Below are 57,671 nucleotides of genomic sequence, written 5' to 3' on the forward strand. Positions count from 1 at the left end.
TATCTTTTGAAAATACAGGTGAGCTTATTAATAAGGAAGAAATTGATAAGATATGGGATAAATTTTATAAGATAGATAAGTCAAGAAATAGGAAAGATAGTGGTACAGGACTTGGACTATCAATTGTTAAAAATATAGTAGATTTGCACCAAGGTAAATGTGGAGTTGAAAATACCAAAAGAGGTGTAAGATTCTATTTTGAATTGCCAAATCAGTGCTAATATACTATAGCCATAGAAAAGAGGGGTATTAATTATGAAGGGCACAGTTGTATCAATATGGCTAAATACTTGTAGAAAACTTTATAATGATTCACAAGTAAATGAAGCTATGAACCATGCTGGATGGGAGACAAATAAGATATTTTCTCCACTAGAAGAAGTAGACGACAAAGTAATAGCTAAGTTTATTTCAAAGCTATCAGAAGCTAGAGGTTTAACTAAAGAGAAATTATGGAATGATATAGGAAAAGACAATATACAATCCTTTGTTAATGTATATCCAGTATACTTTAAAAAGAGAAGTGCATATGAATTTTTAAAATCACTAAATGATATACATATAGCAATAACTAAGAAAATTTCAGGCGCTAAGCCTCCAGCAGTAGATATTGTTCAGACATCTAAAAGAAAAGCGGTGATGACTTATTCATCTAAAAGAAAGATGTTTGATTATTTCTTAGGTATGCTTGAAGGAACTTTTGAATATTTTAATGAACAATTAGAGTATGAAATTTTAGAAAAGTCTGGAGATGTGATGAAAGTGGAAGTGACTTTTGAAAAAGAAATAAATAGCAAAAAAAGTTATGGATTTAATAAAATCTTATCACTTGGATTTGTAAAATCATTATCAGTTAAGGCATCCATATTTACTTTTATATTAACTCTTATTGGATCAACATTAATACTTGGAATTAAAAGTATAGTTCCAGCTTTAGAAATTACAGCTGTAGCTACAGTAGTAACCTTTATAGGTACATATTTATTATTAAGACCTGTTAAAGCTATCGCTGGATTAAAAGAAGATAAGGAAAGGTCATATGATGTTATTAGCACCAAGGATGAGCTTGAAGGATTATATGAAGTTATAAAATCAGGAACTAATATATCTTCAATGGATATGACAGAGTTTGATGCTAATGTTAGTGAGATGGTAGAATATCTTAATAAGGTTAAAGCTATTTCAAATGTAATGGAAGGCTCATCTAAAGAAATATCTACAGTAGTAGAACAAATGTCAGAAACTAGTGTGGACCAAGCCAACAATACAGAAAGAGTAGCATCAGGATTGAATGATAATATTAGAGCTTTAAATAACTTAGTAAACAGTGAAAATGAAAATAAATTAGCTATGGAAGATACTATAACGAAAATTACTGCTGGGTTTGATGAGATAAAGACTGTAAGTAATAATATTCAAAAAACATTAGACAAGTTCCAAGAAGTAAAAGAAACTGGAATAAAGTTAAACAATAAAGCTAGTGATATTACTAATATAGTATCAATAGTAGCTCAAATTTCCGACATGACAAATCTTTTAGCATTAAATGCTTCTATAGAAGCAGCTAGAGCTGGAGAACATGGTAGAGGTTTTGCTGTTGTTGCAGAAGAGGTAAGAAAGCTTGCAGAACAAACTAAAGATGCTGTTGAAGAAATTAATTTAAATCTTAAAGAATTCGCAGAGGATATTAAATATACTGTAGATAGCATAGATGAACAGTATGTAGCCCTTGAAAAACAAACTGATGGATTAGAAAGAATTAGAGATATAAGTGCGGGTACGACTACTGCTGTTGATAAAGTATCAGAATCAATGATTACTACAATCAATGATTTAGGTAGAGAAGTTAAAGCTATAGAAGGAATGTATGACAATGTGGAATCATTAGCAGCTATTGCAGAAGAAAATTCTGCATCATCTCAAGAAGTTAGTGCCAGTGTAAATACCTATACTGATGAAATGATTAAACTTACAGAAGCTATAGGTGAGGTTCAAAGAATTACAGAATATTTTAGAAGTACACTAGATGTATAATTAATGTTAAAAGCATTCTTAAGGTAAAGTTCATGAGATTTTACCTAAGAATGCTTTTTATTTGTTTAGTTTTATTACGGTTAAAGAGCTTTATAATATTAGAGTTTTAAATCCCTTGCAGATTGAAATCTGGGACATAAACTGTTGAGTTAGATCCACATTCTTGGATAAAGGCATTTTTAAAGCCTAAATCTATACAGTAATCTATTAAAGAGTCATAATGACTAGGGTTAAGAGGTTTATTAATTTCATCATATTCTGCTGCTTTAAACATAGGTGTATACTGATTCATTAGGCTTAAGTATACTGAATCTCCAAAGGTTTTATATATGTAATCTACTATTTTTTTTGAATCGAATAAAAGTCCAGGGAGCATTAGATGTCTTATAATAACACCTCTAATTAAAATTTCTTCATCATTAAATATTGGAATACCTACTTGATCCGCCATTTCCTCAATAACCTTTGACGCTATGGTGAAATAGTTAGGAGCAGAAGAATACTTTATTGCATATTTATCATTAAAATACTTTAAATCAGGAATATATACGTCTATGTATCCTTTAAGAGCTTTAATGCTCTCTACGTTTTCATAGCCATTGGAATTATAAACTACAGGGATATTAAGTCCATTTTCTTTAGCTTTATCCAAAGCAATTATTATTTGAGGTATATAGTGAGTAGGGTTAACTAAGTTTATATTATGGTATCCTTTAGCTTGTTGCTCTAAAAATATTTCACTTAATCTTTCTATAGAAACTTCCTTACCTATGTCAGACTGACTAATATCATGATTTTGGCAAAATACACATCTAAGGTTACAATTTGAAAAGAAAACTGTACCAGAACCATTAGTGCCAGACACACAGGGCTCTTCCCACATATGACCATAGGCCTTAGCAACTTTTACTTTAGCTCCACTTTTACAAAAGCCTACCTTTGCAGAGTTTCGATTTATACCGCAATTACGAGGGCATATATTACAATTATTGAGAGCAGTCAAATCTTTCATAATTAATTATCTCCTTACATAGTAAACATAGCAAATACTATATTTATATTTGAAAGTAAATAAACACTACTAACATAGTAGTGTTAATCTTATATAACATCAGTATAATTAAAGAGGAGCAAAAAGTGAAGTAGCCTATATAAGTTTTAATTATTTTTTTACCTTATTCATTTTAAAGTAGAACCCAATGCATTGAGCTATAAATACTAAGCTAACTATTCCGAAACCGGGATATAAGAAAGTTATAAGCTGTTTAAAGCCTATTTGAGATATAGGAAGGGCTATTAAAAGAATGAGTATAACACCTCTCTTATAAGGGATGTTGTATTTATTTTCAAGGGTCTTACCAACACTATATATATCTGAAACTTCTGTAGAAAACATCTCACACCAAATAATACATAAAAGAAGAATTTGCATTAAAGAGATAAACTTACTAGCTACAAAGAGTAGTGGAATTTCATATTTAAAGATTTCAGGTATATTTGCCATTAACATTGAATTAATTAAGAAAGCAAGTAGAGTAAGGACAAGAGCCCCAATGGTTAATCCAGAAATAATAAGGCGTTTATTTTTGATTTCTTTACTAATGGGAACAAGAACTCCACTACAGGATAACATGTTAAATCCTGCATAGAGAAGTGATGATATAATCCACTGTTTATCTATAATAAGGTTTTTGTATACTGGTACTTGTTTCATATAGTCCATAGATATAGTATCCTTTGAAAAGAGAAGATAAAGGACAAATATAGTAATAATTATAGTAGTAAGGCTAGGTACTATTATGGAATTAATAGCTATTAGGCCCTTAGTGTCATTTAATAAGGTAATAAGTGCAATTCCAGCCATTACAAACACTCCAACAAGTCTTGGAATTCCAAAGTGTTGATAAAGTAAAGCACCACTACCTGCAAGAATTATAGCAGCTCCTGAGATTAAAAAGAAGCTAGTAAGATAATCTGTTATTTTTCCAAAGAAACCAGGGCTTACAAGGGTTATAAAATCAGTATAAGAATTTAAGTCATATTTTAAACTTATAGACACTATAATGGAACTTATTATTATGTAAAATACTGCACAGAGTAGAAGTCCATAAAAACTTGAAAACCCATAGGTAGAAAAAAATTGAGTTATTTCTTGACCAGAAGCAAGGCCTGCTCCTACAATGGTGCCAATAAAAACAGTGGCAGCTTGAAAAATTAATTTAAGATTCTTCAAAGTTATCCCCCCAAATTATGATAGCTTGTATATTTATATTGAAGTCCACATAAGAATATGTGGAAAACTATTAATATGTGGAAAACTTTTTAAAGTATTGTTAGTAAATTTTCATTTAGGTATCTGAAAATAAATAATAAGTTAAAGATGAGAAGTATAACACAAAATAGACAAGCATTCTGAGTTGTTTATTTTTTGAAGATGTCTTAGTGGATTTTGAAAGATAAAAGAGTTAAACTATAATTGAATATAGAAGATTACTATATGGATATATTTAAAATAGATAACAGAAGAATAGGATAGGAAGATTAGAAATGAGAAAAGATTTTAATGGAAAGAGATATCATAATTTAAATTATTTTTTAAGAAAAAAGTTTAATGGACAAAAAACTTTTAAAATATCATTAGATGGTGGATTTACATGTCCTAATAGAGATGGAAAATTATCAAAAGGTGGGTGTATATTCTGCTCTGAGAGTGGCTCAGGAGATTTTGCTGGAGATAGGTTATCATCTATAACTGAGCAGTTTGTTGATATAAAGGAAATGATGAATAAAAAGTGGAAAGATGGTAAGTATATAGCTTATTTTCAGGCTTATACAAATACCTATGCGCCTGTAGAAGTATTAAAGAAAAAATATGATGAAGCATTAACACAAGAGGATGTGGTTGGACTTGCCATTGCTACAAGACCAGATTGTTTAGAAGAAGATGTGTTAGAATTATTAGAAGACTATTCAAAAAGGGTATATACTTGGGTAGAACTTGGACTTCAAACTAGCAATGATACTACAGCTACCCTTATAAATAGAGGCTATAAGTTAGAAATATTTAAAAAAGCAGTGGAGGAACTACATAAAAGGAAAATAGATGTGGTGGCACATATAATCTTTGGACTTCCAGGAGAAAGTAAAGAGGATATGTTAAAAACCGTTAAGTATATTTCTAAGCTTCCCATAAAAGGAGTTAAGATTCACCTTCTTCATGTAATGAAAAATACAAGGCTAGAAAAGCTGTTAGATGAAGGCAAGATTACATTACTAGAAATGGATGAATATATTGAACTTGTAACTAAGGCTATAACAATGTTACCACAGGATATAGTAATTCATAGACTTACAGGAGATGCTCCAAGAAATTTATTAGTAGGTCCTATGTGGAGTTTGAAAAAGTGGGAAGTCTTAAACGCCATAGATAATAAGTTAGTCACTGAAGACCTATATCAAGGAAAATATTATAAAGAAGATTGATTTAATTAAATGTATAATCAGGGGGGAATAGTACATGAATATTGATGTAGTTATATCTGCACAACATATTAAGCCAGAAAAATTTAAAGATAGGATAGTGGTTGTTATTGATGTCTTAAGAGCAACTTCAGTAATGGTTACAGCATTAAATAATGGTTGTGATAAAATAATTCCTGTAAAAGAGATAGAAGAAGCTATAGATATTGCAAGTAAAGATAAAAATAAATATCTTTTAGGAGGAGAAAGAGGGGGAATAAAAATAGATAAATTTGATTTCTCCAATTCACCTTTAGACTACATTGAGGATATAGTAAAAGGTAAGAGTCTTATAATGACTACCACAAATGGGACTAGAGCTATTAAAAATAGTGAGGAAGCAGAGAAGATATTTATAGGTGCTTTAATAAATGGAAGAGTAGTAGCAGAAAAATTAGCTAAGTTAAATAAGGATGTAACCTTTGTAAATGCAGGAACCGATGGAGAGTTCTCTATGGATGACTTTATAGCAAGTGGGTATATAATCAACTGTTTAAGAGATATAATGAAAAACCATTGCACCTTAACAGATATAGCAAAAACTTCAGAATATGTATATATAAATAATCCTAGTATAATAAGTTTTGTAAAAGATGCACTTCATTATAAAAGGATGAAGGATCTCAGGTATAATGAAGATTTAAGATATTGCCTTTCAAAGGATTTAATAAATATAGTTCCAGAATACAAGGATGGAGAAATAAAGATATATTAATGAACAGATTTCTAAGCTTCAGAGGGAGTTTTACTCCTACTGAGGCTTAGAAATCTATTTTAAGAACTGCTGCTTTTAGTAGTTCTTTTTCTTTTAGCTAAAGTTAAAAATATAACTTCATATACTACAGTATATAAGGTAAAGAGAGCTATGAAAATAATTTGCTCAATACCATTCATTTTAGAGGTAGCAAACAATATTATTATAGGGAAACAAAAAACAATCTGAACAAATCTTAGAATGGATAAGCCTTTCATAACATCACCTTTTACCAAATATTACTATATTATTATTGTTACACTTTTAGAACTAACATTCAATAAAAACTGTACAACAAATTTATATCTCATTATCCTTATAATTTAAGAAAATCAAAGAATAAAATTACAATATGTAAAAATAAGTGAAATCATAAGTGATATGCATAAGTATACCTAGTAGTAAATAACTAAAATTTTATTGAATTTATATAAAATAATGTACTCATGTAAGGATAAAATGAATAAAATATATAAAGGGGGAATATTTATGGAATTCTTTAGTTATATTACAGAGAATGCATTGATACTAATACCAGTGCTATATATAATTGGTATGATTTTAAAAGGAATAGAGAAGATAAATGATAAATATATACCAGTAATTTTGCTTCCTGTAGGCATACTGTTATCTATGGGAGTTATGCACAGTTTTAGTGCTGATGCAATAATTCAGGGTGTTTTAGTTACTGGGGCTAGTGTATATGCTAACCAACTAGTAAAACAAAGTCAAAAGAAAGAGTAAAGAAGATTTAAATATAAGAGCTATATAATTTATAAATCAAATAAGATTATAAATTATATAGCTCTTTATAAATAATTAAACCACTTGGAAGATATAAAATTTTAAGTAGTATGATTCATCACTATTCCAAAGAATTGGATGATCAGGAGCTTGAGTTCTAAATTCTACTTGTCTTAGGGTAACCCTTGCATCTTTAGCTGCACTGGCAATGGTATCTCTAAACAGTTCAGGATTCATAAAGTGAGAACATGAACATGTTATAAAATAACCACCTTTATTAACTAATTTCATTCCTCGAAGGTTTATTTCTTTATATCCTCTTGTAGCACTTTTTATAGTAGAACGAGATTTGGTAAAGGCTGGTGGGTCAAGGATAACCACATCATATTTTCTGCCTTCATCAGACCACTCACGAAGTACATCAAAGGCGTTGTGACATTCAAATTTAACTACATCTTGTAGATTATTAAGCTCTGCATTACGTCTACAGAATTCTACTGCATGCTCTGATATATCTACTCCTAATACTGATTTAGCACCAGCAACACCAGCATTTAATGCGAAGGAACCAGTGTGAGTAAAGCAGTCTAGCACAGTGGCATCTTTGCAAAGCTTATGTATAGCAGCTCTATTTTCCTTTTGATCTAAGAAAAATCCTGTCTTTTGCCCATTTTCAACATCAACATAGTACTTAACGCCATTTTCAACTATCTGAATCATAGTATCAAAGGGTTCGGTTAAAAAGCCTTTAATCTGTTCCATGCCTTCAAGGATTCTAACCTTAGCGTCACTTCTCTCATAAATACCTTTAGCACCATATTCTTCTACTAGAATTTTTACAATGATATCTTTATATTTATCAATGCCTAGAGCTAGAGATTGAATAACGTAGTAATCTTCTAATTTATCAATTATAAGTCCAGGTACAAAATCAGCTTCTCCAAACAAAAACCTACAGCTAGAAGTATCTATTATCTTTTTTCTGTATTCCCATGCAGCTCTAAGTCTTTTTCTAAAAAATTCTTCATCAATTTCTTCATTGATATCTCTAGTCATAATTCTTATAGTAATTTTAGAAACATCATTAATATAACCTTTTCCGATGAATTCCTCTCTGCAATTATATACTTCTACAATGTCTCCATTTTCATATTCACCATCATATTCTTCTATATCAGTAGAGTAAACCCAAAGGTGACCATTCTCCACACTTTTTCCTTTTCCCTTTAGTAGATAGAATTTACAAGCCATTTACATCCTCCTATTATCAAAACAATAAATTATTAATAATAATTTATATTGTCAAATTTAAAATTGTTCTATATAAAAATTAAATTTCCTAAACTTTATTTAGACCTCTTATAGTATAAATTTATAGAGAGGATTTTGCAAATAAATTATTTAATTTTTACCATAGAAAAATCTTTGGCAGTAAAGTATAATATTCTTGGTTTGAATTTTTTTAACGCATACCATTTAATGGTGATAGTCAGAAGGATATAGGAGGAAAATGTATGAGTATACTTACAGTTAAAAATATAAGTCATGGTTTTGGGGATAGAGCAATATTTGAAGATGTATCCTTTAGATTATTAAAAGGGGAACATGTAGGTTTAATTGGAGCTAATGGTGAGGGTAAATCTACTTTTATGAATATAATAACTAGTAAACTTATGCCTGATGAAGGCCAAGTAATTTGGTCTAATAATGTGAGGGTAGGATATATGGATCAACATGCAGCTTTAGAACAAGGATTAACTATAAGAGATGTACTAAGAGATGCATTTAAATACCTATTTGATTTAGAGACTGAAATGAATGAACTTTATGGGAAAATGGGTGAAATGGACGAAGAACAAATGAATAAGGCATTAGAAAGAACTGCTATTATTCAAGATATGCTAGATAATAACGGGTTTTATGTTATAGATGCAAAGGTTGAAGAAGTTGCTAAGGGATTAGGACTTTTAGATGTAGGGCTAGATAAAGATGTAACGGCTTTAAGTGGAGGCCAAAGAACTAAGGTTTTACTTGCAAAGCTTCTACTTGAAACTCCAGACATATTACTTCTAGACGAGCCTACAAACTATTTAGATGAAGCACATATAGAGTGGCTGAAGAGATATCTACAAAGCTATGAAAATGCATTTATTCTAATATCTCATGATATTCCTTTCTTAAATTCTGTAATTAATCTTATATACCATGTGGAAGATAGAAAGTTAAGTAGATATGTAGGAGACTATGAAGAGTTTAAGAGAATATATGAAGCAAAAAAAGAACAGCTTGAAAGAGCATATGAAAGGCAACAAGCTGAAATTGCAAAACTTGAAGATTTTGTTGCAAGAAATAAAGCCAATGTTGCTACATCTAACATGGCTAAATCAAGGCAGAAGAAGTTGGATAAAATAGATAGAATAGAGCTTTCTAAGGAAAAGCCAAAGCCAACATTTAACTTCAAAACAGGAAGAGCATCAGGTAAGGTTATTTTTGAAACTAAGGACTTGGTTATAGGATATGATAGTCCATTAACAAAGCCTCTTAATATTTCTATGGAAAGAGGACAAAAGATTGCCCTTGTAGGAGCCAATGGACTTGGAAAAACAACTCTACTTAAGAGCCTTATGGGAGACATAAAACCTATAAGTGGAGAAGTTACCCTAGGTGATTATCAACAAATAGGATACTTTGAGCAAGAAGGTGCATCAGGAAATAAAAATACTTGTATAGAAGAATACTGGAAGGAGTTCCCTAGCTGCACTCAATACGAAGTCCGTGCAGCCTTAGCTAAGTGTGGTTTAACTACTAAGCATATAGAAAGCATGGTTATGGTACTATCAGGAGGAGAAGCTGCCAAGGTAAGACTTGCAAAGCTTATAAATAGGGAAACCAATATACTAATCCTTGACGAGCCTACCAATCACTTAGATGTAGAAGCAAAGGATGAATTAAAGAGAGCATTACAAGAATATAAAGGAACTATATTACTAGTTTGCCATGAACCAGAGTTTTATAAAGATGTAGTAACAGATATATGGAACTGTGAGGATTGGACGACGAAGATTGTATAATGCATATTTAAAGTTATGTTGTTAGGTGAGGTGTTATTTTACACCTCATTTTTTAAATTTTAAAATATTGAATAAGTAAAATTGGTGGACCCAAAAAGGAAAAATGTAGAATATAATATAAGTACATCAAAAGTAATAATGCTATTATAAGTGCATCAAAGGTGATGATGCTATTATGAGTGCATCAAAAGGGATGATGCTATTGTAAATGCATCATCATTGAAAAAGTATCTAATAAATGTTAAAATTAAAGAAATATTTAAGAAATTATGAGGTAATAAGCATGTACTTTGCAATTATAGGTGATATAGTTGAGTCAAAAAAGATATTAAATAGAAATGAAGCTCAGGAAAAATTAAATCATATATTAAAAGATATAAATATTGAATATGAAAGAAACATTGCTGCAAAATTTATTATTACATTAGGAGATGAATTTCAAGGTTTATTAAGTAATCCTATTCATTTATTTGATATTATTGATAAAATTAAGTTTAAAATGTATCCTATAAAAATTAGATTTGGAGTTGGGATTGGTAATATTGATACTAATATAAATAAAGAGATGGCATTAGGGGCTGACGGTCCAGCATATCATTATGCTAGAAAAATGATAGAGGAGATTAAAATATTAAATAAAACAAACAGTAAATCACAATATAATACAGATATAGGGGTTAGTTCGATTTATAAAACTGATATAGTTAGTTTAATTAATAATAATTTATGCTTATGTTACTTTATAGAAGAGAAGTGGACAGATAAGCAAAGAGAGCTTATTGAAAAAATAATGTTTTCAAATAAAACTCAAAGGGAAATTGCTAATGAATTAAATTTAGTTCAATCAAGCGTACAAAGGAGATTAAAGAGCTCAGGATATTATAATTATATTTATGTAAAACATAGTTTGAATAGAGTTTTGATGGAAGTGTGGGGAGAATATAAATATGCAGATTAAATTTATTGTACTGTGCTTGATAGCACATGTGGTTGGGGATTATTATTTGCAAGATGATGAAATGTCAGAGCTAAAGAAGGAAAAAATAGGTGGCGTATTTAAACATTCAGTATTCTATAGCATTCCATTTATTTTAATTTTACTTTTGTTTAAGAAAAGTTATAAGATAACAGGATTAATACTATTATTATGCTTAGCTCATTTATTGATCGATGTAGTAAAATATTATTTATATAAGGGATATTTAAAAATATTTCATACTGCATGTAAAAAGAATAAAGTAAAGAAGTATATTAAATCATGGATGGTATATATATTTGATCAAGTTGTACATATAATTTTACTTATAGCCGTAATAGTTTGTTTTAGGGAGAATTTATATCATCCAATAGATACATTGTATATTGGATATAATATATTGGGTATCGATGGATTAACGGTTTTAAAATGGGCATTGATGGTGTTATGTATGCATAAGCCGGCAAATATAACTTTTAAAATAATATTTTCAGAATGTAAGCCTAAGGGAAACTTAGTTACTAGTAATAATTCGGTAGTTAACAATAGTATCAATAGCAGCGTTGCTAACAATGGTAATAATAATGGCGCAGTTATAGGTTTTTTAGAACGTATAATAATTGCTATGTTTTTATATAGTAATCAATACTCGGCTATAGGATTCATTTTAACAGCAAAGTCAATTGCTAGATATAATAAGATTTCTGAGGATGCAGAATTTGGTGAGTATTATTTAATTGGAACATTATTTAGTACTTTATTTGTTATAGTTATTTATAACTTTATTTTTTAATCGGTTAATAAGATATTTTAATATATTAACTTGAGTTATTCACTAAAATTATTTATATAAGGACAACTACTGCATAGTTTAAATGGTATATATCTACAGCCAGTAACAATCTTAGCCGCTATAGATTATTAAATTTAATTTTCTTGTTTAATTCACATATTTTTCTATTAAACTATTCATATGAGTCTCTCCATTGTTAAGTGTTTTTCTGCAAGTTAACCATAACAAAGGAGGGACTCCTTTTCTATATTTTCATCATTTTTTAGGTGAAAAGCAAAATGTTAATAAATATAGGTATCAAGCTATGCATGGTTTTTATTTTTCTATGAATAATTCAGGTTAAAGCATATAGTTTTTGATAAAAGTATATTTTTTAAAAAAATAAGAGTGTGAGAAGAAAAGAATGATGTTAGAATAAGTAAAAGCATATTTACAATATAAAATTATGAGAATATGATAAAATAGAATTTAACATAAGGCATCTTCGAAAAATAAATAAGTCAGAATGTTCGTCTATTTTGTGTTATACTGCGTCAACAGAACCCTTAGATAGTGCTACTATCTGCGGAACCTGTTTCCTTGTCTAACTCAAAATATACTTCCCATCTTTGACTTATTATTTATTTTCAGATACCTTAAATATATAATAAAAACTTTGAGGTGAAAAATGAAAATAAGAGTACCAAAATATCTTAATAAATTCAAATGTATAGCAGACAAGTGTGAGGATACATGTTGTGCTGGTTGGGAAATTGTTATTGATAAAGAAACTTATGATTACTATGAAAATCTTAGTGGTAGCTTTGGAGAAAGACTAAGAAGTGAGATAGTCAATGATGGAGAAGACAATATATTTGTATTGAAAAAAGGAAATTGTGCCTTTCTAAATGAAAACAAATTATGTGATATATATAATGAACTTGGAGAAGATGGTCTTTGCTATACTTGCAAGAAGTATCCTAGGTATATGGAGGAGTTCGGGAACTTACGAGAAATAGGTATATCACTTTCCTGTCCAGAGGCAGCAAGGATAATACTAGGTGATTCTAATAAGGTTGAATTTGAGTTAAGTGAAAATGATGAGTTTATAACTTCCTATAACGATATTGATGCCATGCTATTTATCGACCTTATGCAGTGCAGAAGTATAATTTTTAATATACTTCAGAATCGTAGTATTGATTTAAATATAAGAGCTGCTATAATTCTTGACTTTGCAAAGGAAGTTCAGGATAAGATAGATGAGGACGATCTAACTAGTTTAAAGACCATTAAAGAAAGATATATGGATAAAAACTTTATAAACAAGACTAGTGATGATCTTAATAAAACTATTAGAGATAAAGAACAATGGTATACTGATATAGAAGAGTATTTTTATGTATTTAAAGGCTTAAAGCATATAAATAACAATGATCCCTTAGGCTTAGATAAGGTGTTATCTTATATTAAGAGTAGTGCTGAGAATAAAGATATTTATCTAGATAAATATAAGGAATTTAACAATTTTTATAAAGATAATATGTATAAGTTTGAAAATATATTAGTTTATTTTGTGTTTAGATACTTTATGAAGGCTGTCTTTGATTATGATGTGGCTGCTAAAGTGAAGACTGCCGTGGTGAGTTATTTAATGATTAAACAGTTATGTGTAGTAAGGTGGATAGAAAGTGGAGAGCTTAGTGATGAGGATATGGTAGATATAAGTCATACATATTCTAAAGACATTGAACATTTAGAGGAGAATATAGACACCTTGGCAGAGATTTTTAAAAGAAATCCTGTATTTAAAGAAGATAGAATTATAAATATACTAATAAACTAAAAATAAGGTATTAGATAATTAAGTAATATTTAGACTACTTCGATTTTGAAATATTAGATTACAAATGAAAAAATTAAACTTATAGTTGGAGAAGGAGAGATATGGAACATTATAAAATTTTAGGTGTTGATAAAAATACATCTATGGAAGAGATAACAAAGGCTTATGAAGATAGGATAAATAAATTTAAAGAAGAGATAGAAGATGAAAAAAGAGCAAAATCCTTTATAAAAGTATTTGATGAAGCTTATGAAAAAATAAAGGAAGAGAGAGAAAAAAATAAAAGTCAGCAAACTGTGATTATAGATAATCAAGTGAAAGATTTAAATAATAATTTTCATAAAAATGATAGTAATAGCTATGAAAGTTTTAATGAATATGAACAAGAATTTACAGTTAGTAAAGAAAAGGAGAGATCATCTTCAAAGAGTACATCAATAAGAAAACAAAAAAAATCTAAAAAGAAGTCTACAGAAGATAGAGACAATATTAAATCTGAAAAACAAAGTAAAAGGGATAGTAGTAGAAAAGCAGGAAGTAATAAAAAGAGTAGTGAATCTTCCCTTACTCAATTGTCACTTAAGATATTGCTCATGCCTGTGGTAGTTATATTATCCATAATAATATTTCTATGTAAAATATTAAATATAATATCTTGGATTGCATCTAAGATTATAATAATAGCAGCTATAGCTATATCTGCTATCCATGGATATCAAATTTATATTGGACATGCTATTAAATATAAGATATTTGTATTATGTGCTGTGGGCTTTGTAGTTTCTTTATTTTTACCAAGTATCCTAAAAATTCTTGTATCTACGTTAAGTAAAGTAAATAACAAATTAAAAAAGTTTGTTTTTTAATGTTAAGTGGTAGAAATATAATTGTTAGTATTTTATATTTTTATAATTAAAAAATATAATTTTTATTATATTTTTAAGAAGTTAACTTGAAAAACTTTACTTTACTGAAACTGGCCGAACCTTCTGTTGCAATAGTATTTTATTATTGATATAATGAATCAAGTAAAGTTTATTATAAACTTTTTTGATTGTTATAATTGTGGGTTAATTTTATTTTAAAGTAAAGAAAACTAATTCATTCATATCTTGAATATTTTTAAAATAGGAGAGATTGTATATGAAAGAATTTAGTATTAACACAAAGGTCTATTTTGGACAAGGCTCTTTAGAAAAACTAAATGAAATCAAGAATAAAAGAGTGCTAATTGTATGTGATAAATTCATGGAAACATCAGGTATGGCTGAGAAAGTAAAGCAAAAGCTTGTTGATTGTCAAGTAGCTGTATTTAGTGATATTGTACCTGATCCATCTGTAGAAGTTATTGCTGAAGGCATTCAGAAATTACAAAATTGTGATGCTCAGGTTATGATAGCTCTTGGTGGAGGTTCATCAATTGATGGAGCTAAAGCTATGAGAGAATATGCAAAAAAAATTACTGGTGGAGCTTCTTCTATAGAAGAATTCTATGCTATACCTACTACAAGTGGTACAGGGTCTGAAGTAACTGAATATGCAGTAATAACTAATAAACAAGAAGGGTTAAAGTATGCTCTTGCAGATAAATCTCTTCTTCCAACAGTTGCAATTCTTGATCCGGAACTAGTAAAATCTGTACCTAAGGCTATAACTGCTGATACAGGAATGGATGTTATTACACATGCTTTAGAGGCTTATGTTTCAAAGAATGCTACTGATTTTTCAGATGCTCTTGCAGAGAAAGCACTTACTTTAGCTTTTAGATTTTTACCACTAGCTTATGCTGATGGAAATGATGTAGTGGCAAGAGAAAAGCTGCACAATGCATCATGTCTTGCTGGAATGGCTTTTAATGCTGCTGGCTTAGGAATTACTCATAGTTTAGCTCATGCTGTAGGTGGGAAATTACATATTTCTCATGGAAGAAGTAATGCAATGATACTTCCTTATGTAATAGAATATAATGCCAATTTAAATAAGGGTGCTTTCAATGTAGAATATGACATAGCATCTAAAAAGTATCAAAGAGTTGCCAAATTATTGAAGTTGCATGCACCAAATGTAAATATTGGTGTTAATAATTTAATTAAAAGTATTGTAGAACTTCAAAAGACTTTGATGATTCCAACAACATTAAAAGAACAAGGTGCTGATATGGAACTAGCTGAAGCATCAAAAGAAGAAATCATTAAAGCAGCTCTTAATGACATATGTACAACAGCAAATCCTAAAGAAGTAACAGGAGAAGATTTATCAAAAATTTTAGAAAAAGTTTTTGGATAAAATTTTGTATTTTATACCACTCATTAATGGGTGGTTTTTTTATTGGTTCTGCTAAACTCCTTAAATTTAGGATGGAATGTTATACATTTAGCTTGATGTAATAAATTTCCTCTTTACAGTTTGACTATAATATGTAATATTGTTTATACGAATAATATATTTTTTCTTTAATTTCACATGGTAAAATATTCATTTTAAGGTTAAATATTATTCTTCAATTATTTTTGAATATTATCAAACTCTGTTTATTCAAAATCACATAATTAAGTATTTATAATTCTCATCATAATCATAATAATATCCATTTATTTATACAAAAAGTTTGATATAACAATTAGCTAAAATTTCATTAGGATTTTTATTATATATAAGTTTATGATAAACATTTTGAAAATTGCAAAGAGTTCGTGGCTCTTAGAATAAATTTAAAATGTTTATAAATATTAAAAAGGTGAAGTTATTTTTTAATGCTTATAAGGACTCCTCCTTATATTCTTTACATTTAGTGGGGGAAATTCTTTTTAATAAAGTTTTAAAATCTTTGGAATAAAATGATTTAGATTTTAAAAACGGCTAAAAATATTATAAAAGAGGTGAACTTAGTATGGGAGAAGAATTATATTCCATAGGAAAAGTGGAAGAGATATGTAAAATAACAAAAAAAGCACTGAGATATTATGATAAAATGGGTATATTATCACCTGATAAAGTAGCTGATGAAAGTGGCTATAGATATTACAGCAAGAAAAACTTACTATCTGTACCAGTAATAAAATATTATAAGCAAAGTGGATTTAAGCTAGAAGAAATGAGAGCTTTTTTACAAGGAACAACTTATGATTTTTTTGATAAAAGTTTTAGAACAAAAATTGATGAATTAAGAGAACTTGAAAAGGAAATAAATTTAAAGATAAGATCTGTAAGAGATTGGCATGCACTTATAGTTGAGGCACAGATGGTAATTGAAAATAATGTTTGTGATGTCTCTATAAAATATATTGATGAGCGCAATTTAATATTCTTAAATCAAAATTTTAATTATGATTATATGGAGTGTATAATTAACATAGAGTTTAACAATTATATTGATAGTATAAATAATGCAATAACAGGTCCTGTAATTATATGTTTTCCATCTTTTGAGGATAAGATTAATGGGAAATGTAGTAAGATGAAAATAATGCAAGAGACTATTTTAAAGTGTAAGGACGAAGAAAGTATTGAATTTGGTGGATGGTTAGCAGCTTCTTGCTATCATATAGGTACTCATGAAACAATTAATGAAACATATAAAAAAATAAAAGAATGGGCTAAGGAACATGATTACATATGTTCTGAAGAATCTTATGAAAGATATGTAACAGATTATTGGACAACTAAAAACACTGACAAGTTTGTAACGGAAATTTTGATTAAAATTAGAAGAAAGAGATAGATTCATTAAACTGAAAATACTGAAAACGTTGACCGTAGGGTAAGGGATAAAATGTCGATAAAACTCGGTTTGTAAAAAAATACAAATATATCTTTTGAAAAAAATACATATATTTCTTTTATAAAATAAAATTTCTACTCCATGATATTGACGGAAACTAGTATTTAGCACTTAAAACAACTGGCACAACTAACTTATAATTATTTATTAAGTTAGTTGTGTTAATTTTTTTTGAATTTTGATGACAAATACATGTTGACTTTACCCCATAGGGAAAGGCATATAATTTAATTGTTAATAAAATAACCACAAGATATCAAATGAAAAGTTATTCAATAGTTTTAAAATGAAATATCCCAAATTATAACAATCACAAAACGTACTCATTGTAAATTTTTATTTAGTAATATAAATTTAAAAGTTATTATCAAACTAAGTGGAGGGGATTTATTTTATGAAGGAAGTTTCGAAAACGGTAAGTTTAGAAGCCATTACTGCAAAAAACAAATTATCATCTGATTTCCTTAAAAAAGGTATTTCAATTGCTCTTTTTTCAGGTCTTATGTATGGATTTTATTCAGCATTTTTAACCTTGGGAATGACTAAAGGAGTATGGGGTGACTGGTATGGTGCTAATACAGCAGGTTTATCAGCAGTAGTTATTACATATGTGCTTGGTGCCCTTGGTAGTGCCGTAAACGATACATGTAGTGCTGTTTGGGCAGTGATTTATGCAACTGTTAAAGGTAAACTTGGAGATTTCTTCAGATGTCTTAAAACCAAACCAGGTGCTGTAATGATATTGGCAGCTCTTATCGGAGGACCAATTTCAAGTACAGCTTTTGTTGTGGCTTTACAAATGGCGGGTTCAATTGTTATTCCAATTACAGCTCTTTGTCCAGCTATCGGTGCTATTTTAGGAAGAATATTATTCAAACAAAAACTAGACAAACGTATGATGCTTGGTATTGCCATCTGTGTTGTATCTAGCTTTATGATTGGAAGTACTAGTATTGGTGGAGATGCTCCAGCTGGAATGTTCCTTGGAATTTGTATTGCATTTATTGCAGCTCTTGGATGGGGATTTGAAGGTTGCGTAGCTGGATATGGTACATCTATGATTGACTCAGAGATTGGTATTACAATTCGTCAAGCTACATCTGGGCTTTCAAACTTAATAATATTAGTACCTTTATTTGGAATGATATTTGGAGATGGGATTAAATTTTCAACTAATTTAGTTAGTCAAGCATTTACAAGTGGTCCTGCAATGATATGGTTTGCACTAAGTGGTCTTTGTGCTTTTGTTTCATACATGAGTTGGTATAACGGTAATAGTATGTGTGGTGCTGCTCTTGGTATGGCTTGTAATGGTACATATTCCTTCTGGGGTCCATTCTGCTGTTGGATAATTCTTGGAGTGATAGGCGGTATGGACGGATGGGCATTACCTCCAATCGTATGGATTTCTGCGGTATTAATGATGTTCGGTATCCTTGTAATAGCTATGAATCCAATGGATTTGTTTAAAAAGAAGGAGGTATAAGATAATGAAGCCGCTTAATTATGCAATATTAAAATATTTTACAAAAATTAATGAAGCTTGCGCTGATGATGTTATAAATGCTCTAAAAGTAGAGTATGGCAACTTTAAAGCTTTGAAAAAGAAAGCTGTAATTACGGCGTTAATGACAGCGGAGGCAAATGGTCTCATTGAAGAAACAAGATTTGAATTAGATAAAAATGGTGAGTTGAGAGTTTATTATAGAGCCCACGAAGATGGTGCTGCTACAATCAACAAATATATAAAAGACTAAAAAAATTTTTTGAATTAATTAATTAAAAGGCTCATTGCTATAATTTATGTTTCATAGGGATGAGCCATAATTATTTATTAATATACAAAAGATATGGTTAATTGAAAGGAGTTTTATTTTATGAAGGAAGTTTCAAAAGCAGTAAGCCCACAAGCTATGGCTGCAAAGAAGAAGTTATCAAGTGATTTCTTCAAAAAGGGTATATCTCTAGCTTTATTTTCAGGACTTACCTATGGGTTATATACAGCATTTCTGACTATGGGTATGACAAAAGGAGTATGGGGTGACTGGTATGGCATTAATTCAGCAGGTTTATCAGCATTTGTTATAGCATACTTACTTGCTGCACTTGGTAATGCAATAAATGATACATGTAGTGCAGTTTGGGCGATTTCATTTGCATTAGTAAAAGGTAAATTTAAAGACTTTGTAAGATGCATTAACACTACTCCGGGACGAATTATGATATTAGCAGCTCTTATTGGAGGACCTATAGCTGGTACTGCTTATGTTATAGCTCTTCAAATGGCTGGACCAATAGTTGTTCCAATATCAGCTCTTTGCCCTGCTATTGCTGCTATATTAGGTAAAATTTTATATAAGCAGGAATTAAATAAACGTATGGCATTAGGTATTGCAGTATGTGTATTTGCTAGTTTCTTAATTGGTAGTACAGGCTTTAGTGGTGGAGCTTCAGCAAGTACTTTAATTGGTATTTTAATAGCTATTATTGCAGCTCTTGCATGGGGATTTGAAGGTTGTGTAGCTGGATATGGTACATCAATGATCGATCCTGAAATTGGTATTTGTATTCGTCAAGTTACATCAGGTATAGCAAATTTATTCATCTTAGTTCCTGTTTTTGGAATTATGGCTGGTGGAATGAACATTTCTGTTGACCTTGCTATACAAGCATTTACAAGTGGTCCTGCAATGATTTGGTTTGCATTAAGTGGTCTTTTATCATTTATCACATTTATGACATGGTATGCTGGAAACAGTATGTGTGGAGCAGGGCTTGGAACTGCATGTAACGGTACATATTCATTCTTTGGACCATTATTCTGCTTATTGTTATTAGGAGTATATGGTGGAATGGATGGATGGTCATTACCTTCAGTTGCTTGGATTGGAGCTGTAATAATGATGTTTGGTATCCTTACAATATCTATGAATCCACTTGATTTATTAAGAGGAAAAAAAGAGGGGGATAAAATAGATGAAGCCGCTTAATTATGCAATATTAAAATATTTCACTAAAGTAGAAGAAGCTTGCGCAGATGACGTTATAGAAGCGTTAAAGGGACAATATGGAAATTTTAAAGCTTTAAAAAAGAACGCTGTAATTACTGCGTTAATGACAGCAGAAGCAAATGGTCTTATTGAGGAAACAAGATTTGAATTAGATAAAAACAACCAATTAAAGGTTTATTATCATGCCCATGAAGATGGTGCAGCAACAATTAACAAATACATAAGAGATTAATTTTTAACATTACCCATAGGGTAATGCTTATAAGGAAAAATCTCTTATGAATTTAGTAAAATAGTTATTCTTATTAAACATTAAGAAAAGACTTTACTCTTAACAGCATAATTTCTTGTAAAAATATTTAAGAATTTTAATGCAAGAAATATATTGACTTTCCCCCAAAGGGTAAGGGATATAATCAATATATAAGAACAAACAAAAGATGCATGCAAACATAAATATAATATATAGAAGTTATGTAGTTAAGCTAAAGTATATTGAGCTAAAAATAGGAAGGAGGAATTAGTAATGAGATATTATGGAGATGAGGCTTTAGGCCTTGTAGAAACAATAGGATTGGTTCCTGCACTTGAGGCTGCAGACAAAATGCTTAAGGCAGCTAATGTTGAATTGATTTCATATGAAAATGTTGGTTCAACACTTGTAACTATTATGGTAAAAGGTGATGTTGGTGCAGTAAGATCTGCTGTAGAAGCAGGTGCTGAAGCAGCGGCAGCAATTGGTAAATTAACAGCACACAATGTTATGCCACGTCCTATTAAAGAAGTTGGAGATATCGTTTCAGTACACGATATCGACGCATAAAGCATAGAAAGGAAATGATTTACATATGTCAAGATATGAAGCTTTAGGATTAATCGAAACTTTTGGTCTGGTTTTTGCTTTAGAAGCAGCAGACGCTATGTGCAAAGCAGCAGATGTAGAACTAATAGGATATGAAAACGTTGCGTCAGGTTATATATCTGTTTTAGTTCGTGGTGATGTTGGTGCTTGTAAAACAGCAGTAGATGCTGGTGTTGCAGCAGTTGAAGGAATGGAAGGTGGAAGCCTTTATAGTTCAATAGTTATTCCAAGACCACACCAAGATCTAGAAAAAATAATAAAACGTTATGCAATTACAAATCTTGTAACAGAATAATAAATAGAAAAATTTTTTATAAGAAAAAGGAGAGAGAAAAATGAATATTATTGATAATGATTTACTCTCCATGCAGGAAGCGAGAATTCTTGTTGAAAATGCTCGTGAGGCACAAAGAAAACTAGCAGCTTTCCCACAAGAAAAACTTGATGAGATAGTTGAACGTATGACCGAAGAGATTGAAAAACATTTAAAAGAACTTGCAAAAATGTCTAATGAGGAAACTGAATGTGGAAAGTGGGAAGATAAACATATTAAAAATCACTTTGTGTGTAAGTATCTGAAAAATAGACTTAAGGGTATGAATTGTGTAGGTGTCATTAGTGAAGATAAAATGAACAAGACAAAGGATATAGGAGTACCAATGGGTGTTATTATAGCCTTTTCTCCATCAATGAGTCCTGTTTCTACAACAATATATAAAGCCTTAATTGCAATTAAGTCAGGAAATGCAATTATATTTTCACCTCATCCAGGAGCTAAAAATACAATTTCTAAAACAATTGATATTTTAATTAGAGCTGGAGAAGGGGTAGGGCTTCCAGAAGGTGCACTTGCATATTTGCATACAGTGACTTCAAGTGGTTCATTAGAACTTATGAATCATAAAGATACTTCACTAATAATGAATACAGGGGTTCCACAAATGCTTGATGCAGCTTATAAGTCCGGCAAACCAGTAATTTATGGTGGCAATGGAAATGGTCCAGCATTTATAGAACGTACTGCTGATATTGAGCAAGCTGCTAAAGATATTATTGATAGTAAGAGCTTCGATTATGGAGTTGTATCTGCTGCTGAGCAATCAATTGTTGTGGATAGCTGTATAGTAGCTGAAGTAAAACAAGAACTTATTAAAAATGGTGGATACTTTATGACAGAAGAAGAAGCTGAAAAATTGGCATCAATCTTATATTACAAAGATGGAAGTTCTGACATGGATATGATCGGGAGATCGCCACAATTTTTAGCTAAAAAGGCTGGCTTCAGTGTTCCTGAAAATATAAGAGTTCTTATTTCTCAGCAAAAATTTGTATCTCAAAAAAATCCTTATTCAAGAGAAAAGCTTTGTCCTGTTTTAGCTTTTTATATAGAAGATGACTGGATGCATGCTTGTGAAAAGTGTATAGAATTATTACTTAGTGAGAGACATGGACATACACTTATTATACATTCAAAGGATGAAGAGGTTATTCGTCAATTTGCATTAAAAAAACCTGTTGGAAGAGTACTTGTTAACACTCCAGGAACTTTTGGAAGTATGGGAGCAACCACAAACTTGTTTCCATCAATGACTCTAGGCAGTGGATCTGCAGGGCATGGAATGACTTCAGATAATGTATCACCTATGAACCTAATATATGTACGTAAAGTTGGATATGGGGTTCGTAAGGCAGATGAAATTGTTGGCATGATGGACAATAAAGAGGATTCCAACTATGAAGTTTTAAAAGATAAATTAAACGCAAATGAAATTGATAGTGTTAAGCTATTAGAGAGTATTTTGAAAAAAGTTTTAAATGACTTAAAATAATAGGTCATACAAAATGTATGAAATATATTAAAGAATGTGAGGGAATAAATTGGATATTCGTGAATTTTCAAATAAGTTTATGGAAGCAACTCAAAACATGTCTGATGAAGAACGTGCTAGTTTAATGAAGATGTTTTCTAGTGTTTCCAAAGAAATAACAAAGGATGAATCAACTACTAGCTGTGTTGTGTGTGACAATAATGGTCAAATTCCAGATGGAATAACAGAGCGTTTAGTTAAGTTAAAGGAAAAATACTTAACTCATGTACCAACAATCACTACTCACAAAGCAAGAGTTATTACTCAAATAGCAAAAGAAAACCCTGGTATACCTAAGGCAATTTTACGTGGTAAGTCTTTCAAGCGTTGCTGTGAAACTGCACCATTAGTAATTCAAGATAATGAACTTATCGTTGGTGCACCAAATGGACAACCACGTGCTGGATCTTTCTCTCCTGATATATCTTGGAGATGGATGAGAGACGAACTTGATACAATAGGAACTCGTGCTCAAGACCCATTCTACGTATCAGAAGAAGATAAGAAGATCATGCGTGAAGAATTATTCCCATTCTGGGAAGGTAAATCAATTGATGAATACTGTGAGAGTCAATACAGAGAAGCTGGAGTATGGGAACTTTCTGGAGAATCTTTCGTATCAGATTGTTCATACCACGCATTAAATGGAGGAGGAGACTCTAACCCAGGATACGACGTTATCTTAATGAAAAAAGGTATGCTTGACATAGTAAAGGAATGTAATGAGAAATTAGCTGACCTTAGCTATGAAAGACCAGAAGATATGGAAAAAATATACTTCTACAAATCTCTAATCGATACTGCAGAGGGTGTTATGATATACGCTAAACGTATGTCAGATTATGCTGCAGAATTAGCTGCAAAAGAAACTAATCCTACTCGTAAAGCTGAGTTATTAAAAATTTCAGAAGTAAATGCTAGAGTTCCAGCTCATAGGCCAAGCACTTACTGGGAAGCAATTCAATCAGTTTGGACTATAGAATCATTACTTGTAGTTGAAGAAAACCAAACAGGTATGTCTATAGGACGTGTTGACCAATATATGTACCCATTCTACAAAGCGGATATTGAAGCTGGTCGTATGACTGATTTTGAAGCATTTGAGTTATCTGGTTGTATGCTTATAAAAATGTCTGAGATGATGTGGCTTACAAGTGAAGGAGCTTCTAAATTCTTCGCAGGTTACCAACCATTCGTTAACATGTGTTTAGGTGGAGTTACTAGAGAGGGAAGAGATGCTACAAACGAATTAACATACCTTCTAATGGATGCAGTTCGTCATGTTAAGATATATCAACCAACTTTAGCTTGTCGTATACACAAAGCATCACCTCAAAAGTATCTTAAAAAGATAGTTGATGTTATCCGTGCAGGTATGGGATTCCCAGCATGTCACTTTGATGACGTTCATATAAAAATGATGTTAGCTAAAGGTGTTTCTATAGAAGATGCAAGAGATTACTGCTTAATGGGATGTGTTGAGCCACAGAAGTCAGGAAGATTATATCAATGGACTTCTACAGGATATACTCAATGGCCTATATGTATAGAACTTACTCTTAACCATGGTGTACCACTATGGTATGGTAAGCAAGTATGCCCAGATATGGGAGATCTAAGCAACTTCAAAACTTACGAGCAATTTGAAGCAGCTGTTAAAGAGCAAATTAAATTCATTACTAAATGGACAAGTGTTGCTACAGTAATTTCTCAACGTGTTCACAGAGACCTTGCACCAAAACCACTTATGTCTATGATGTATGAAGGATGTATGGAAAATGGTAGAGGAGTAGAAGCAGGCGGAGCTATGTATAACTTCGGACCAGGAGTAGTATGGAGTGGTCTTGCTACTTATGCAGACTCTATGGCAGCTATAAAGAAATTAGTATTTGAAGATAAAAAATATACACTACAAGAAATGAACGAAGCTTTAAAAGCTGATTTCGTTGGATATGAACAACTTAAAAAAGATTGTTTAGAAGCACCTAAGTATGGTAACGATGATGATTATGCAGATTTAATTGCTGCGGATTTAATTAACTTTACTGAGCAAGAACATCGTAAGTATAAGACATTATATTCAGTTCTTAGCCATGGTACTTTATCAATCTCAAACAACACTCCATTTGGACAACTTACAGGAGCTACAGCAAATGGACGTAGAGCATGGATGCCTTTATCAGATGGTATAAGTCCAACTCAAGGAGCTGACTTTAAAGGACCTACTGCTATAATTAAATCTGTTTCTAAAATGTCTTGCGAGGATATGAATATAGGTATGGTTCATAACTTCAAGTTAGTAGCGGGTCTTCTTGATACACCTGAAGGTGAAAATGGAATCATTACATTACTACGTAGTGCATGTGCCCTTCAGCTTGGAGAAATGCAGTTCAACTATTTAGATAACAAAACATTACTTGAAGCACAAAAACACCCAGAGCAATACCGTGATTTAATTGTTCGTGTTGCTGGATATAGTGCATTCTTTGTTGAGTTATGCAAAGACGTTCAAGATGAAATTATCAGCAGAACTGTGCTTACACACTTTTAATTAAAAAAATTGTATAAAATCTGTAATCTGCAGCAGTGTTCTGTAGATTACAGATTATAAATAAGATATATATTAAAAATCAAGGTAATGAAACTGGAGAATGAAAAATATGAGTAATGAAAACTTAGGTATAATCGAACGAAAAGCGACGATTTTTAATATACAGAAATATAACATGTATGATGGAGATGGAGTAAGAACTTTAATATTCTTTCAAGGTTGTCCTCTTCGTTGTAAATGGTGTGCAAATCCTGAAGGACTAGTTAAAAAGCATAGAGTTATGTTTAAAAGTAATTCATGTGTTAATTGTGGGGCTTGCGTTTCTGTTTGTCCTGTTGGAATACATACCATATCTAATGAAACTTTAAAGCACGAAGTTAATCGTGATATTGATTGTATCGGATGTGGTAAGTGCAAAGAAGCTTGTCTTAAATCTGCTTTAACAATAGTTGGAGAAGTAAAAACTATTTCGGAACTTTTGGAGATTGTAGAGGAAGATAGAACTTTTTATGAAGTTTCTGGTGGTGGTGTTACATTAGGCGGTGGTGAAGTTTTAATGCAGCCTGAAGCAGCTTGCAGTCTGTTAATGGCATGTAAGCAATCAGGAATAAATACTGCAATTGAAACTTGTGGTTATGCAAAACTTGAATCAGTACTTAAGGTTGCGGAGTTTACAGATTTATTCCTATTTGATGTTAAACATATTAATTCTGATAGACACTTTCAGTTAACAGGTGTGAGGAATGAACAGATTTTAGAAAATCTGCAAGAACTACTTCGCCGCAAATATAATGTTAAGATTCGTATGCCTTTACTTAAAGGTATAAATGATTCTCAAGATGAGATTGAAAAGACTATGGAGTTTTTAACACCATACAAAGATTATAAAAATTTTAAAGGGATTGACTTACTTCCATATCATAAAATGGGGGTAAATAAATACAATCAATTAGGAATGGAATATCCTATAAAGGATGATCCAAGTTTAAAGAATGAAGATTTAGATAGAATAGAAGGATGGATTAAAAAGTACGATTTACATGTAAAAGTAATCCGTCATTAAATAATTTTCAAATAGATAATAAGATGGAAGGTAAGGTTTATGGGAGATTTTCTTGATAGAAACATACAGCGTGTTATACAAGAGTCAGTGCCAGGAAAGCAGATTACAATAGCACATATCATTGCGTCACCTATGTCTGATATATATGAACGTCTTGGAATCGATGAAAAAGGAGCTATAGGGATTTTAACTCTTTCTCCATATGAAACTGCAATAATAGCAGCAGATATTGCTACAAAGTCTTCTAATGTTGAAATTGGGTTTCTTGATCGTTTTACAGGTTCTGTTGTAATAAATGGCGATGTTCAAAGTGTGGAAACAGCACTTGGAGCAGTAAACGATACGTTAAGAGATATGCTTGGATTTACTCCGGCACCCATTACAAGGACATGAGAAAAAAGCGGATAATGGTAATTGGACCTTCAAGATGTGGTAAAACCACATTAGTTAATGCCCTAAATAATTATGATGGTCCGCTAAAACGAACACCAGATTTAATTTATGGTAAAAACACTATTGATGTTCCAAGTGCTTATTTAGAAAATTCATGGATGTACAAGCATATAATAGCAGCAGCTCAAGATGCATCTCATGTGCTTATATTGGTTGATCAGTCTAATTGCAATGAAATATACTCCCATGGATTTGCAAAGTCTTTTAGATGCCCGGTGATTGGAGTTATTACAAAATGTGACTTGATACCTGAAAATGAAGAAAAATGTTTACGACAGTTGAAGAACATAGGAGTATCAAAGCCATATTTTAATATTAGTTTTCCAATGGCAACAGGAATTGATGCTTTGAAAAAGTATTTATTTGAAAAAGGTGAGGAGTAAAGGTCAATGATGAAATTTATTACCGAAGAGTATTTGAGAGATTTATATCGAAAAGAACCTTTTAATACCTACAAGTTACAACAAGGACAGCGCCTTACACCTGGAGCAGCTCAATATTTGTCTGATAAGAGAATAACAATGAATAATAATGATTCTAAAAAAGATAAAAATGTTTCTCAAGAAAATAAGACTGAAGCAGTAAAACCAGAGAGAAACACTAATTTATATTTGAAGAAACTTTGTTGTAAGTTGAAATCTATGGAGGCAGTATTTCTTGTTACTAGTAGTGAAATATTAAGAGAAGATATCATTTTAGCACAAAATGTTATGAATTTAGGTAGAAAAATATCAAACATCAGAAATGTTGTGGAAGGAAAAGGTGTTCTTGAGTCTATTTGCTGCAAAGAATGCACTGGAATTAATCCATTAAATTTCATGACTGACCTTGATGATTGTTTTGAAATAACAGAATTTCATATGCAGCTTGAAAAAAGCAATGCAATTTTAAAAATGAACGCACTACGTTGTGCTATGCGAGAATTACAATTTGATATAATTGATACCTACAAAAATGATGATGACGGTTTAAAAAATAGAATTATGGAGAACACTAATTCAATAATTAATTCGCTGTCTCAATTGATTTGTTCAGCAGTAGGAGGAAAAGAATGTCAAAGAAAAAATTAACTTTTGAATATTGTGATAAGATGGTTCAAGATTTTGAAGAGGTTATAGAAAAGCCAATCCTTAACGGTTCTTCTGTTTATTATACAGGTGTGGACTTAGGTACTGCTTGTGTAGTATTGGCTGTTTTAGATGAAAACTATAAGCCGGTGGCTGGTGCGTATAGGTATGCAGATGTGGTTCGTGATGGTATGGTTGTAGACTATATTGGTGCCATAAGAATTGTTAGAGAACTTAAGCAGGAAATTGAGGAAAAATTGAATACAGAGCTTCTTTATGCAGCTGCTGCAATTCCACCTGGAACAGATGCTTTAGATTCTGGAGCAATTAAAAATGTAGTTCAGTCAGCAGGATTTGAATTAACAAATCTGTTAGATGAACCTACTGCTGCCAATGCTGTACTTAAAATTGAAAATGGTGCAGTTGTTGATATCGGTGGTGGTACAACTGGAATATCAATTTTAAAAGATGGAAAGGTTGTTTATGTTGTTGATGAACCAACAGGAGGTACTCATTTCTCATTAGTTATTTCTGGTGCTTATGGAATGCCTTTTAAAGAGGCAGATAAGTTTAAAAGAGATAATGAAAACCACAAGGAAATTTTACCTGTGTTAAAGCCAGTAGTTGAAAAGGTGTCATCAATTATTAACCAGCATATCAAGAATCATGATGTGAATGAAATTTCTTTAGTTGGTGGTACTTGTTGTTTGACTGGAATTGAAGAAATTATTCAGAAACAGACTGGAGTTTATACTCACAAACCTAAGAATCCTATGTTTGTTACACCACTTGGAATAGCATTAAGTTGTACACAAGATATTATGGAATAATAAGGAGAGTGTTTAAAAGTGGATTTTAGAATTATAAAATCACCTTCCCAGAGCACTAAAGATATTCTTATAAGACGAATTGGTGGAAATTGTAAAACCAAATTAGACGGTGTTGATGCAATAGGACTTGTTCAAGGCAAACTTATCGATATGATATATGCTACAGATATTGCTGAGAAAAGTGCTGGTGTCACTGTTGAAGATATAAAGGGCACATGTCCCCAACATATGGTTTTAATTGGAATTTTTGGCGACACATCATCAGTTGAATCTGCAATAAATGAGATTAAACTGAAAATGAAAGAAGGAAAAACAATATGATAGTAGCAAGACTTATTGATAATGTATGGGCAACTAGAAAAGCTGAATCACTTAACGGACTTAAGTTTATGCTTGCTGAGGAAATTGGTGGAGTAGATGAAGGACGTAGATTTATTGTTGTTGATAATATCAGTGCAGGTATTGGTGATAGAGTTATCGTTAGTACTGGATCATCTGCTCGTAGAATGTTAGGCGATGATAATATACCTGTAGATGCAGTTGTTGTTGGAATAGTTGATAATGATTGTAACTTTGGTTAAACACAATCTTTCTTAAAAATAATCATAGGATTTTAGGTTTTTTATAGATACCAATATTATTTGAAAGGAAGTGAAAATATGAAAAAATTAATCTGTGCAAAAGATATTGAACAATTAATATTAAAGGGTGAAAAAGTATTTTATATAGATGGTAGTGAAATAATTACACCATCAGCTAAGGATCTTGCAAAGAACAATGAAATACTATTTACTACAGAAGCTCCTGCACCTAAGATAGAGACTTTAGAAGCTAAAAAGGTTCCAAGCATAGAAGGTATGGATAGTGAAATGATGCTTAATTTCTTCAGAGCAATGATGGACAAGGGTCTTTTACAAGAAATGCTTGAATGCTTAAAACCCAAAAATCTTCTATTTGAAGCTGAAAGTGATCCTAATGGACTTAAAGTTGTTAGAGGAAAAACAGTAAAAATGGACGTATTCGACACTGGAAATCCAAATGCAAAGGCTTATTTTCAAGAGTTAGTAAGTAAGGAAGAATCAAAAATGAGTGCTGGATTTTTAGTTATTGAAAATTCAAAGTTTGATTGGGAATTAACTTATGAAGAGATTGACTATGTTATTGAGGGAACTTTAACAGTTGAAATCAATGGAAAAACATATACAGCTCATGCTGGAGATGTGCTATTTGTTCCATCTGGTTCTAAGGTAGTTTGGGGTTCTCCAGATAAAGCAAGGGTATTCTACACAACATATCCAGCTAACTGGGCAGATCTTTTATAGAAGATTAGGAGGATTGACCTATGCAAGCACTTGGGTTAATAGAAACAAAAGGATTACTTGCATCTATTGAGGCAGCTGATACAATGGTGAAATCTGCAGATGTAAGTATTATTGAAAAAACCTATGTAGGTGGCGGTCTTGTTACAATTGCAGTTACAGGTGATGTAGGTGCAGTAAAAGCAGCTATAGAAGCTGGAGTAGCAGCTGTTAAAAATCTTAATGAAGAAGTTTTAGTATCAGAGCATGTAATTCCACGTCCTCATGAGGAGTTGGAAAGCATAATTGGATCTAAATCTTCAGTGGAAACTCAAGAGATTTTAGTATCTGATGAAAAAGTTGAAGAATCTGAAGAAATTCAAGAGACTCAGCAAAGCCAGGATGCAGAAGACTTAGAAGTTGTTGAAGAAATTCAAGAAACTGAAGAAATTGAAGAAATTCAAGAAACTGAAGAAATTCAAAATAGTGATGCTTTAGACAATGATTTAGATAAACTTCATAAAGGAAGTTTAGAGAATCTACATAAAGATGATGTAGATAATTTAGTTATTAAAAATGGTATTGAAAAAACCGTTTTAATATTATCTAAGCTAAAGGTAGTTAAGCTTAGAAATCTAGCTCGTGAATATAAAGATTTTGGAATTACAGGTAGAGTAATTTCAAAAGCAGGTAAAAATCAATTACTTGCTAAATTCAAATTGTATTACGAGAAAAATTAGATATTGTAAGGTTTACGAAAGGAAGTAATGACCAATGGAGAACTTTGATAAAGATTTACGTTCAATACAAGAAGCGAGAGATCTTGCTAGACTTGGAAAGGTAGCAGCTAATAAAATTGCTGATTATACTGAAGAGCAAATCGATAAAATTTTACGTAACATGGTTAGAGTTGCAGAAGAAAATGCAGTTTGTTTAGCACAAATGGCAGTTGAAGAAACTGGTTTTGGTAAAGTTGAAGATAAAACTTTTAAAAACCATTTAGCAGCTACTATACTATATGAATCAATTAAAGATATGAAAACTATCGATATAATTAGAGAAGATGAGGTAAACAAGCTAATAGAGATTGCTGAGCCAGTTGGTTTAGTTATGGGTATAGTACCTTCAACAAACCCAACTTCTACTGCTATTTTCAAAGCTATGATTTCAATTAAATCTCGTAATGCTATAGTATTCTCACCACACCCATCTGCTGCAAAATGTACAATTAAAGCAGCTCAATTAATGCACGATGCAGCTGTTGAAGCTGGTGCACCAGAGAATGTTATAACATGTGTAACTTCACCTTCAATTGGAGCTACAAATGAGTTAATGAAAAGCAAAGAAGTTGCTATAATAATAGCTACAGGTGGTCCAGGAATGGTTAAAGCTGCTTACAGTGCAGGAAAACCAGCTCTAGGTGTTGGTGCAGGAAACTCTCCAGCATACATAGAAAAAACTGCCAACATAGAACAAGCTGTTAGAAATATTATGGCAAGTAAAACTTTTGATAATGGTACAATCTGTGCATCAGAACAATCAATAATCTGTGAAGAATGTAATGAAGCTGCAGTTATTCAAGAGTTCAAAAAGCATGGTGGATACTTCATGACTAAAGAAGAAACTGATAAAGTTTGTAAATTATTATTCAAAAATGGACATGCAATGAATGCTAAATTTGTAGGAAGAAGTCCACAAGTTATTGCAAGTGCTGCAGGAATTGAAATTCCTCAAGGAACTAAAGTACTTATAGGAAGACAAAATGGAGTAGGTGAAGGTAATCCATTATCATTTGAAAAACTTACAACAGTTCTTGGATTCTATACAGTAAAAGATTGTTACCAAGCATGTGATTTAAGTATTGAATTACTTCAAAATGGAATTGGTCACACAATGAGTATCCATACTGAAAATAAAGATATAGTTATGAAGTTTGCTAAAAAGCCAGCTTCTCGTATCCTTGTTAACACTGGTGGAACACAAGGTGGAACAGGTGCAAGCACAGGTCTTAATCCTTCATTCACTTTAGGTTGTGGTACATGGGGAGGAAGCTCAGTATCTGAAAATGTTACTCCTGAGCACCTTATAAACATTAAGAGAGTTGCTTATGGCTTAAAAGATTGCGCAACATTAGCATCTAATGACCCAACTTTCAACTGTATAAAAACTGCTGAGAATTGTCACAGCGTACAAAATCAACTTATGAATATGAGTCCAGCTCAAATTGCAGCAGCTGCAGCGGCTTTAAGTAAAGATAACGCTTGCGTTAACAATAATAATACTTGCACTGAATGCAATACTGATAGCACAAAAAATGAAGAGATTTTAGATTTAGTTAATCAAATAGTTGCCGCTATGAAAGGGGCAAACTAATGGATAATTGTGAAGCAGTATTAAAGCTTTTACTAGAAGCTGTGAAAAACGATGGACAAAAAACTGCATCTCAGGGAAATTCATCTGAGATTCCAGTAGGAGTTTCCAATAGACATGTACATCTTTCACAAAAGGATTTAGAGAGTCTTTTTGGTACAGATTACAGTCTTACAAAACTTAAAGACTTATCTCAACCAGGTCAATATGCATGCAAGGAACTTGTAACAATTTGCGGACCAAAAGGTGCAATTGAGAAAGTTAGAATCCTTGGGCCTGTAAGAAGTAAGACTCAAGTTGAAGTATTAAATGGAGATTGCATTAAACTTGGAGCAGCATCAAATGTAAGACTATCTGGAGATTTAAGTAGAACACCTGGAATTACATTAGTAGGACCAAAAGGTTCTGTTCAAATTGAAGAAGGCTTAGTAGTTGCTCAAAGACATATTCACATGACACCTGAAGATGCTAAAAACTTAGGAGTTTGTGATGGAGATACAGTATGTATAAAATTTGACGATTTAAGAGGCGGAATATATAGTAATGTAGCTATTAGAGCTAATGATGCTTCAAAACTTGAATGTCATCTTGATATAGAAGAAGCTAATGCAATGGGCATTAACTCAAAGTCAAAAATAACAATTGTAAAGTAAAAAAGTAACAAAATAAGTGGTTATAATTAAAAATTATAATATAAATAAAAGATATTTAGGAGGATTATAAAATGAAATACGATGCATTAGGAATGATAGAAACAAAAGGTTTAGTAGGATCAATTGAGGCAGCTGACGCTATGGTTAAAGCAGCTAACGTATATTTAATAGGTAAAGAATATGTTGGAGGCGGACTTGTAACTGTTATGGTTAGAGGAGATGTTGGAGCTGTTAAAGCTGCTACAGATGCTGGAGCTGCTGCTGCACAACGTGTTGGAGAATTAGTATCAGTTCACGTAATCCCACGTCCACATTCTGAGGTTGAAGTAATTCTTCCATCTTCTAAAGAAGCTGCAAAATAGGATTTTAATTACATTTTAAAAATAGAAACGTCGCTAAAGATAATTTAGCGGCGTTTTCTTTTTAACAAAATAATACTTCATTACCAAATAAATGCATTTTTATGCCATCTTATTTTTTGTTTTTCTGATAAGTTAAGTTTGTATTGGTTCTCTGTCATTATTTTATGAATTTTCTCTTCTGATAACTTTACATAATTTTGCACATTTACAGCAGAAGCAGTAGTAGATATTTGCCCAGTACCTTTTTTCATGACGGGTAACATACTTCATATTTATAATCTTCTAAATGTTCTTCCATAAAGTAAAAAATATTATGAGTTGGGTTAGTTTTATTGCAGCATTAGTCATATTGTAAAAATAACTATTGAAAAAATTTTCGTCTTAAGTTTATAAAATATACTAAAGATAATTTTAGAATAACTAGATAATTATGTATAAAATGTATTATAATTATTTAAATGAGCAGTAGAATTATATATAATTCATATTATCAAGAAGATAATTTAGATATTTTACAATTGTAGATAAGGTTAAGTAAATAGATTTTTGATAATTGAATAGTATTATATTTTAATAAGTGATATAGCTTGGTGAATGGAGGAAAAATGGAAAGGAATATAATTGAGAAGATAAAGGAAGATGTAAAAAGAAGATGTGAAAGTCCAAATAATTTTTTTGGTGTTGGAAGTTATGAACATATTGAAAGCGTAGCGAATAATGCAGTTGAATTAGCTACACTATATAAAGCAGATGTTGAGGTATGTGAAATTGCAGGATGGTTGCATGATATAGCTTCAATCACAGATTATAAGTTATACGAAAATCATCATATTCATGGTGCAAATATGGCAGAGAAAATCTTAAAATCATATAATTATCCAACAGATAAAATTGAGTTAGTTAAATTATGTATATTAAATCACCGTGGAAGTGTATTAAAAGAAAAAACAACTAAGGAAGAAATATGCGTTGCTGATGCTGATGCTATTTCTCATTACGATACATTGCCATCACTATTTTATTTGGCATTTGTTCAAAGAAAACTGAATATTGATGATGGGTTAGAGTTTGTTAAAAGCAAACTTGAAAGAAGCTATAATAAAATGTCTAAAGAGAGCAAAGAATATTATCAAGATAAAAGAAATATGATTCAAGCTATATTAAGATAATTAGTGTTGAGATGTATTATACATATTTAAATAAGGTAGTAAAAAAATATGGAGGGTTCTTAATATGGAAATAGTAGAAATGAAAATTTCAAACTACCAGGATATTTTTAAACTATGGACTTCTACCCCTGGAATGGGTCTAAGAAATTTAGATGATTCTAAAGAAGGTATAGATAAATTTCTAATGAGAAACCCTACTACTAATTTTATAGCTGAAGATGATGGTAAAATAATAGGAAGTATATTATGTGGACATGATGGCAGAAGAGGATATATTTATCATACTGCTGTAGATATAAGATACAGAGGAAAAGGTATTGGGAAAAAGCTAGTCAATTCAGTTATTAATGCCTTAAAACGTGAAGGAATAAATAAAGCTGCACTAGTCGTATTTACTAATAATGAAGTTGGAAATAGGTTTTGGAGATCTATGGAATGGGAGAAAAGAGAGGATTTAAATTACTATAATTTAAGCATTAATAAAGAAAATTAATTTAGTTGGGGGATTAATATGGAGAAGAAGATAAAATTGATTATAACTGATTTAGATCGAACCCTTTTAAGGACGGATAAAAGCATTTCTAACTATAGTTTAGATATTATAAAAAGATGTAAGGAGCAAGGAATATATATTGCCATAGCTACAGCCCGTTCAGAGCAAGCTGCTGCAAATTATATTAAATTAATTAATCCTGATATTGTAATTTCTAATGGGGGAGCATTAGCAAAGTGCAAAGATGAAGTTATTTATAAATGTATGTTATCAGCACAGGTATCTGATTCCCTAATTAAAGATTGTGTGATGAGTTCAAATATTGGTGAAATAACTGTTGAAACTGAAAGTGGATATTATTCCAATAGTGAAGAGATAAATAAATTCGGTGAAGATTATACTCATGCTAAATATAATGATTATTCCAAGTCACTAAAATGTATGACCTATAAAATAACTGTGGAGGTTTTCGAAAGTAAAGCTGCAGAGGAGCTAGCCTCTAAATATCCACAATGTAGTTTTCTAACTTACGTTGGAGAAGATTGGTGTAGATTTGCTCATAGAGATGCCACAAAAATTAATGCCATTAATGAAATCGTTAAATATTTAAATATAAGCCTAGAAGAGGTAGCTGCATTTGGTGATGATATTAATGACTTAGGAATGATAAAACATTGTGGACAAGGCATAGCAGTATCAAATGCAATTAAAGAAATTTTAGAATGTGCATCACATATTACAGGAAGTAATGATGAGGATGGTGTAGCAGCTTATATTAGAGAAAATTTCTTATAATAAATTCATTAAGGGGGTGCTTTAACATGAAAAAGAAACTAAAACTTATATCAACATGTTTAATATCTATTCTTTGTTTAACAGCTTGTTCAAAGGTAAATGAAAATCCAGAAGTAAAGGCTTTGAAAAAAAGTGTAATACCAATAAGTACAGTAGAAGCTGGTAATGGCTTTAAAGATTTAATGCCACTTAAGGATATATTAAAAGATAAAAAAATAGTTGCCATGGGGGAAGCAACTCATGGCACTAGTGAATTCTTTAAAATGAAGCATAGATTCTTTGAATTTTTAGTAGAAGAAATGGGATATAGAGTTTTTGCTATGGAATGTGACGGGGGTGGCGGACAAGTCATAAATGACTATATTTTAAATGATAAAGGTAGCTTAGAAGAGGCTTTAGAAGCTACTAAATTTGCTGTATGGAGAACAGAAGAAGTAGAAGATATGATAAAGTGGATCAAGGAATATAATGATGAGCCATCTCATAAAGAAAAGATTAGATTTTATGGATTTGATATGCAGAATATAATCGATACACTTCCTAAACTTAGTTATTATTTAGGGGAACTAGACAAAGAGCTACAGACTAAGGCAGAAGAAGATACTCTTAACACAATTTATAGAAACGATATTAAAGTTCTTACAAATGAACAACTTGATAGTATCCTATTAAATATAAATGAAATTAAGAAAGATATGGAGAATACAAAAGAAAAGTACTTAAAGAACAACTTACAGAATGAGTATGAGTTAGCTATATGGAATCTGAACCTCATATCCCAATGTGCAGAATATAATATAGAAGTTAATAAAAATGATAATAAAATGGTACAATCGCATATAGCAAACAATTTGAGAGATAAATATATGGCGGCCAATATTAAATGGATACAGGAGTATGAAAGCAAATTAGGAAATGATAAGGTTATGCTATGGGCACATAATTTACATGTATCATCTATGGACGGCAATTTTAAATATATGGGTAAAAATTTAAAGGAAATGTATGGAGATAAGTATTATTCTATAGGATTTGAATTCTCTAGGGGAAGTTTTAATGCATCTAATGATATGTCTACTGGGACTATGACAAGATTTGATATAGATAATAATGGTCCTGAATATTTAGCATCAAAATTTGATAAAACTCAGATACCTATATCATTTTTAGATTTCAATTCAGCATCTGAGAATAAAGAGGTATCAAAAATATTATCAAAGAATCAAACTTTTAGTCTTATCACTGCATTTTATGATGAGAGTATTCCAAAAAGCTTTCAATATATACCTAAAAGTTTGTTTGATGGATTAATATATATAAAAGAAACTACACCTTCCAAAATACAATAAGGCATTAAAGTTTGAAAAATTAGTCAAATAGAAGAATAACATAGTTAAGAGGATAATTTAGTATGAACAATAAAGATTTTATAAATATAAACTACCTTAAACATGGTAATAGAAAACAACAAAATTCATATAAAGTACTTAAGGAGCTAGATATATTTAATGTTTTAAGAAAGTTTAATCCAATATTAGTAGGGACTATACCTATTAATATTGATATAGAAAACAGTGATTTAGATATAGTATGTGAAGTTTATAATTTTAAGGAATTTCAGAAGATAGTAGAAGATAGGTATTCTATGTTCAGTAAATTTCATATAAGTAATAATAGTACAGATAATGAGACAATATTAACTGTAAACTTTTATGTGGAGGATATTGAAATAGAAATATATGCTCAGTCATTGGATAGTTGTAAACAGAATGGTTATAGGCATATGGTAGTGGAAGATAGAATACTTAGATTAGGTGGAGAAAGAACTAGAGAAGAGGTTGTTATCCTTAAGAAAAATGGATTGAAAACAGAACCGGCTTTTGCAAAACACTTAGGTTTAGATGGAAATCCATATGATGAGCTATTGAAATTAGAAGAATATAGTGATAAAAAGATTAAAGATGTGTTAGATAATATTAGAAATAATTAGTTAAATTTAGATATTTAACAATAAACATTAAAAGAACTACTAAAACTTCTAATTTGGAGGAAAAACAATGGTTAGGGCTATAATTAATGGTTTGACATGAAAATTAGAAGGGTATAATATAATAGTAACAATTGAATATTATGGAAGATGGGTTCGATTATATTTTCCTATAACTGATTAAAAGAGAAGCTGGGTGAAAATCCCACACGGTCCCGCCGCTGTAAGAGAGGAGTTTTCTTCTAATATGCCACTGTTTTTATGGGAAGGCAGAAGAAAATAATGATACTTGAGTCAGAACACCTGCCTATTTTTTACGCTATAATTCTACGAGAGATGGAAGGGTGTGATTTAATCTATGATAGATAAGATTTAAGACCTTTTAGTTTTAGTAGCTAAGAGGTTTTTTAATTTGCCATTAATAAAGCAATAAATTTAAATTATTAGTAAGGAGTGAGTGTATATGAAAAGAGCACAATTTGATAAGGGAAGTTTATTATTAGTTATATCAGAAATACCAAAGGTTTTAAAAAACTTAGATAATATTATAGATAGGAATAATGAAAAACCAGATACTTCAGAAGGAAATTTTAAGGCGGAATTTACTAACTTTATAGAGCTTTTAGGAAAATATATGAGTAAATGCTTAGTGACTATAAGCGAGCCTTATAATGAAAATTTATATAGTGTAAGTATAGACAACTCAGTAGATGCTGGATTTTTACCACAAATATCATCTGAGTTTTATAACTATTTAAAAGGCTTTAGAAACTGTGAAGAAACTATAAAAAATGTATCCTATAATGAACTATATAAATTCTACGTGGATAACCATGATAACATAGATAAATTATATAATCATATGATAGAGTTTACTAACAAATTATAAAAAAATAAACCGTACCCTAAAAGGTACGGTTTATTTTTTTAATTAAATCTTTATTTTAGTTAAAAAGTGAACTGAAGAAATCGCTAATCCAGCTAAATAGTTTATCAAAGAAGCCTGAATCCTTAAGTTCTTTTCCTAGAGCTTCCATTTCATCTTTAAATTTAGATGCACTTTTGTCTAAGGTATCCTTAAGTTTAGAATAATCTAAGTCTAGGTCATTTATATTAGACATTAATGCAACCATATTGTTTTGAATGGTAGCACTTATATCTACATCATATTTTTTTTCAACTTTTTCAATAATTTCTTTAATTTCCTCTTCGCTAGAAGGCTTGTCTTTTATAACAGCTGTTTTAACTTCGTTGATAATTGCAGAAGCTTCTGTATCCCCTATCTCTTCAGCTAAGTCTAGGGATACGTCTATTTCCTCTTGAGCTGCTTTTTTATTAGAGGTAGATAACTCACCACCCATTATATTCTCAGCACCAGCAAGGATTCCAGCAAGAGCTGATTCTCCAGTTACTTCAAAAGGAGCTGAGGCTGTAACCTCTGCATTCAATATTCCAGAAGTAATTAATGCATTTGCAAGCATATCATTAGTTACTAGTGTTAAGTTAGAAGAGTTTACTGTTACGCCATTTTCCTTTTGTAATAGCTTAACATAGGCACTAGAATACCATCCACCTGTAAAATTGGCTAATTCTTTTTCATCAAGACCAAATTGTTTTAGTGCCATTTTACTGTCTACATATATAGCTTCAATATTGTCTGGAGCTTTAAAGTACTTTCTTAATTGAGCTTCTTGACTATCACTTAAATCAGAACCAAAGCTTAGAATTTCACCACTTGGATATTCACCATGAATATCTGCAAAAGCAGTTGTAGGTATAGATATACATGTTAAAATACCTATAGTCATAGCTAATTTTTTAAAAAATTTCTTTGACATCTTAAATTCTCCTTATACTTAAAATGTAAGTAATACTATCTATATAATAAAATCTAGATAGTTACTTTATATATCTTATTATATATATTATATTTTATATTTATAGGATATAGAATAAATATTAATAAATTTGTAAGAAACGAAAAGCGTAAATTAACTGTAACATCTATGGAAATAAAACAATTTTAGTATTAGAATGGAATTATAGTTAAATTTTAAAATAAAGGTGGGATTTGGATGTATAAAAATCAAATAGAAGAATATTTTCACAATCATAAGGATGAAATGTTAAATGACATATGTGATTTAATAAGAATAAGAAGTGATAGATCAGAGGCTAAAGAAGATATGCCTTTTGGAGAGGGCCCAGCAAAGGCTCTTAAGGCTGCTTTAGAGCTAGCAGAAGGTATGGGATTTAATACTACAAATTATGATAACTATGTAGGAGCTATTGATTTTAATGATAAAGAAAAGCAATTAGATATTTTAGCCCATCTAGATGTAGTACCGGTTAGTGATGATTGGACAGTTACAAAACCTTTTGAGCCAATAATGAAAGATGGTAAATTATATGGAAGAGGTTCAGCTGATGACAAGGGACCAGCATTAGCAGCTTTATATGCTTTAAAGGCTGTTAAAGATTTAAATATACCTTTAAGTAAAAATGTTCGTCTTATATTAGGAACAGATGAGGAATGTGGAAGTTCTGATATAGCATATTACTATAAAAAAGAGAAAGAAGCACCTATGACCTTTTCACCTGATGCAGACTTTCCTGTTATAAATATTGAAAAGGGAGGACTACATAGTCCCTTTGAAAGTAAGTTTGAAGAAGATAACAATTTACCAAGAGTAGTTTCTATGACAAGTGGAGTTAAGGTTAATGTAGTTCCAGACACTGCAATTGCAGTTGTGGAAGGCTTCTCAGAGGAAGAAATAAATAAATATTGTATAGATGCAGCAAAAAGCACAAATTTAAAATTCACCTTTGATAAAGACGGTGAAAGCTGGGTTATTAAGGCCAAGGGAGCAGGAGCACATGCGTCTACTCCTGAAAATGGAAATAATGCTCTTACAGGAATGTTACAGTTACTTACATCTATGCCATGCGCTAATAGTGAAGGATTTAAGAAGCTATGTGCTGTTAGTAAGTTATTCCCACATGGAGATTTCAAGGGGGAAGCTTGTGGTGTTAAGATGAGTGATGATTTATCTGGTGAATTAACTATAACTTTAAATATATTTAAATATACTACTTCAGAGTTAAGTGGAACCTTTGATTGTAGAGCGCCACTTTGTGCAACTAATGAAAATGTGCGTGATGTTTTAAGAGACAATATGGCAAAGGATAATATAATCTTATCTAGGGATGATATGTTCCCAGCTCATCATGTTGATGAAAACTCCGAGTTTATACAAACTCTTTTGAAATGTTATGAAGAATATAGTGGACAAAAGGGAGAATGTATAGCCATAGGAGGAGGTACCTATGTTCACCATATTAATAATGGAGTAGCTTTTGGATGTACAATGCCAGGTACTGATAATAATTTACATGGGGATGATGAGTTTGCAGTAGTAGATGAACTTCTACTTAGTGCTAAAATATTTACTCAAGTAATTATTGATCTATGTAAATAATATTTTAATTTAATAAGCCTAGTTAGGATAAGTAGAATAATAATTTCATTTATCTTAGCTAGGCTATTTTATAGTAGTTAAATAGGTAAGAAGAGTATTAAATATTATCCCTATTATAACATGGATTTAACCATGTTATAAAACAGCAAAATCCCAGAAACCCGCATGAATAAAACAACTAGTTAACTAGTTATATAGTTAACTAGTTATATAGTTAAATAGGCTTATATGTAAATAGTTTCCTATATGAATATTTGTATAGTTTCCTAAGTGAGATTTTATTATAATTAGTATATGATATTATGTTATAACATATCGAAGTTATAGTGAATATTTTATTTCATATATAAAGGAGAATAATATAATGGAGAAGTTTGAAGGACAACTTAAAGAAGCAATGGGAAAAGGTGGAGCATATATAGAGATACCTTTTAATGTAGAAGAAATTTTTGGAGCTAAGAGGGTTAAAGTTAAAGCTACTTTTGATGGGGTGCCATATAGGGGATCTATTGTTAAAATGGGAACAGAGTGCCACATAATAGGTGTAACTAAAGATATAAGAAAAAAGATAAATAAAGATATTGGAGATTATGTTAAAGTTACAGTTGAAAAGGATGAGGAAGAAAGAAAAATTAATCTTCCTGAAGATTTTAAAATAAGAATTGAAGAATCTAATGAAGTATATGATTTTTGGAATAGTTTATCTTACTCTAATCAGAAGAAATATGTGGATTATATAGATTCTGCTAAAAAGGAAGAAACACGAAAAAAACGAGTAGAGGATTCGATAAATAAGTTAATTAATAAAGAGAAGCTATAAATAAAGTCCCCAAATCCTATGTAGTACAAAGATTATTGATGAATAGTCTGTATAATAAAATCCCTGCAATACTATATTACAGGGATTTTAATAAGTTTTGGGTTGTATAAACTCTAGTTTCATTCCTTTAAAAGTACCTGGGGGGGACAAATTGTAAAAGGGAATCTTATGAAGCTAGAGTATGTATAGAGAATATTATTTAAACTACAACCTGGAATTTACTAGGTTGTAGTTATTCTATTTTAAGTTAAATAACTTTATATATTATCTTTTGTGGTTACAAAGAGTTGGTGATTCAATTAAAGTCGCAAACATATATTTATGAGTATGGTCATCTTCATCAGAAGTTCTTCCTTTTACAAAGTGAACATGTCTTCCATTGCCAACCGGAATAGCTGGTCCAGTTGTATCACAAATTTCATGAAAGTGATCATAGAAATCAGTATTTGTTTGAAGCTTATGGACGTGTGAGTTACGGTAAGGAATAGCTTCACCAGTTACCCCAGCAAATCGATGGTTATGAACTGAACAATCTTCAGAAGCTATTATTGTACTACCAGTATATTCATGAACATGGGTTTGCTCTTTGTGTCTACAAGAGTCATTAGAATTATTACTACAGTTATTGTGGTTCATATAGTTATCATTGGCATCATATTCATAATTAGAATAGTTAGGATAACATTCATAATTCTCATAGTCTTCATAAGCATCATTATAATTATTATAGTTACTATACATATTACTCATTTATTTCCCTCCAATACCTTAGAGGCATACTACATATTATGATTATTCTAATATATTGGTGACACCTTTATTATGATTTTTAAAAATATATTTTATTAAAAGATATATTTTTCTTATAAAACCTTTTAGATAATATTTTAGAGTGAAATGTAGCATAATTAAGATATATATTTTATTTCATTACTACTTTTAAAGTTTTGTTTAATATCAATTGAAGTAGATATTAGTTAAGTGAGAGGAGGAGTAGGTTTGAGTTCAATAATATATATACAGATTATAGGATTAATAATATTAATAATACTATCTAGCTTTTTCTCTGCATCAGAAACTGCCTTAATGTCTATTAGCAAGATAAGGGTTAGACATATGGTAGAGGAAAACATAAAGGGATCTAATAGAGTTAAGGAATTAACTGATAATCCTAGTAGCTTATTAGCATCAATTTTAGTTGGGAATAATGTTGTGAATATAGCATCATCTTCTTTAGCAACGGTTTTAGCTATTAATCTTATTGGAAGTAGAGGTGTGGCTATAAGTACTATAATAATGACTATAGTAGTACTTATTTTTGGTGAGATTACCCCAAAAACTTTAGCTTCACAAAATTCTGAGCAAATATCACTAAGAGTTGCAAATCCAATATTTATTGTAAGTAAGATGCTTAAACCAGTAGTTATCATAACTACTACAATATCAAAGTTCTTTATAAAATTACTTGGAGGGAAAAGTGATAGTAATAAACCATTTATAACAGAAGATGAATTAAAAACTATGGTGGACGTTAGTGAAGAGGAAGGTATACTAAAGTCAGAGGAAAAGGATATGATTCATAATGTATTTCAATTTGGAGACCTTTATGCAAAGGATGTTATGGTTCAAAGGGTAGACATAATAGCTTTAGATATAGAGGAAAGTTTGGATAAGATTATTTCAGTTATAAAGGAAGAAGGGTTTTCAAGAATACCTATATATTCAAATACTATAGATAATATAGTGGGGATATTAAATGTTAAGGATATTATATTTATGGAAGATACTAAGGGATTTAGTTTGAAAAACTATATGAGGGAAATAACCTATACCTATGAGTTTAGAAAGGTTACAGAGCTATTTAAAGATATGAATAAAAATAGGCAGCATATGGTAGTAGTCCTTGATGAATATGGTGGAACCGTTGGAATTGTAACTATTGAAGATTTAATAGAGGAGATAGTTGGGGATATAAGTGATGAATATGATGATGAAGAACCAGAAATATATGTGGTAAAGGAAGATGAGTATATAGTTGAAGGAAGTGTTAGAATAGAGGATATAAATGAACTTATAGGAACAAAAATTGAGTCCGAGGAATTTGATTCCATAGGTGGATTTATAATAGGTGTGCTAGGAAGATTCCCTAATATAAGCGAAGAAATAATTTATAGTAATTATAGATTTATAATTGAAGATATAGATAGGAATAGGATAAAGAAAATTAGAATATATACATAGGTTGGAGCAAATAAAGAATAGATATTAATAAAACTATACTAATATCTATTTTTTATTTATAGAATTTATACTGCTTATGTTGTAAAGCTGTTATAGAGCTAAACTAAGAGCTATAAGACCTTGTCCTACATAGTAACATAACAAGTTCAATGCTGTCATGTAAGATGGTGATTTTTTATGAAAGTATATAAAACACAAAATTAAATCAGATAAAAAGAAGAGACATGCACCTATAATTATAAGTATAGTACTTAAAAAGTTTTCATGGATTAAGGGAGTTAATGATAATGCCCTTGTAACCATAAAACTAATTATAATTGAATAAGTAACAACTAGTTTATAGGCTCCCTTAAAATCAAAGCCTTTTATTAGATTTAAAAATAGAATAGAGATTATTGAAATTAGAATAAATAATAGAACATGCCAAATTAGCACAGGGGTAAGAGTAGCAAAGGCTAAAGAAAAGAATATATGAGCAATAGAAAAACTAATTAATCCATATACAAACATTTTGCTTACTTCATCATCTTTATTAGTATTAAAGGCAAGGAATACATCTCCAATTAAAGATGTTATTAATGCAAAAAGTATAAATATGAAGTATTGGGTATTGAAGTAAAGAATTTTATAGCTAGATACGCATATAGCAATAAATAATAGACTAGTAATAGTCTTAACTATAGGCATTTTATAGCCATGAGGATGATAATTAAAGTATATTAGAAATCCTAGTGATATTAGCATAAATATAAAAAATGTAAGTGATAACATACTTAACCCTCCTTCAATAAAATACAAGTAATAAAATTATTATAGCATATGTTACATATAAGTAAAACAATGGAAAAGAAAATATTTTATTAATGGATATATTTGATTTAAAAAATGTATTGATTTTTTATAAATAATGCTTTAACATTAAGTTACATAGATTTCGAAAATGAGAGAGAGGTATTTTTGTGAGTGTCTAGTATTTAAAATAGTAATTAAATATTAATCTTAAAAATTTGGGTAGTATATACCTTTATTTGTTGTGGGATTAATTAAAACTATTAAAGATACAAGTCCACGAAATTTACCTTAGGATAGCTATAGCTATCTCTGTTAATGGCAAGTTTAAAGCTGTGGGAGTATCCATGGCTTTTTTTATTTTGGAAATCTATGAAGGATTTCATGGACTTAATAATAAGTAAAGGAATCGTGAAAATGAATATTAGTACATTGGAAAAATTACATTATAATAAAATAAAAGAAATTATTAAATCTTATTGTGTAAGTGGATTAGGAAGAGAGTTACTAGATAAACTTCAACCTAGTAATAATATTAAGCAAGTGAAAAGAATGTTAGAGGAAACATCTGAAGGTAGAAACCTTATTGATGCTTCTTATCACATGCCATTAAAGGGAATATTTAATATTGCTCCTTTGATAGATAAGATTGAAAAAGGCTCAGTGCTTGAACCATCAGAGCTAACAACAATAGATAATTTTTTGCGTGGATGCAGAAAGGTTAAAATTTTTATAGAAGATAAAGAAGGATATGCGCCAACTTTAAGTGCTTATGGTAAAAGTATCACAGAATTAAAATATATTGAAGAGGAAATAGAGACTTCAATTAAAGGAAGCATAGTGGATTCTAATGCTAGTAAAGAACTTAAGAGAATTAGACGACATATAGAAAGTTGTGAAGAAAAGATAAAAGAAAGGTTAGATAAGTTTATAAGAAGTAGTGCCAATAAAGAATATATTCAAGAATTTTTTATAAGTCAAAGGAATGGTAGATATACAATTCCTATAAAAGCTTCCTATAAGAATCAAGTTCAAGGATCTATTGTAGAAGTGTCTTCTAAAGGGACTACTGTATTTATAGAGCCAAGTTCTGTATCAAAGTATACTACGGAGTTAACTACACTAAAATCAGAAGAGGCCATGGAAGAGTATAGAATACTTGCAACATTAACTGATATGATATTTGAGAGGATTAAAGAGTTAAAGATAAATATAGAAGTCATTGCAGAATATGATATGATTATAGCAAAAGCAAAATATAGTAAAGATATAGATGGAATACAGCCAATTCTAAATAATCATGGATATATAAATATAATTAAGGGTAGATATCCATTAATTAAAAATGCCGTTCCGCTAGATTTTAATATAGGGGATGATTATAGAACCTTGATTATAACTGGACCTAATGCAGGGGGGAAGACAGTGGTGTTAAAGACAGTGGGACTTCTTACATTAGCTACGCAAAGTGGATTTCATATAGGTGCTGAATCAGGAAGCGAAATAGCCATATTTGAGAAAATATTTGTGGATATTGGAGACGATCAAAGTGTGGAAAACGCTTTAAGTACATTTTCATCTCATGTTAAGAATCTTAGTGGAATTTTAAAGGAGAGTAATAAAAATACCCTTCTTCTTTTGGATGAGATAGGAAGTGGTACAGAACCTAATGAAGGAGCAGCACTTGCTATTGCGATACTAGAGGAGTTTTATCATAAAGGATGCATTACCATAGCATCTACTCATTATGGAGAGATTAAGAACTTTTCTCAGAATCATCCTGATTTTGAAAATGCAGCCATGGAATTCCAAAGAGAGACCTTAGATCCACTATATAAGATTTCTATTGGGAAGAGTGGAAATAGTAATGCCCTTTATATTTCAAAAAAAATGGGTATAGCTGATAAAATAATAGATAGAACAAGAAAATATATTGAAACTAAAAGTTATAACTATGAATTGTTAAGAGATAGCAAGATTAATAGAAATAAAGAAGTTGATAATTATAGTGAAGAATCCTATAACTATGAAAAAGGTGATAGAGTTATTGTTCTAGATAAGAAGTTACCAGGGGTTGTATATAAAGAAAAAGATGAATTTAATAATATAATTGTATTTTTAGATGGTGATTTTATTGAAGTGAATTATAAGAGGTTAAAGCTAGAGGTTAGTGCTACAGAGTTATATCCTGAAGGTTATGACTTAAATCAGATTTTTATAGCTTATAAGGAAAGAAAGTTAGAACATGATATAGAAAGAGGTTCTAAAAAAGCACTTAAAAAAATTAGAAAGGAATCCCAAAAGGGAATTTGTGAACAATAAGTAACCTTTGTATTCTTATAGAAAATATTGTCCATAATATAAAAAGATTTTGTTAATTAGTGGAGGAAATTATGGCAATAGAAAAAAGTTTAATTGAAGGATTTTTAAAACAGTTTGATACAGTTCCTTTTTCGGTAAAATATAAGGACGAAGGGAAATTTATTATAGGTGAAGGTGAACCTAAGTTTAAGATAGTTATAAGAAAATTACCTAATAAAACTGATTTGCTAAAAAGTACTTCTCTCGCTTTAGGAGAAGCTTATATGAATGGAGATATAGATTTAATAGAAGGAGATCTATACTATGCTCTTGATACGCTATTAAGTAACATAGATAAGTTTACCTTAGATATAAAAGGTCTTAAAAAGCTACTGCATACTTCTACTTCTTTAAAGCATCAAAAGGAGGAGGTATGTTCTCATTATGATATAGGAAACGATTTTTATAAGTTATGGCTTGATAAAACCATGAGTTACTCTTGCGCTTACTTTAAAAATGATAATGATACATTAGAAGAAGCTCAGATGAATAAAATATATCATATACTTAATAAGCTTAATTTAAAGGAAGGTATGAGCTTATTAGATATTGGATGTGGTTGGGGGTATTTATTAGTAGAAGCTGCTAAAAAATATAAAATCCATGGCGTTGGTATAACCCTTAGTGAAGAACAATATAAGGGGTTTTCAGAGCTAATTGAGAAGGAAAACCTAAGGGAGTATCTACAAGTTAAGCTTTTAGACTATAGAAAATTAAAGGATTCAGGTATGACCTTTGATAGAGTAGTTAGTGTTGGTATGATTGAGCATGTTGGAAGAGAAAATTACAGTTTATTCTTTGATAATGTAAGTAAAGTATTAAATCCTAAAGGTGAGTTTTTATTACACTATATAAGTAGTATCCATGAATCTCAAGGAGACCCATGGATTAAAAAATACATCTTTCCAGGCGGTGTAATTCCTAGTATAAGAGAAATAATGGATACTGCTTGTGAGCATAAGTTTTGTACTATAGATGTAGAAAGTTTAAGACTTCATTACAAGAAAACATTGCTTTATTGGTATAAAAATTTTCAAGATAATATAGATGAAATTAAAAAATTGGTAGATGAAAGATTTATAAGAATGTGGGAAATATATTTATGTTCTTGTGCGGCTTCATTTAATAATGGAGTTGTAGATTTACATCAAATGCTATTTACTAAAGGAGCTAAAAACGATCTACCACCTACAAGAGAATATATGGATAAATAATTTTAAAGAATAAAACGGCCAAGTATATCCTGGTCGTTTTGTTTTTAAAAATTTTAATAATACTATGAATAATTTGATTTCTTTTAGAGAAAGATTTAATTTTTTATAATGTGAGTTTCTATAATTTGAAGTTCTTTAATCAATTCTTGTCTAACAAAACCCTTTGTATTTACTGTGTCAGAGGTTATAAGGCGTACTTCGTACCATAAGGTTTCTAAAGCTTCAACTCCATCAAGAATTGCTACCCTTGAGTTAGATGGGATGGAGCGGAGTATAGGACTATTACTGAGAGGTGAGATATAAAGAGAGCACCGTTTTATTGTTTCACCAGTATTAAATCTAATAGGTCTAGAGTAAACTTTTAAAGTTTCATTTGGCTTATTAATAGTGTTTAATTGAGATGTTAAACTATTATTTTGTTTTGTTAGAACTCTTACTTGAATATTTTGTTTGTTATATTTATCATTTAAAAGATAATATAAAATTCCTAATCCACCAGAGGTAAGAAGTAGGACATAAATGAAAAAAGTTTTTATCACGAATGTACCTCCATAAAAGAGTTTGGTAGTATAAATATATTCCTTTTATTTATGAAATAGACTTAGTAAAATTAATAAGTAATATTAATAAAACTAGTAAAAGTTTAGTGATATAATTCTATGTGAGGAGTTGATGAATAAATGGCTAATACTAAAACTAATGTGATGAGGATACTAGATAATAGTAATATAAATTATAATATATATACATATGAGGTTAAGGATAGTGCTGTAGATGGAATATCAGTAGCCAATAAACTTGGAGTAGCAGTAGAGAATGTATTTAAGACTCTTGTTACAAAAGGCCATAGTGGAGATTTTTATGTATTCGTAGTTCCTGTGGCAAAGGAACTGAATCTTAAGGCGGCGGCAAAGCGTGTAGGAGAAAAGTCAGTAGAAATGATAAAAGTTAGTGATATGCTTAAGATAACGGGATATATTAGAGGTGGATGCTCGCCTATAGGTATGAAGAAAAATTATAATACTGTAATTGATGATTCATCCCTGAATCTAGATAAAATCATTGTAAGTGGTGGTAAAATTGGATTTCAAGTAGAAATAGGACCAAGGGATTTAATTCAGCTGATAAATGCTGAAACCGGTCCTATTGTGAATTAAAATATACATAAAAGAAATAAAGGTTGTCCTAGAAGATAATTTAATTCTTACTAAGACTACCTTTAATTATTATATAGCTAAAGAAAAACTAACATAATCTAATATAAAATCATCAGCTAAAGCTTTCATGTCATTGTGCTGCTCTAGGGAATGTTCATCATATACGCCTATAACCTTCATACCAGCTTTTTTAGCACCTTGAATGGCTGGAAGTAAGTCTTCAAAAACCATGCACTTATCAGGAGAAACACCTAATTTATTTGCTGCTAGAAGATATACATCTGGAAAATCTTTTCCCCTTTTTACCTCATTAGTTAAGGCTATTGTATCAAAATATTCATATATTCCATTAGCTTTTAAGCAAGCTTCTAAAAGTAAAGTGTTATTGCTAGTAGCCAATGCAATTTTTATATTATTTTCTTTAAGTAGGTTAAAAAATTCTTTAACACCAGGCTTTAGTTTCACTTTATTACAGTAAGCTTCATAAGCCATGTCATTCCAATGCTCTTTAATTTCTTCTAAGGTATAAGGTAAATTAAAGGAATTCTTAAAGTAAATAGCTACTTCATTAAAGCTAAGATGAGCAATGTCATTATTTAATGATGGAGGCACATCTAAATTATGTTTAGCTAGGTATTCCGTATCGATTTTATTCCATACCCACATAGAATCAACTATAGTACCATCCATATCAAAAATTGCAGCGTCTATATTTTTAAACATATATTATCACCCCCGCATATTAACATAACAAATAAAACTTTTAATGTAAAGAGTAATGAATATAATGTGGAAACTACCTTTTACTACTAATAAAAAAGTAATAAGAAAGAATGTAATAAAATTAAAAACATATAATGTATTAGTAAAATAAAGGGGGGAAACTATGGATCTTTTAGGTAAGTTTTGGGGGGTTATTTCGGTTATATTTACTTTAGGAGCATTGTCAAGAGTAGTATCTTTAGGGTTTTATAATAAGTTTATTAAAGGTTTGTCAAAGAAAAAACATAGAGGCATAATAAATAAAACTATTAACATAAATAATGTTTTAGAAGAAAACCATGGGGTGTTTGGAGTGGGTGCATTTATTTCTTCAATAATTCATATGTTAATAATGAATTATAAGGAAAGTTTTTCTTTTTGGGGAATTGCAACCTTTGTGTGTGTTTTAATAATGGTAGCTACTGGAATTATAAATAAATTTATTTATAGAGATAAGAGGGGCCAAATAAGAAAGTTTCATACAACTATAATATTAATATATATTGTTTCTTTAGTAATGCATATAATTTTCACCAAATGATATATTATTAAAAAAAGACATTGTTCTTATAGCAGATTTAAGGTCTAGTTACAAAACACTATCTTCCTATAGTAAATAAAAACATATATAGTAAAATAAAAAGGAACATGACATTCATGTTCCTTTTGGTCGGGGTGACAGGGATTGAACCTGCGACCTCATGGTCCCAAACCACGCGCGCTCCCATCTGCGCCACACCCCGCCGACAAAAATTATTATATGATATATTTAATAGGTTGTCAACATATTTTATGCAAAAAGTTTTGCGATATTATATATTATTTTTAAAAGACCAATAAAAGGTATTATAAAATCAGTATATTGTAAATAATAAAAGATGTTACTGAATACAAAAAGTTTAATATATATTTACATAATATTATTGTCATTAAAAAAAGGAGGAGTACAAAAGATGAAGGAATATAGGTTTAGTGAGGCTTCTAAAAGATATATGAGAAAGCAATTGTCTAATAGTATACTTTTATCGAGTCTTTTACTCATAATTACAATAGGATTATTTATAAGGAACAATCTTTTTTATGGGAGATTTTTATTAGTGTTTTTTATAGTAGGATTAATAGTTACAGGTCTTGTTACTAAAAAAGTAAGAAGCATTGATGAGCTTAAATATATAAAAGTATATAAAGATAAATTTTGTATAAATAACAATATGAATGAAAAACCAAAAACTCTTTATTTTAGAGATGTAAATAAAGCAATGAGGGATAATAAAGGGATTATATTTTACGTGGGGAAAAGGGATTATAGAATATTATCTAGTTTTTTAGAGCAAAGTGAAGTTGATGAACTTTGGAAGAAGTTTTCCAGGTATAAATAGATATATTTACTATAATTAAATTCTATAGATTAGATTATGAGCATAGGTATATATTATTCTTAAATTAAGGGGGAGCATAAATGAATAAAATGAATCTTGCTACTTTAGGAGTAATTATATTAGTTATTGTGGGATTAGTGTGGATTATATGCTTTGATAATATTGATAATAGTAGCCATGAAATAATTAATAAAGAAAGAGAAATTATAAATTATGATGAGATAAAGGGAATTTGGTTATCTTATTTAGATTTATCAGCTATGCTTAAGGGGAAAAATGAAAATGAATTTAGAAAAAATATATCACAAGCAATAGATAATGTAGAATCTATGGGGTTGAATACTTTAATTGTACATGTAAGACCTTTTTCTGATGCCTTATATCAATCTAAATATTATCCATGGTCTATATATTGTTCGGGCATAGAAGGTAATGCTCCGGGATATGATCCTCTTCAAGTTATTATAGAGGAAGCTCATTTAAGAAATATAAGAGTAGAGGCTTGGATTAATCCCTATAGAGTTAGAAGTGATAGTGTTAAGTTGCCACTGTCTTTGGAGAATCCTGCTAGCAAATGGATAAAAGATGGTAGTGATAATATAATAAAATGTAATGGTGGAATATATTATAATCCTGCCAAAGAAGAAGTTAGGCAACTTATAGTGAATGGAGTAAAAGAAATAGTGGAGAACTATGAAGTTGATGGAATACATTTTGATGATTATTTTTATCCATCTAGTGATGTGTCTATAGATAGTAAAGCTTATGGCGAGTATACAAGTTCAGGAGGAGATTTAGATTTAGAGAGTTGGAGACGTGAAAATGTTAATATTCTCGTAAGGCAGGTTTATTCAATTGTTAAAGAGATAAGCCCAGAGGTAGTCTTTGGAATAAGTCCACAAGGCTCTATGGATAATAACTATAATAGCCAATTTATTGATGTGAAGAAGTGGATTCAAAACCCTGGATATATTGATTATATTTGTCCACAAATATATTATGGCTTTTTAAATGATAATAGCAATTTTCAACAAGTTATTGAAGAGTTTGATAGTCTTGTTGCTGAATCTACAGTAAATTTATATATAGGTTTATCTGTATATAAAGTTGGTAGTGAAGATACTTGGGCAGGTAATGGAAAGGATGAGTGGAGAAATAGTACAGATATATTAAAAAGACAGGTGGAAGCTTCAAGAAAGTTAAAGAAGTACAAAGGAATATTACTATTTAGGTATGACTCTTTGTTTAATCCATCATCAAATGTAAAAAGTCAGATACAACAGGAGAGATCAAATTTAAAATCTTTATTTAAGTAAAAAAAGAAAGGGGTGACTATTTATAAGTCACCTCTATAGTTTTTTCTATACTTCCTATGCCACCAACTTTTATTAAATAGTCATTATTAATAGCTTCACCCGTGCAGATGATTTCACTTGGATTATTCATGTAATAACCTTGTTCGCAACATATGGTTAGTTTATCTTTAAAATCAAGTATGTTATGTTTCATTATGTATGCACATAATGCGCCATTAGATGTGCCAGTAGCACTTTCTTCATCGATACCTACACTAGGACCGAAATTTCTAGTTGCAACAGTGCTTTTAGAATTTTCAGTTTCTAAAGAGAAGGCATGAAGACCTACTAAATTTAAGTTATCTGTGTATTCTTTTAGGCCTTGAAAATCTGGATTTATTCTTTTTAGAGCATTTAGAGATTTAACTGGGAACATTATATCTTTAAGCCCTGTAGAAATTATCATAGGTCTTAATGCATGACCTTGGATTCCAGCATCTTCTAAGGTTATTCCTAATATATCACAAAGTTCTTTTACATCATCAATATATGAATAGAACTTAGGATTAGTTTGAGTCATAAGCACATAGGCAATTTTTTCATTATCAAAATAAATTTCTATGTCTAAAATACCGGCAAGAGTTTTTTGTTTTAATTTTACTGGACTTGTACTTGGTTTGATAAAGCCTAATTTAGCTAAGGTATAGAAAGTGGCGATGGTAGCATGACCACATAAATCAACTTCTGTTGAAGGGGTAAAAAATCTAACCTCATAGTCATAATCGTCACATTTTGATTTTATCACAAAGGCAGTTTCGGAAAGTTTTACTTCTTTTGCGATAGCTGCCATGTCATTAGAGGATAAGTCATCACAATCAATAACTACACCAGCCTTGTTTCCACCCATATCATTGTGAGTAAAGGCATTAACTATGTACACAGTTTTATTAAAGTTTGATTTCATTTTGTCACCTCGTTTATATATTAAAAATATAGCTATCTTAATTAAAGGATAGCTATATTAATTGGTATAAGATAAAATTAATTAGCTAGATACATTTCACCAACAACATTTATATCTCCAGCACCTACGGTAATAATAAGATCACCATCTTTGGCCTTTGATTTTAAGTGATTAACTATTTCTTCAAAGCTATGATAGTTTATTGCATCAACTCCTGTAAGTCTTATAGCATCGCCTAACTTTACTGAGTTAACAATTCCAGTATCTTTTTCACGAGCAGCGTATATATCTGCTAATAATAAATGCTTTACTCCATTGAAGGTTCTTACAAAGTCATCAAAAAGAGTTATAGTTCGAGTGTAGGTATGAGGTTGAAATACCACATATAAATCTTTATGAGGATAATTTTTACAAGCACTAAGAGTAGCTTGAATTTCTGTTGGATGATGAGCATAGTCATCTATTACAGTAACACCATTTTTAGAACCCTTAAATTCAAATCTTCTATGAGTTCCTCCAAAATTAGATAATCCTTTAATTATAGATTCATTAGAAATGTTAAGAGCTAAGGATGTACATATAGCAGCTAAAGAGTTAAGCACATTATGTTCTCCAGGCACATTTAAGGCTATAGGAAATAACATATGGTCATTTTTATATAAATCATAAGAACCACAACCAAGAGAATTATAAGTTATATTTTTAGCTTTATACTCACCATTATTTATTCCGTAAGTCATTATAGTACATTTATGATTATTTAATATATCAGAAACGTTACTATCATCACTATTGCATACAAGGAAACCATCATCTGGTATGATATCTATAAATTTATTAAAAGTATCTTTTATGTGATTTATATCCTTATAAAAATCTAAATGGTCTGCATCTACATTTAATATAATTCCTATATAAGGATGAAATTTTAAGAAAGATCCTTTATACTCACAAGCTTCAGTAACAAAGTAATCACTATTTCCAGCAAGAACATTACCCTCTATAACATCTAATTCTCCACCTACTAATATGGTAGGATCCACTTGTTCTTCAATTACAATGTGGGCAAGCATTGAAGTTGTGGTTGTTTTGCCATGAGTACCAGCAACAGCTACATTATATTTATGGCCAAGCATAATTCTGCCTAAGAATTCAGCTCTATCCATCATAGGAAGGTTTAGTTCAATTGCCTTTTGAAACTCAGGATTATCATCACTGATAGCAGCAGTGTATACTACTAAATCTGAATCCTGTATGTTATCTGCACTGTGTCCTATATATATATATGCACCTTTATTTCTAAGTTTTTCAACCATATTTGAATTTTTCATATCTGAACCAGATACAGTATATCCGTTTTTAAGTAGAATCTCAGCAAGACCACTCATACTAATGCCACCAATACCAATAAAGTGAACTTTTTTATTTTTATCTTGTAAAAAATCAAAACTCATATAATAACAACTCCTATATAAAATATAATACTACATTCATGAATTTGTATATTAAAACATAGTTATAGATCAACCTAATAACCATTGTATGTGTATAAAAATAAATGAATACCTAATATAAATTATATACAAAAATCTATATAAAAAACACATATATTTTAGAAAGCTTCGTAAATTATATATCTATAGGAAAAATGAATGAAAATATCCAAAAAATTTAAAAGAAAATTCAGAAAAAGGCTTTTCGGATAGAAATAAATATGTTAAAATAAAAACAAAGTTAGAGATGGTTTTTAAGTATAATAACTAATTATATTTATTAAGTATCTAAGTGGAAATAATAGATGTTTTCTAAGTGTATGTATATTTAATATCAATTACAATAACTACTAGGCCATAAGGCTAGTAGAAATTTTCTGGAGGAGTGTGTTAAAATGTTAACAATTGGTCTGAGAGAATATGTAAATTGGCAACTGAATATTAATGGTGAAGAAGAGGATAAAATGCTCAATACTTGTGAAGAGAATGATATCATGGGTATGGAGTTTGAATATTTATTGTGGCAATTTAGCTTGTAAATTGCCAAATCTATTTTAAAGTCCCTATAATAATCGTGAAAAAGTCCTTAGTTTAGACTAAGGACTTTTTTTATTATGTAATTATGTTAAAAAGTTGTGCTGTAAGTTTTGTAATTTGCAAAGAGTATTAACAATGGAGAAGATGATTACTCCAGCTAAGTTAGAAGTGATATTATCTTTATCAAATCTAGGTGCCACTTCACATATATCAAAGGTTATAACCCTATTTGACTTTAAAATATGTTTAAGTAGTTTTATAACTATTTCTGGGTTTAGACCTAAGGTTTGCGTAGAACTAACCCCTGGTGCAAAAGAGGCAGAAAATACATCTGAGCAAATAGTTACATATATATAATCTTGGTTTCTCATAAAGGTATTTAGCTCTCTTAAAAGTTGCCAACCATCACTATATAGGATGTCTTTCGCAAGGGTGTATTGAACACCTAGTTTTTTAGCGGTTTTAAATAGATCCACTGTATTGCTGTGCTGTTGTATCCCAATACAGAAATAGGAGAAATCCATGTTTTTATCATGACAAATATCAGAGATTTGTTTAAACATAGTTCCAGAACTTCCCTCGTTATTATATGGTCTAAGATCGAAGTGAGCATCAAAATTTATAATTCCGATTCGAGGTTTACAAGATATTTTATCCAGATGAGATAGAGCCCCATTATAGTTCCCAAAGGCTGTCTCATGTCCTCCTCCTAGAACTATAGGAAAAATATTCAGATCTAGTAACTTAGACACGCAGTCGCTTAAAAGCTTTTGCCCTTCAGCAAGAGAAATGTCCTCAACTATGATATCTCCGGCATCAAAAATTTTTACCGATTGATTAAAAGTACAAGG

General features: G+C 30.5%; 60 protein-coding genes, 1 tRNA gene and 1 riboswitch (2 of these 62 only partly in view). Of the genes, 48 read left to right on the forward strand and 13 right to left on the reverse strand.

Annotation, left to right across the window (positions count from 1 at the left end):
• Positions 1-221 carry the final stretch of a HAMP domain-containing sensor histidine kinase gene (locus B3B03_RS01720; protein WP_346848792.1) on the forward strand. 1,291 nt of this gene lie to the left of the window's left edge, so 221 of the gene's 1,512 nt are visible here — the last part of the coding sequence; its start codon lies beyond the left edge, outside the window; its stop codon occupies positions 219-221.
• Between the two features lie 34 nt (positions 222-255).
• Positions 256-2,034, forward strand: a complete 1,779-nt coding sequence (locus B3B03_RS01725) for a heme NO-binding domain-containing protein (protein ID WP_346848793.1) — start codon at positions 256-258, stop codon at positions 2,032-2,034.
• 106 nt (positions 2,035-2,140) lie between these two features.
• Here the strand turns inward: B3B03_RS01725 and B3B03_RS01730 are convergent, their stop codons facing one another.
• Together B3B03_RS01730 and B3B03_RS01735 are read right to left on the reverse strand one after the other, a co-directional pair.
• Positions 2,141-3,037 (reverse strand): radical SAM protein, encoded by an 897-nt coding sequence (locus B3B03_RS01730; protein WP_346848871.1) that lies wholly within the window; start codon positions 3,035-3,037, stop codon positions 2,141-2,143.
• A gap of 159 nt (positions 3,038-3,196) precedes the next feature.
• Complete coding sequence (locus B3B03_RS01735; RefSeq protein WP_414632262.1) at positions 3,197-4,273, reverse strand: transporter; 1,077 nt, start codon at positions 4,271-4,273, stop codon at positions 3,197-3,199.
• 308 nt (positions 4,274-4,581) lie between these two features.
• Between B3B03_RS01735 and B3B03_RS01740 the strand changes: the two genes are divergently transcribed.
• The 3 genes from B3B03_RS01740 to B3B03_RS01750 all read left to right on the forward strand — a co-directional run bounded on the left by B3B03_RS01740 (position 4,582) and on the right by B3B03_RS01750 (position 7,051).
• A complete protein-coding gene (locus B3B03_RS01740; protein ID WP_346876337.1) occupies positions 4,582-5,517 on the forward strand; it encodes a TIGR01212 family radical SAM protein in 936 nt (311 codons plus the stop codon).
• A gap of 34 nt (positions 5,518-5,551) precedes the next feature.
• Positions 5,552-6,268, forward strand: coding sequence for a 2-phosphosulfolactate phosphatase (locus B3B03_RS01745; protein ID WP_346876338.1), 717 nt, complete (start codon positions 5,552-5,554; stop codon positions 6,266-6,268).
• Positions 6,269-6,796: 528 nt separating this feature from the next.
• Positions 6,797-7,051 (forward strand): phage holin family protein, encoded by a 255-nt coding sequence (locus B3B03_RS01750; protein ID WP_035134826.1) that lies wholly within the window; start codon positions 6,797-6,799, stop codon positions 7,049-7,051.
• A 75-nt stretch (positions 7,052-7,126) separates the two neighbouring features.
• Here the strand turns inward: B3B03_RS01750 and B3B03_RS01755 are convergent, their stop codons facing one another.
• The gene (locus B3B03_RS01755) at positions 7,127-8,302 is read right to left on the reverse strand and encodes a class I SAM-dependent rRNA methyltransferase (RefSeq protein ID WP_346876339.1); all 1,176 of its coding nucleotides are present in this window, start codon (positions 8,300-8,302) and stop codon (positions 7,127-7,129) included.
• 263 nt (positions 8,303-8,565) lie between these two features.
• Here B3B03_RS01755 and B3B03_RS01760 point away from each other — a divergent pair, with 263 nt between their 5' ends.
• The 27 genes from B3B03_RS01760 (at position 8,566) to eutM (ending at position 33,885) form a co-directional block, all read left to right on the forward strand.
• A complete protein-coding gene (locus B3B03_RS01760; RefSeq protein WP_346876340.1) occupies positions 8,566-10,122 on the forward strand; it encodes an ABC-F family ATP-binding cassette domain-containing protein in 1,557 nt (518 codons plus the stop codon).
• A gap of 283 nt (positions 10,123-10,405) precedes the next feature.
• Entirely contained in the window at positions 10,406-11,080 is a 675-nt protein-coding gene (locus B3B03_RS01765) for a SatD family protein (protein ID WP_346876341.1), read from the forward strand.
• Complete coding sequence (locus B3B03_RS01770) at positions 11,070-11,891, forward strand: DUF3307 domain-containing protein (RefSeq protein WP_346876342.1); 822 nt, start codon at positions 11,070-11,072, stop codon at positions 11,889-11,891. The genes B3B03_RS01765 and B3B03_RS01770 overlap by 11 nt, the downstream gene beginning before the upstream one ends.
• 667 nt (positions 11,892-12,558) lie before the next feature.
• Entirely contained in the window at positions 12,559-13,716 is a 1,158-nt protein-coding gene (fliB, locus tag B3B03_RS01775) for a flagellin lysine-N-methylase (RefSeq protein WP_346876343.1), read from the forward strand.
• Between the two features lie 101 nt (positions 13,717-13,817).
• On the forward strand, positions 13,818-14,582 hold the full coding sequence (locus B3B03_RS01780) for a molecular chaperone DnaJ (protein WP_346876344.1): 765 nt from the start codon (positions 13,818-13,820) through the stop codon (positions 14,580-14,582).
• Positions 14,583-14,859: 277 nt separating this feature from the next.
• Positions 14,860-16,002, forward strand: coding sequence for a 1-propanol dehydrogenase PduQ (locus B3B03_RS01785; RefSeq protein ID WP_346848802.1), 1,143 nt, complete (start codon positions 14,860-14,862; stop codon positions 16,000-16,002).
• 604 nt (positions 16,003-16,606) lie between these two features.
• Complete coding sequence (locus tag B3B03_RS01790; protein ID WP_035134842.1) at positions 16,607-17,437, forward strand: MerR family transcriptional regulator; 831 nt, start codon at positions 16,607-16,609, stop codon at positions 17,435-17,437.
• 454 nt (positions 17,438-17,891) lie between these two features.
• Complete coding sequence (locus B3B03_RS01795; protein ID WP_150843634.1) at positions 17,892-18,983, forward strand: hypothetical protein; 1,092 nt, start codon at positions 17,892-17,894, stop codon at positions 18,981-18,983.
• Positions 18,984-18,987: 4 nt separating this feature from the next.
• Positions 18,988-19,254 carry a hypothetical protein gene (locus tag B3B03_RS01800; protein ID WP_346848803.1) on the forward strand — a complete coding sequence of 89 codons (267 nt, stop codon included), beginning with the start codon at positions 18,988-18,990 and terminating at the stop codon, positions 19,252-19,254.
• Positions 19,255-19,374: 120 nt separating this feature from the next.
• On the forward strand, positions 19,375-20,487 hold the full coding sequence (locus B3B03_RS01805) for a membrane protein (RefSeq protein ID WP_035134848.1): 1,113 nt from the start codon (positions 19,375-19,377) through the stop codon (positions 20,485-20,487).
• On the forward strand, positions 20,474-20,740 hold the full coding sequence (locus tag B3B03_RS01810; RefSeq protein WP_346848804.1) for a hypothetical protein: 267 nt from the start codon (positions 20,474-20,476) through the stop codon (positions 20,738-20,740). Before B3B03_RS01805 ends, B3B03_RS01810 begins: the two co-directional genes overlap by 14 nt.
• 294 nt (positions 20,741-21,034) lie before the next feature.
• Positions 21,035-21,331, forward strand: a complete 297-nt coding sequence (locus B3B03_RS01815) for a BMC domain-containing protein (RefSeq protein ID WP_035134852.1) — start codon at positions 21,035-21,037, stop codon at positions 21,329-21,331.
• 25 nt (positions 21,332-21,356) lie between these two features.
• Positions 21,357-21,665 carry a BMC domain-containing protein gene (locus B3B03_RS01820; protein WP_035134854.1) on the forward strand — a complete coding sequence of 103 codons (309 nt, stop codon included), beginning with the start codon at positions 21,357-21,359 and terminating at the stop codon, positions 21,663-21,665.
• A gap of 40 nt (positions 21,666-21,705) precedes the next feature.
• On the forward strand, positions 21,706-23,199 hold the full coding sequence (locus B3B03_RS01825; RefSeq protein WP_346848805.1) for an aldehyde dehydrogenase family protein: 1,494 nt from the start codon (positions 21,706-21,708) through the stop codon (positions 23,197-23,199).
• Between the two features lie 49 nt (positions 23,200-23,248).
• Positions 23,249-25,789, forward strand: coding sequence for a choline trimethylamine-lyase (gene cutC, locus B3B03_RS01830; RefSeq protein WP_346848806.1), 2,541 nt, complete (start codon positions 23,249-23,251; stop codon positions 25,787-25,789).
• A gap of 109 nt (positions 25,790-25,898) precedes the next feature.
• Positions 25,899-26,852 carry a choline TMA-lyase-activating enzyme gene (cutD, locus tag B3B03_RS01835; protein ID WP_346848807.1) on the forward strand — a complete coding sequence of 318 codons (954 nt, stop codon included), beginning with the start codon at positions 25,899-25,901 and terminating at the stop codon, positions 26,850-26,852.
• A gap of 39 nt (positions 26,853-26,891) precedes the next feature.
• Complete coding sequence (locus B3B03_RS01840; RefSeq protein WP_035134859.1) at positions 26,892-27,245, forward strand: BMC domain-containing protein; 354 nt, start codon at positions 26,892-26,894, stop codon at positions 27,243-27,245.
• On the forward strand, positions 27,242-27,688 hold the full coding sequence (locus B3B03_RS01845; RefSeq protein ID WP_346848808.1) for a EutP/PduV family microcompartment system protein: 447 nt from the start codon (positions 27,242-27,244) through the stop codon (positions 27,686-27,688). Before B3B03_RS01840 ends, B3B03_RS01845 begins: the two co-directional genes overlap by 4 nt.
• 6 nt (positions 27,689-27,694) lie before the next feature.
• Positions 27,695-28,375, forward strand: coding sequence for a cobalamin adenosyltransferase (locus tag B3B03_RS01850; RefSeq protein WP_346848809.1), 681 nt, complete (start codon positions 27,695-27,697; stop codon positions 28,373-28,375).
• Entirely contained in the window at positions 28,357-29,202 is an 846-nt protein-coding gene (gene eutJ / locus B3B03_RS01855; protein WP_346848810.1) for an ethanolamine utilization protein EutJ, read from the forward strand. Before B3B03_RS01850 ends, eutJ begins: the two co-directional genes overlap by 19 nt.
• Positions 29,203-29,220: 18 nt before the next feature.
• Positions 29,221-29,523, forward strand: coding sequence for a BMC domain-containing protein (locus tag B3B03_RS01860; RefSeq protein ID WP_035134867.1), 303 nt, complete (start codon positions 29,221-29,223; stop codon positions 29,521-29,523).
• Entirely contained in the window at positions 29,520-29,783 is a 264-nt protein-coding gene (locus tag B3B03_RS01865; protein WP_035134869.1) for a EutN/CcmL family microcompartment protein, read from the forward strand. The genes B3B03_RS01860 and B3B03_RS01865 overlap by 4 nt, the downstream gene beginning before the upstream one ends.
• Before the next feature lie 78 nt (positions 29,784-29,861).
• Positions 29,862-30,524, forward strand: coding sequence for a cupin domain-containing protein (locus tag B3B03_RS01870; protein WP_346876345.1), 663 nt, complete (start codon positions 29,862-29,864; stop codon positions 30,522-30,524).
• Positions 30,525-30,544: 20 nt separating this feature from the next.
• The gene (locus B3B03_RS01875; RefSeq protein ID WP_346876346.1) at positions 30,545-31,240 is read left to right on the forward strand and encodes a BMC domain-containing protein; all 696 of its coding nucleotides are present in this window, start codon (positions 30,545-30,547) and stop codon (positions 31,238-31,240) included.
• Positions 31,241-31,274: 34 nt separating this feature from the next.
• Positions 31,275-32,873, forward strand: coding sequence for an acetaldehyde dehydrogenase (acetylating) (locus B3B03_RS01880; protein WP_346876347.1), 1,599 nt, complete (start codon positions 31,275-31,277; stop codon positions 32,871-32,873).
• A complete protein-coding gene (locus tag B3B03_RS01885) occupies positions 32,873-33,523 on the forward strand; it encodes a phosphate propanoyltransferase (protein WP_346876348.1) in 651 nt (216 codons plus the stop codon). The genes B3B03_RS01880 and B3B03_RS01885 overlap by 1 nt, the downstream gene beginning before the upstream one ends.
• A 71-nt stretch (positions 33,524-33,594) precedes the next feature.
• Entirely contained in the window at positions 33,595-33,885 is a 291-nt protein-coding gene (eutM, locus tag B3B03_RS01890) for an ethanolamine utilization microcompartment protein EutM (protein ID WP_035134878.1), read from the forward strand.
• A gap of 80 nt (positions 33,886-33,965) precedes the next feature.
• Here the strand turns inward: eutM and B3B03_RS01895 are convergent, their stop codons facing one another.
• Positions 33,966-34,136 (reverse strand): hypothetical protein, encoded by a 171-nt coding sequence (locus B3B03_RS01895; protein ID WP_346848815.1) that lies wholly within the window; start codon positions 34,134-34,136, stop codon positions 33,966-33,968.
• A gap of 354 nt (positions 34,137-34,490) precedes the next feature.
• Here B3B03_RS01895 and B3B03_RS01900 point away from each other — a divergent pair, with 354 nt between their 5' ends.
• From B3B03_RS01900 to B3B03_RS01925, 6 genes are all read left to right on the forward strand, one after another.
• A complete protein-coding gene (locus B3B03_RS01900) occupies positions 34,491-35,054 on the forward strand; it encodes an HD domain-containing protein (protein WP_346848816.1) in 564 nt (187 codons plus the stop codon).
• A 64-nt stretch (positions 35,055-35,118) separates the two neighbouring features.
• Positions 35,119-35,547 carry a GNAT family N-acetyltransferase gene (locus tag B3B03_RS01905; RefSeq protein ID WP_346876349.1) on the forward strand — a complete coding sequence of 143 codons (429 nt, stop codon included), beginning with the start codon at positions 35,119-35,121 and terminating at the stop codon, positions 35,545-35,547.
• An 18-nt stretch (positions 35,548-35,565) separates the two neighbouring features.
• Positions 35,566-36,342 (forward strand): HAD family hydrolase, encoded by a 777-nt coding sequence (locus B3B03_RS01910; protein WP_346876350.1) that lies wholly within the window; start codon positions 35,566-35,568, stop codon positions 36,340-36,342.
• 26 nt (positions 36,343-36,368) lie between these two features.
• A complete protein-coding gene (locus B3B03_RS01915; RefSeq protein ID WP_346876351.1) occupies positions 36,369-37,691 on the forward strand; it encodes an erythromycin esterase family protein in 1,323 nt (440 codons plus the stop codon).
• A gap of 62 nt (positions 37,692-37,753) precedes the next feature.
• A complete protein-coding gene (locus B3B03_RS01920; RefSeq protein WP_346876352.1) occupies positions 37,754-38,332 on the forward strand; it encodes a DUF4269 domain-containing protein in 579 nt (192 codons plus the stop codon).
• A gap of 132 nt (positions 38,333-38,464) precedes the next feature.
• Positions 38,465-38,654: riboswitch (cobalamin riboswitch) on the forward strand.
• 138 nt (positions 38,655-38,792) lie between these two features.
• Complete coding sequence (locus tag B3B03_RS01925) at positions 38,793-39,218, forward strand: hypothetical protein (RefSeq protein ID WP_346848820.1); 426 nt, start codon at positions 38,793-38,795, stop codon at positions 39,216-39,218.
• Between the two features lie 55 nt (positions 39,219-39,273).
• Here B3B03_RS01925 and B3B03_RS01930 read toward each other — a convergent pair whose 3' ends face one another.
• The gene (locus B3B03_RS01930) at positions 39,274-40,167 is read right to left on the reverse strand and encodes a DUF1002 domain-containing protein (RefSeq protein WP_346848821.1); all 894 of its coding nucleotides are present in this window, start codon (positions 40,165-40,167) and stop codon (positions 39,274-39,276) included.
• Positions 40,168-40,404: 237 nt separating this feature from the next.
• Between B3B03_RS01930 and pepV the strand changes: the two genes are divergently transcribed.
• Entirely contained in the window at positions 40,405-41,808 is a 1,404-nt protein-coding gene (gene pepV / locus B3B03_RS01935) for a dipeptidase PepV (protein WP_346848822.1), read from the forward strand.
• 364 nt (positions 41,809-42,172) lie between these two features.
• Complete coding sequence (locus B3B03_RS01940; RefSeq protein WP_346848823.1) at positions 42,173-42,628, forward strand: YdeI/OmpD-associated family protein; 456 nt, start codon at positions 42,173-42,175, stop codon at positions 42,626-42,628.
• Between the two features lie 264 nt (positions 42,629-42,892).
• Here B3B03_RS01940 and B3B03_RS01945 read toward each other — a convergent pair whose 3' ends face one another.
• Entirely contained in the window at positions 42,893-43,264 is a 372-nt protein-coding gene (locus B3B03_RS01945; protein ID WP_346848872.1) for a YmaF family protein, read from the reverse strand.
• A gap of 363 nt (positions 43,265-43,627) precedes the next feature.
• Between B3B03_RS01945 and B3B03_RS01950 the strand changes: the two genes are divergently transcribed.
• On the forward strand, positions 43,628-44,869 hold the full coding sequence (locus B3B03_RS01950) for a hemolysin family protein (RefSeq protein ID WP_346848824.1): 1,242 nt from the start codon (positions 43,628-43,630) through the stop codon (positions 44,867-44,869).
• Between the two features lie 90 nt (positions 44,870-44,959).
• On the opposite strand, the gene B3B03_RS01955 is transcribed toward B3B03_RS01950, so the two are convergent.
• Positions 44,960-45,640 (reverse strand): lysoplasmalogenase, encoded by a 681-nt coding sequence (locus tag B3B03_RS01955; RefSeq protein WP_346848825.1) that lies wholly within the window; start codon positions 45,638-45,640, stop codon positions 44,960-44,962.
• A 435-nt stretch (positions 45,641-46,075) separates the two neighbouring features.
• Here B3B03_RS01955 and B3B03_RS01960 point away from each other — a divergent pair, with 435 nt between their 5' ends.
• Together B3B03_RS01960 and B3B03_RS01965 are read left to right on the forward strand one after the other, a co-directional pair.
• Positions 46,076-47,980: an endonuclease MutS2 gene (locus B3B03_RS01960; protein ID WP_346848873.1), complete on the forward strand. Its 1,905-nt coding sequence runs from the start codon at positions 46,076-46,078 to the stop codon at positions 47,978-47,980.
• Positions 47,981-48,051: 71 nt separating this feature from the next.
• Positions 48,052-49,233 carry a cyclopropane-fatty-acyl-phospholipid synthase family protein gene (locus B3B03_RS01965; protein ID WP_346848826.1) on the forward strand — a complete coding sequence of 394 codons (1,182 nt, stop codon included), beginning with the start codon at positions 48,052-48,054 and terminating at the stop codon, positions 49,231-49,233.
• 95 nt (positions 49,234-49,328) lie between these two features.
• Here B3B03_RS01965 and B3B03_RS01970 read toward each other — a convergent pair whose 3' ends face one another.
• Positions 49,329-49,772: a hypothetical protein gene (locus B3B03_RS01970; RefSeq protein ID WP_346848827.1), complete on the reverse strand. Its 444-nt coding sequence runs from the start codon at positions 49,770-49,772 to the stop codon at positions 49,329-49,331.
• Between the two features lie 141 nt (positions 49,773-49,913).
• Between B3B03_RS01970 and ybaK the strand changes: the two genes are divergently transcribed.
• The gene (ybaK, locus tag B3B03_RS01975) at positions 49,914-50,390 is read left to right on the forward strand and encodes a Cys-tRNA(Pro) deacylase (RefSeq protein WP_346876353.1); all 477 of its coding nucleotides are present in this window, start codon (positions 49,914-49,916) and stop codon (positions 50,388-50,390) included.
• 69 nt (positions 50,391-50,459) lie between these two features.
• Here ybaK and B3B03_RS01980 read toward each other — a convergent pair whose 3' ends face one another.
• Positions 50,460-51,113 (reverse strand): HAD family phosphatase, encoded by a 654-nt coding sequence (locus B3B03_RS01980; RefSeq protein WP_346848829.1) that lies wholly within the window; start codon positions 51,111-51,113, stop codon positions 50,460-50,462.
• Positions 51,114-51,276: 163 nt separating this feature from the next.
• Between B3B03_RS01980 and B3B03_RS01985 the strand changes: the two genes are divergently transcribed.
• A complete protein-coding gene (locus B3B03_RS01985; RefSeq protein WP_346848830.1) occupies positions 51,277-51,693 on the forward strand; it encodes a hypothetical protein in 417 nt (138 codons plus the stop codon).
• A 126-nt stretch (positions 51,694-51,819) separates the two neighbouring features.
• Here the strand turns inward: B3B03_RS01985 and B3B03_RS01990 are convergent.
• Positions 51,820-51,895, reverse strand: a tRNA-Pro gene (locus B3B03_RS01990).
• A 210-nt stretch (positions 51,896-52,105) separates the two neighbouring features.
• Here B3B03_RS01990 and B3B03_RS01995 point away from each other — a divergent pair.
• On the forward strand, positions 52,106-52,531 hold the full coding sequence (locus B3B03_RS01995; RefSeq protein WP_035132531.1) for a hypothetical protein: 426 nt from the start codon (positions 52,106-52,108) through the stop codon (positions 52,529-52,531).
• Positions 52,532-52,611: 80 nt separating this feature from the next.
• The gene (locus B3B03_RS02000; RefSeq protein WP_346876354.1) at positions 52,612-53,847 is read left to right on the forward strand and encodes a glycoside hydrolase family 10 protein; all 1,236 of its coding nucleotides are present in this window, start codon (positions 52,612-52,614) and stop codon (positions 53,845-53,847) included.
• A gap of 16 nt (positions 53,848-53,863) precedes the next feature.
• Here B3B03_RS02000 and B3B03_RS02005 read toward each other — a convergent pair whose 3' ends face one another.
• Together B3B03_RS02005 and murC are read right to left on the reverse strand one after the other, a co-directional pair.
• Positions 53,864-54,790, reverse strand: coding sequence for a PhzF family phenazine biosynthesis protein (locus B3B03_RS02005; RefSeq protein WP_346876355.1), 927 nt, complete (start codon positions 54,788-54,790; stop codon positions 53,864-53,866).
• 77 nt (positions 54,791-54,867) lie between these two features.
• Positions 54,868-56,244: a UDP-N-acetylmuramate--L-alanine ligase gene (gene murC, locus B3B03_RS02010; RefSeq protein WP_346848834.1), complete on the reverse strand. Its 1,377-nt coding sequence runs from the start codon at positions 56,242-56,244 to the stop codon at positions 54,868-54,870.
• Between the two features lie 434 nt (positions 56,245-56,678).
• On the opposite strand from murC, the gene B3B03_RS02015 reads away from it, so the two are divergent.
• Complete coding sequence (locus B3B03_RS02015; protein ID WP_156964321.1) at positions 56,679-56,822, forward strand: hypothetical protein; 144 nt, start codon at positions 56,679-56,681, stop codon at positions 56,820-56,822.
• A gap of 81 nt (positions 56,823-56,903) precedes the next feature.
• Here B3B03_RS02015 and hutG read toward each other — a convergent pair whose 3' ends face one another.
• A protein-coding gene (gene hutG, locus B3B03_RS02020; protein ID WP_346848835.1) for a formimidoylglutamase crosses the window boundary here: on the reverse strand, positions 56,904-57,671 show its 3' portion. 255 nt of this gene lie beyond the right edge of the window; 768 of the gene's 1,023 nt are visible here — the last part of the coding sequence; the start codon falls outside the window, past its right edge; its stop codon occupies positions 56,904-56,906.

Origin of the sequence: Clostridium sp. UBA5712 (assembly GCF_002419845.1) — a bacterium.
Lineage (GTDB): Bacteria > Bacillota > Clostridia > Clostridiales > Clostridiaceae > Clostridium_J > Clostridium_J sulfidigenes.

What these genes read in the sequence shown, in the direction of transcription:
- B3B03_RS01840 (WP_035134859.1), top strand. Translation starts at nt 26,892, where the DNA reads ATGGGAGATTTTCTTGATAGAAACATACAGCGTGTTATACAAGAGTCA.
- B3B03_RS01865 (WP_035134869.1), top strand. Translation starts at nt 29,520, where the DNA reads ATGATAGTAGCAAGACTTATTGATAATGTATGGGCAACTAGAAAAGCT.
- B3B03_RS01810 (WP_346848804.1), top strand. Translation starts at nt 20,474, where the DNA reads ATGAAGCCGCTTAATTATGCAATATTAAAATATTTCACTAAAGTAGAA.
- B3B03_RS01880 (WP_346876347.1), top strand. Translation starts at nt 31,275, where the DNA reads ATGGAGAACTTTGATAAAGATTTACGTTCAATACAAGAAGCGAGAGAT.
- B3B03_RS01780 (WP_346876344.1), top strand. Translation starts at nt 13,818, where the DNA reads ATGGAACATTATAAAATTTTAGGTGTTGATAAAAATACATCTATGGAA.
- B3B03_RS01850 (WP_346848809.1), top strand. Translation starts at nt 27,695, where the DNA reads ATGATGAAATTTATTACCGAAGAGTATTTGAGAGATTTATATCGAAAA.
- B3B03_RS01740 (WP_346876337.1), top strand. Translation starts at nt 4,582, where the DNA reads ATGAGAAAAGATTTTAATGGAAAGAGATATCATAATTTAAATTATTTT.
- B3B03_RS01745 (WP_346876338.1), top strand. Translation starts at nt 5,552, where the DNA reads ATGAATATTGATGTAGTTATATCTGCACAACATATTAAGCCAGAAAAA.
- ybaK (WP_346876353.1), top strand. Translation starts at nt 49,914, where the DNA reads ATGGCTAATACTAAAACTAATGTGATGAGGATACTAGATAATAGTAAT.
- B3B03_RS01755 (WP_346876339.1), bottom strand. Translation starts at nt 8,302, where the DNA reads ATGGCTTGTAAATTCTATCTACTAAAGGGAAAAGGAAAAAGTGTGGAG.
- B3B03_RS01925 (WP_346848820.1), top strand. Translation starts at nt 38,793, where the DNA reads ATGAAAAGAGCACAATTTGATAAGGGAAGTTTATTATTAGTTATATCA.
- B3B03_RS01770 (WP_346876342.1), top strand. Translation starts at nt 11,070, where the DNA reads ATGCAGATTAAATTTATTGTACTGTGCTTGATAGCACATGTGGTTGGG.
- B3B03_RS01725 (WP_346848793.1), top strand. Translation starts at nt 256, where the DNA reads ATGAAGGGCACAGTTGTATCAATATGGCTAAATACTTGTAGAAAACTT.
- cutD (WP_346848807.1), top strand. Translation starts at nt 25,899, where the DNA reads ATGAGTAATGAAAACTTAGGTATAATCGAACGAAAAGCGACGATTTTT.
- B3B03_RS01870 (WP_346876345.1), top strand. Translation starts at nt 29,862, where the DNA reads ATGAAAAAATTAATCTGTGCAAAAGATATTGAACAATTAATATTAAAG.
- B3B03_RS02000 (WP_346876354.1), top strand. Translation starts at nt 52,612, where the DNA reads ATGAATAAAATGAATCTTGCTACTTTAGGAGTAATTATATTAGTTATT.
- B3B03_RS01930 (WP_346848821.1), bottom strand. Translation starts at nt 40,167, where the DNA reads ATGTCAAAGAAATTTTTTAAAAAATTAGCTATGACTATAGGTATTTTA.
- B3B03_RS01845 (WP_346848808.1), top strand. Translation starts at nt 27,242, where the DNA reads ATGAGAAAAAAGCGGATAATGGTAATTGGACCTTCAAGATGTGGTAAA.
- B3B03_RS01790 (WP_035134842.1), top strand. Translation starts at nt 16,607, where the DNA reads ATGGGAGAAGAATTATATTCCATAGGAAAAGTGGAAGAGATATGTAAA.
- B3B03_RS01980 (WP_346848829.1), bottom strand. Translation starts at nt 51,113, where the DNA reads ATGTTTAAAAATATAGACGCTGCAATTTTTGATATGGATGGTACTATA.
- B3B03_RS01805 (WP_035134848.1), top strand. Translation starts at nt 19,375, where the DNA reads ATGAAGGAAGTTTCAAAAGCAGTAAGCCCACAAGCTATGGCTGCAAAG.
- B3B03_RS01760 (WP_346876340.1), top strand. Translation starts at nt 8,566, where the DNA reads ATGAGTATACTTACAGTTAAAAATATAAGTCATGGTTTTGGGGATAGA.
- B3B03_RS01995 (WP_035132531.1), top strand. Translation starts at nt 52,106, where the DNA reads ATGAAGGAATATAGGTTTAGTGAGGCTTCTAAAAGATATATGAGAAAG.
- B3B03_RS01910 (WP_346876350.1), top strand. Translation starts at nt 35,566, where the DNA reads ATGGAGAAGAAGATAAAATTGATTATAACTGATTTAGATCGAACCCTT.
- B3B03_RS01875 (WP_346876346.1), top strand. Translation starts at nt 30,545, where the DNA reads ATGCAAGCACTTGGGTTAATAGAAACAAAAGGATTACTTGCATCTATT.
- B3B03_RS02005 (WP_346876355.1), bottom strand. Translation starts at nt 54,790, where the DNA reads ATGAAATCAAACTTTAATAAAACTGTGTACATAGTTAATGCCTTTACT.
- B3B03_RS02015 (WP_156964321.1), top strand. Translation starts at nt 56,679, where the DNA reads ATGTTAACAATTGGTCTGAGAGAATATGTAAATTGGCAACTGAATATT.
- B3B03_RS01900 (WP_346848816.1), top strand. Translation starts at nt 34,491, where the DNA reads ATGGAAAGGAATATAATTGAGAAGATAAAGGAAGATGTAAAAAGAAGA.
- B3B03_RS01795 (WP_150843634.1), top strand. Translation starts at nt 17,892, where the DNA reads ATGAAGGAAGTTTCGAAAACGGTAAGTTTAGAAGCCATTACTGCAAAA.
- B3B03_RS01750 (WP_035134826.1), top strand. Translation starts at nt 6,797, where the DNA reads ATGGAATTCTTTAGTTATATTACAGAGAATGCATTGATACTAATACCA.
- B3B03_RS01820 (WP_035134854.1), top strand. Translation starts at nt 21,357, where the DNA reads ATGTCAAGATATGAAGCTTTAGGATTAATCGAAACTTTTGGTCTGGTT.
- B3B03_RS01885 (WP_346876348.1), top strand. Translation starts at nt 32,873, where the DNA reads ATGGATAATTGTGAAGCAGTATTAAAGCTTTTACTAGAAGCTGTGAAA.
- B3B03_RS01825 (WP_346848805.1), top strand. Translation starts at nt 21,706, where the DNA reads ATGAATATTATTGATAATGATTTACTCTCCATGCAGGAAGCGAGAATT.
- eutJ (WP_346848810.1), top strand. Translation starts at nt 28,357, where the DNA reads ATGTCAAAGAAAAAATTAACTTTTGAATATTGTGATAAGATGGTTCAA.
- B3B03_RS01955 (WP_346848825.1), bottom strand. Translation starts at nt 45,640, where the DNA reads ATGTTATCACTTACATTTTTTATATTTATGCTAATATCACTAGGATTT.
- pepV (WP_346848822.1), top strand. Translation starts at nt 40,405, where the DNA reads ATGTATAAAAATCAAATAGAAGAATATTTTCACAATCATAAGGATGAA.
- B3B03_RS01915 (WP_346876351.1), top strand. Translation starts at nt 36,369, where the DNA reads ATGAAAAAGAAACTAAAACTTATATCAACATGTTTAATATCTATTCTT.
- B3B03_RS01985 (WP_346848830.1), top strand. Translation starts at nt 51,277, where the DNA reads ATGGATCTTTTAGGTAAGTTTTGGGGGGTTATTTCGGTTATATTTACT.
- murC (WP_346848834.1), bottom strand. Translation starts at nt 56,244, where the DNA reads ATGAGTTTTGATTTTTTACAAGATAAAAATAAAAAAGTTCACTTTATT.
- eutM (WP_035134878.1), top strand. Translation starts at nt 33,595, where the DNA reads ATGAAATACGATGCATTAGGAATGATAGAAACAAAAGGTTTAGTAGGA.
- B3B03_RS01945 (WP_346848872.1), bottom strand. Translation starts at nt 43,264, where the DNA reads ATGAACCACAATAACTGTAGTAATAATTCTAATGACTCTTGTAGACAC.
- B3B03_RS01895 (WP_346848815.1), bottom strand. Translation starts at nt 34,136, where the DNA reads ATGAAAAAAGGTACTGGGCAAATATCTACTACTGCTTCTGCTGTAAAT.
- B3B03_RS01765 (WP_346876341.1), top strand. Translation starts at nt 10,406, where the DNA reads ATGTACTTTGCAATTATAGGTGATATAGTTGAGTCAAAAAAGATATTA.
- B3B03_RS01920 (WP_346876352.1), top strand. Translation starts at nt 37,754, where the DNA reads ATGAACAATAAAGATTTTATAAATATAAACTACCTTAAACATGGTAAT.
- B3B03_RS01965 (WP_346848826.1), top strand. Translation starts at nt 48,052, where the DNA reads ATGGCAATAGAAAAAAGTTTAATTGAAGGATTTTTAAAACAGTTTGAT.
- B3B03_RS01905 (WP_346876349.1), top strand. Translation starts at nt 35,119, where the DNA reads ATGGAAATAGTAGAAATGAAAATTTCAAACTACCAGGATATTTTTAAA.
- fliB (WP_346876343.1), top strand. Translation starts at nt 12,559, where the DNA reads ATGAAAATAAGAGTACCAAAATATCTTAATAAATTCAAATGTATAGCA.
- B3B03_RS01940 (WP_346848823.1), top strand. Translation starts at nt 42,173, where the DNA reads ATGGAGAAGTTTGAAGGACAACTTAAAGAAGCAATGGGAAAAGGTGGA.
- B3B03_RS01960 (WP_346848873.1), top strand. Translation starts at nt 46,076, where the DNA reads ATGAATATTAGTACATTGGAAAAATTACATTATAATAAAATAAAAGAA.
- B3B03_RS01800 (WP_346848803.1), top strand. Translation starts at nt 18,988, where the DNA reads ATGAAGCCGCTTAATTATGCAATATTAAAATATTTTACAAAAATTAAT.
- B3B03_RS01815 (WP_035134852.1), top strand. Translation starts at nt 21,035, where the DNA reads ATGAGATATTATGGAGATGAGGCTTTAGGCCTTGTAGAAACAATAGGA.
- B3B03_RS01785 (WP_346848802.1), top strand. Translation starts at nt 14,860, where the DNA reads ATGAAAGAATTTAGTATTAACACAAAGGTCTATTTTGGACAAGGCTCT.